The organism is Sutcliffiella sp. FSL R7-0096 (genome assembly GCF_038595065.1).
Classification (GTDB): Bacteria; Bacillota; Bacilli; order Bacillales; family Bacillaceae_I; genus Sutcliffiella_A.
Window position 1 is genome coordinate 4030915 of sequence record NZ_CP152003.1, and the last position, 55687, is coordinate 4086601.

At 41.6% G+C, this 55687-nt stretch carries 66 protein-coding genes and 1 pseudogene (2 of these 67 running past the window's edge); 34 read left to right on the forward strand and 33 right to left on the reverse strand.

Annotated elements, in window-relative coordinates; all coding sequences use genetic code 11:
* A protein-coding gene (locus MKY77_RS20700; protein ID WP_339147532.1) for an SDR family oxidoreductase crosses the window boundary here: on the reverse strand, nucleotides 1-531 show its 5' portion. 246 nt of this gene lie to the left of the window's left edge; only the first 531 of its 777 coding nucleotides appear in the window; its start codon is at nucleotides 529-531; the stop codon falls past the left edge of the window.
* 279 nt (nucleotides 532-810) lie between these two features.
* On the reverse strand, nucleotides 811-1008 hold the full coding sequence (locus tag MKY77_RS20705) for a cold-shock protein (protein WP_010196375.1): 198 nt from the start codon (nucleotides 1006-1008) through the stop codon (nucleotides 811-813).
* A gap of 435 nt (nucleotides 1009-1443) precedes the next feature.
* Here MKY77_RS20705 and MKY77_RS20710 point away from each other — a divergent pair, with 435 nt between their 5' ends.
* Nucleotides 1444-2604: a dicarboxylate/amino acid:cation symporter gene (locus MKY77_RS20710; protein ID WP_339147533.1), complete on the forward strand. Its 1161-nt coding sequence runs from the start codon at nucleotides 1444-1446 to the stop codon at nucleotides 2602-2604.
* 27 nt (nucleotides 2605-2631) lie between these two features.
* Here the strand turns inward: MKY77_RS20710 and MKY77_RS20715 are convergent, their stop codons facing one another.
* Both MKY77_RS20715 and MKY77_RS20720 read right to left on the reverse strand, forming a co-directional pair.
* Nucleotides 2632-2823 carry a hypothetical protein gene (locus MKY77_RS20715; protein WP_339147534.1) on the reverse strand — a complete coding sequence of 64 codons (192 nt, stop codon included), beginning with the start codon at nucleotides 2821-2823 and terminating at the stop codon, nucleotides 2632-2634.
* A gap of 123 nt (nucleotides 2824-2946) precedes the next feature.
* Entirely contained in the window at nucleotides 2947-3132 is a 186-nt protein-coding gene (locus MKY77_RS20720) for an H-type small acid-soluble spore protein (protein ID WP_339147535.1), read from the reverse strand.
* A 133-nt stretch (nucleotides 3133-3265) separates the two neighbouring features.
* Between MKY77_RS20720 and MKY77_RS20725 the strand changes: the two genes are divergently transcribed.
* Nucleotides 3266-3514: an atypical membrane-integrating protein (Mistic protein) gene (locus MKY77_RS20725; RefSeq protein WP_339147536.1), complete on the forward strand. Its 249-nt coding sequence runs from the start codon at nucleotides 3266-3268 to the stop codon at nucleotides 3512-3514.
* Complete coding sequence (locus tag MKY77_RS20730; protein WP_339147537.1) at nucleotides 3515-4525, forward strand: potassium channel family protein; 1011 nt, start codon at nucleotides 3515-3517, stop codon at nucleotides 4523-4525.
* On the opposite strand, the gene MKY77_RS20735 is transcribed toward MKY77_RS20730, so the two are convergent.
* A complete protein-coding gene (locus MKY77_RS20735) occupies nucleotides 4522-4929 on the reverse strand; it encodes a YugN-like family protein (protein ID WP_339147538.1) in 408 nt (135 codons plus the stop codon). The two genes, MKY77_RS20730 and MKY77_RS20735, sit on opposite strands and share 4 nt — an antisense overlap.
* A gap of 48 nt (nucleotides 4930-4977) precedes the next feature.
* Here MKY77_RS20735 and MKY77_RS20740 point away from each other — a divergent pair, with 48 nt between their 5' ends.
* Nucleotides 4978-5109, forward strand: coding sequence for a hypothetical protein (locus MKY77_RS20740; protein ID WP_339147539.1), 132 nt, complete (start codon nucleotides 4978-4980; stop codon nucleotides 5107-5109).
* A 522-nt stretch (nucleotides 5110-5631) separates the two neighbouring features.
* Here the strand turns inward: MKY77_RS20740 and MKY77_RS20745 are convergent.
* Both MKY77_RS20745 and MKY77_RS20750 read right to left on the reverse strand, forming a co-directional pair.
* On the reverse strand, nucleotides 5632-6981 hold the full coding sequence (locus MKY77_RS20745) for a glucose-6-phosphate isomerase (protein ID WP_237663231.1): 1350 nt from the start codon (nucleotides 6979-6981) through the stop codon (nucleotides 5632-5634).
* Between the two features lie 185 nt (nucleotides 6982-7166).
* The gene (locus MKY77_RS20750; RefSeq protein WP_339147540.1) at nucleotides 7167-7409 is read right to left on the reverse strand and encodes a hypothetical protein; all 243 of its coding nucleotides are present in this window, start codon (nucleotides 7407-7409) and stop codon (nucleotides 7167-7169) included.
* A gap of 339 nt (nucleotides 7410-7748) precedes the next feature.
* Here MKY77_RS20750 and MKY77_RS20755 point away from each other — a divergent pair, with 339 nt between their 5' ends.
* From MKY77_RS20755 to mnhG, 7 genes are read left to right on the forward strand one after another with little or no spacing between them, the layout of a single operon-like run.
* Nucleotides 7749-10157, forward strand: a complete 2409-nt coding sequence (locus MKY77_RS20755) for a Na+/H+ antiporter subunit A (RefSeq protein ID WP_339147541.1) — start codon at nucleotides 7749-7751, stop codon at nucleotides 10155-10157.
* Complete coding sequence (locus tag MKY77_RS20760; protein WP_339147542.1) at nucleotides 10147-10569, forward strand: Na(+)/H(+) antiporter subunit B; 423 nt, start codon at nucleotides 10147-10149, stop codon at nucleotides 10567-10569. Before MKY77_RS20755 ends, MKY77_RS20760 begins: the two co-directional genes overlap by 11 nt.
* Entirely contained in the window at nucleotides 10569-10910 is a 342-nt protein-coding gene (locus MKY77_RS20765) for a Na(+)/H(+) antiporter subunit C (RefSeq protein WP_064098756.1), read from the forward strand. The genes MKY77_RS20760 and MKY77_RS20765 overlap by 1 nt, the downstream gene beginning before the upstream one ends.
* Nucleotides 10903-12384 (forward strand): Na+/H+ antiporter subunit D, encoded by a 1482-nt coding sequence (locus MKY77_RS20770; protein ID WP_339147543.1) that lies wholly within the window; start codon nucleotides 10903-10905, stop codon nucleotides 12382-12384. The genes MKY77_RS20765 and MKY77_RS20770 overlap by 8 nt, the downstream gene beginning before the upstream one ends.
* Before the next feature lie 6 nt (nucleotides 12385-12390).
* Nucleotides 12391-12867 (forward strand): Na+/H+ antiporter subunit E, encoded by a 477-nt coding sequence (locus MKY77_RS20775; protein WP_339147544.1) that lies wholly within the window; start codon nucleotides 12391-12393, stop codon nucleotides 12865-12867.
* 1 nt (nucleotide 12868) lies between these two features.
* Nucleotides 12869-13171 (forward strand): Na(+)/H(+) antiporter subunit F1, encoded by a 303-nt coding sequence (locus MKY77_RS20780; RefSeq protein WP_339147545.1) that lies wholly within the window; start codon nucleotides 12869-12871, stop codon nucleotides 13169-13171.
* Nucleotides 13155-13526, forward strand: coding sequence for a monovalent cation/H(+) antiporter subunit G (gene mnhG, locus MKY77_RS20785; protein ID WP_237663224.1), 372 nt, complete (start codon nucleotides 13155-13157; stop codon nucleotides 13524-13526). Before MKY77_RS20780 ends, mnhG begins: the two co-directional genes overlap by 17 nt.
* Before the next feature lie 191 nt (nucleotides 13527-13717).
* Here mnhG and MKY77_RS20790 read toward each other — a convergent pair whose 3' ends face one another.
* Nucleotides 13718-14881: an iron-containing alcohol dehydrogenase gene (locus MKY77_RS20790; protein WP_339147546.1), complete on the reverse strand. Its 1164-nt coding sequence runs from the start codon at nucleotides 14879-14881 to the stop codon at nucleotides 13718-13720.
* Nucleotides 14882-15063: 182 nt separating this feature from the next.
* On the opposite strand from MKY77_RS20790, the gene MKY77_RS20795 reads away from it, so the two are divergent.
* Nucleotides 15064-15297, forward strand: coding sequence for a DUF378 domain-containing protein (locus tag MKY77_RS20795; RefSeq protein ID WP_064098762.1), 234 nt, complete (start codon nucleotides 15064-15066; stop codon nucleotides 15295-15297).
* Nucleotides 15298-16003: 706 nt separating this feature from the next.
* On the opposite strand, the gene yugI is transcribed toward MKY77_RS20795, so the two are convergent.
* Entirely contained in the window at nucleotides 16004-16411 is a 408-nt protein-coding gene (gene yugI, locus MKY77_RS20800) for a S1 domain-containing post-transcriptional regulator GSP13 (protein ID WP_010196422.1), read from the reverse strand.
* A 264-nt stretch (nucleotides 16412-16675) separates the two neighbouring features.
* Here yugI and MKY77_RS20805 point away from each other — a divergent pair, with 264 nt between their 5' ends.
* Entirely contained in the window at nucleotides 16676-17041 is a 366-nt protein-coding gene (locus MKY77_RS20805) for a helix-turn-helix transcriptional regulator (RefSeq protein ID WP_339147547.1), read from the forward strand.
* Nucleotides 17042-17372: 331 nt separating this feature from the next.
* Here MKY77_RS20805 and MKY77_RS20810 read toward each other — a convergent pair whose 3' ends face one another.
* On the reverse strand, nucleotides 17373-18533 hold the full coding sequence (locus MKY77_RS20810; RefSeq protein ID WP_339147548.1) for an aminotransferase: 1161 nt from the start codon (nucleotides 18531-18533) through the stop codon (nucleotides 17373-17375).
* A complete protein-coding gene (locus MKY77_RS20815) occupies nucleotides 18530-19030 on the reverse strand; it encodes an Lrp/AsnC family transcriptional regulator (protein ID WP_339147549.1) in 501 nt (166 codons plus the stop codon). Before MKY77_RS20815 ends, MKY77_RS20810 begins: the two co-directional genes overlap by 4 nt.
* Before the next feature lie 173 nt (nucleotides 19031-19203).
* On the opposite strand from MKY77_RS20815, the gene MKY77_RS20820 reads away from it, so the two are divergent.
* Nucleotides 19204-20043: an alpha/beta hydrolase gene (locus tag MKY77_RS20820; protein WP_339147550.1), complete on the forward strand. Its 840-nt coding sequence runs from the start codon at nucleotides 19204-19206 to the stop codon at nucleotides 20041-20043.
* Nucleotides 20044-20328: 285 nt separating this feature from the next.
* Here the strand turns inward: MKY77_RS20820 and MKY77_RS20825 are convergent, their stop codons facing one another.
* Nucleotides 20329-20592, reverse strand: coding sequence for a DUF1871 family protein (locus MKY77_RS20825; protein ID WP_339147551.1), 264 nt, complete (start codon nucleotides 20590-20592; stop codon nucleotides 20329-20331).
* Between the two features lie 105 nt (nucleotides 20593-20697).
* On the opposite strand from MKY77_RS20825, the gene MKY77_RS20830 reads away from it, so the two are divergent.
* Entirely contained in the window at nucleotides 20698-21867 is a 1170-nt protein-coding gene (locus MKY77_RS20830; protein ID WP_339147552.1) for a MalY/PatB family protein, read from the forward strand.
* Nucleotides 21868-21987: 120 nt separating this feature from the next.
* On the opposite strand, the gene MKY77_RS20835 is transcribed toward MKY77_RS20830, so the two are convergent.
* The 4 genes from MKY77_RS20835 to MKY77_RS20850 all read right to left on the reverse strand — a co-directional run bounded on the left by MKY77_RS20835 (nucleotide 21988) and on the right by MKY77_RS20850 (nucleotide 24563).
* Nucleotides 21988-22590 (reverse strand): histidine phosphatase family protein, encoded by a 603-nt coding sequence (locus MKY77_RS20835; RefSeq protein WP_339147553.1) that lies wholly within the window; start codon nucleotides 22588-22590, stop codon nucleotides 21988-21990.
* Between the two features lie 164 nt (nucleotides 22591-22754).
* A complete protein-coding gene (locus tag MKY77_RS20840) occupies nucleotides 22755-23336 on the reverse strand; it encodes a superoxide dismutase family protein (RefSeq protein WP_339147554.1) in 582 nt (193 codons plus the stop codon).
* Nucleotides 23337-23527: 191 nt separating this feature from the next.
* Nucleotides 23528-23731, reverse strand: coding sequence for a hypothetical protein (locus MKY77_RS20845; protein ID WP_237663214.1), 204 nt, complete (start codon nucleotides 23729-23731; stop codon nucleotides 23528-23530).
* A gap of 85 nt (nucleotides 23732-23816) precedes the next feature.
* A complete protein-coding gene (locus MKY77_RS20850; RefSeq protein ID WP_339147555.1) occupies nucleotides 23817-24563 on the reverse strand; it encodes a peptidylprolyl isomerase in 747 nt (248 codons plus the stop codon).
* Between the two features lie 89 nt (nucleotides 24564-24652).
* Here MKY77_RS20850 and MKY77_RS20855 point away from each other — a divergent pair, with 89 nt between their 5' ends.
* The gene (locus tag MKY77_RS20855; RefSeq protein ID WP_339147556.1) at nucleotides 24653-25039 is read left to right on the forward strand and encodes a kinase-associated lipoprotein B; all 387 of its coding nucleotides are present in this window, start codon (nucleotides 24653-24655) and stop codon (nucleotides 25037-25039) included.
* A 44-nt stretch (nucleotides 25040-25083) separates the two neighbouring features.
* Here the strand turns inward: MKY77_RS20855 and kapD are convergent, their stop codons facing one another.
* On the reverse strand, nucleotides 25084-25707 hold the full coding sequence (gene kapD / locus MKY77_RS20860; RefSeq protein WP_339147557.1) for a 3'-5' exonuclease KapD: 624 nt from the start codon (nucleotides 25705-25707) through the stop codon (nucleotides 25084-25086).
* Nucleotides 25708-25931: 224 nt separating this feature from the next.
* Between kapD and MKY77_RS20865 the strand changes: the two genes are divergently transcribed.
* Together MKY77_RS20865 and MKY77_RS20870 are read left to right on the forward strand one after the other, a co-directional pair.
* Complete coding sequence (locus MKY77_RS20865; RefSeq protein ID WP_339149879.1) at nucleotides 25932-27119, forward strand: MFS transporter; 1188 nt, start codon at nucleotides 25932-25934, stop codon at nucleotides 27117-27119.
* A 77-nt stretch (nucleotides 27120-27196) separates the two neighbouring features.
* Nucleotides 27197-27901, forward strand: a complete 705-nt coding sequence (locus tag MKY77_RS20870; protein WP_339147558.1) for a DNA alkylation repair protein — start codon at nucleotides 27197-27199, stop codon at nucleotides 27899-27901.
* A 322-nt stretch (nucleotides 27902-28223) separates the two neighbouring features.
* Here the strand turns inward: MKY77_RS20870 and MKY77_RS20875 are convergent, their stop codons facing one another.
* Nucleotides 28224-28607: a hotdog fold thioesterase gene (locus tag MKY77_RS20875; protein ID WP_339147559.1), complete on the reverse strand. Its 384-nt coding sequence runs from the start codon at nucleotides 28605-28607 to the stop codon at nucleotides 28224-28226.
* Nucleotides 28608-28867: 260 nt separating this feature from the next.
* Between MKY77_RS20875 and MKY77_RS20880 the strand changes: the two genes are divergently transcribed.
* Entirely contained in the window at nucleotides 28868-29140 is a 273-nt protein-coding gene (locus MKY77_RS20880) for a metalloregulator ArsR/SmtB family transcription factor (protein ID WP_339149880.1), read from the forward strand.
* Nucleotides 29141-29214: 74 nt separating this feature from the next.
* On the opposite strand, the gene MKY77_RS20885 is transcribed toward MKY77_RS20880, so the two are convergent.
* Together MKY77_RS20885 and MKY77_RS20890 are read right to left on the reverse strand one after the other, a co-directional pair.
* Nucleotides 29215-29847, reverse strand: a complete 633-nt coding sequence (locus tag MKY77_RS20885; RefSeq protein ID WP_342515462.1) for an SIMPL domain-containing protein — start codon at nucleotides 29845-29847, stop codon at nucleotides 29215-29217.
* Between the two features lie 51 nt (nucleotides 29848-29898).
* Nucleotides 29899-30510, reverse strand: a complete 612-nt coding sequence (locus MKY77_RS20890; protein WP_339147561.1) for a DedA family protein — start codon at nucleotides 30508-30510, stop codon at nucleotides 29899-29901.
* A gap of 166 nt (nucleotides 30511-30676) precedes the next feature.
* Between MKY77_RS20890 and MKY77_RS20895 the strand changes: the two genes are divergently transcribed.
* The 9 genes from MKY77_RS20895 to rodA all read left to right on the forward strand — a co-directional run bounded on the left by MKY77_RS20895 (nucleotide 30677) and on the right by rodA (nucleotide 41160).
* Nucleotides 30677-31525, forward strand: a complete 849-nt coding sequence (locus MKY77_RS20895) for an SDR family oxidoreductase (protein WP_339147562.1) — start codon at nucleotides 30677-30679, stop codon at nucleotides 31523-31525.
* Between the two features lie 75 nt (nucleotides 31526-31600).
* A complete protein-coding gene (locus tag MKY77_RS20900) occupies nucleotides 31601-31996 on the forward strand; it encodes a hypothetical protein (RefSeq protein ID WP_339147563.1) in 396 nt (131 codons plus the stop codon).
* A gap of 814 nt (nucleotides 31997-32810) precedes the next feature.
* Nucleotides 32811-33677, forward strand: a complete 867-nt coding sequence (locus MKY77_RS20905; RefSeq protein WP_339147564.1) for an ABC transporter ATP-binding protein — start codon at nucleotides 32811-32813, stop codon at nucleotides 33675-33677.
* Nucleotides 33674-35962: a hypothetical protein gene (locus tag MKY77_RS20910; RefSeq protein WP_339147565.1), complete on the forward strand. Its 2289-nt coding sequence runs from the start codon at nucleotides 33674-33676 to the stop codon at nucleotides 35960-35962. The genes MKY77_RS20905 and MKY77_RS20910 overlap by 4 nt, the downstream gene beginning before the upstream one ends.
* A complete protein-coding gene (locus MKY77_RS20915; RefSeq protein ID WP_339147566.1) occupies nucleotides 35959-36567 on the forward strand; it encodes an RNA polymerase sigma factor in 609 nt (202 codons plus the stop codon). Before MKY77_RS20910 ends, MKY77_RS20915 begins: the two co-directional genes overlap by 4 nt.
* Nucleotides 36518-37333: a hypothetical protein gene (locus tag MKY77_RS20920; protein WP_339147567.1), complete on the forward strand. Its 816-nt coding sequence runs from the start codon at nucleotides 36518-36520 to the stop codon at nucleotides 37331-37333. The genes MKY77_RS20915 and MKY77_RS20920 overlap by 50 nt, the downstream gene beginning before the upstream one ends.
* A gap of 14 nt (nucleotides 37334-37347) precedes the next feature.
* On the forward strand, nucleotides 37348-38220 hold the full coding sequence (locus tag MKY77_RS20925) for an ABC transporter ATP-binding protein (protein ID WP_339147568.1): 873 nt from the start codon (nucleotides 37348-37350) through the stop codon (nucleotides 38218-38220).
* Between the two features lie 649 nt (nucleotides 38221-38869).
* Nucleotides 38870-40018: a putative lipid II flippase FtsW gene (gene ftsW / locus MKY77_RS20930; protein ID WP_339147569.1), complete on the forward strand. Its 1149-nt coding sequence runs from the start codon at nucleotides 38870-38872 to the stop codon at nucleotides 40016-40018.
* Nucleotides 39994-41160 carry a rod shape-determining protein RodA gene (gene rodA, locus MKY77_RS20935; protein WP_339147570.1) on the forward strand — a complete coding sequence of 389 codons (1167 nt, stop codon included), beginning with the start codon at nucleotides 39994-39996 and terminating at the stop codon, nucleotides 41158-41160. Before ftsW ends, rodA begins: the two co-directional genes overlap by 25 nt.
* 49 nt (nucleotides 41161-41209) lie before the next feature.
* On the opposite strand, the gene MKY77_RS20940 is transcribed toward rodA, so the two are convergent.
* Nucleotides 41210-41449 carry a YueH family protein gene (locus tag MKY77_RS20940; protein ID WP_339147571.1) on the reverse strand — a complete coding sequence of 80 codons (240 nt, stop codon included), beginning with the start codon at nucleotides 41447-41449 and terminating at the stop codon, nucleotides 41210-41212.
* Nucleotides 41450-41621: 172 nt separating this feature from the next.
* Here MKY77_RS20940 and MKY77_RS20945 point away from each other — a divergent pair, with 172 nt between their 5' ends.
* A complete protein-coding gene (locus MKY77_RS20945; RefSeq protein WP_339147572.1) occupies nucleotides 41622-42218 on the forward strand; it encodes a biotin transporter BioY in 597 nt (198 codons plus the stop codon).
* Between the two features lie 53 nt (nucleotides 42219-42271).
* Here the strand turns inward: MKY77_RS20945 and MKY77_RS20950 are convergent, their stop codons facing one another.
* The 3 genes from MKY77_RS20950 to MKY77_RS20960 form a co-directional block, all read right to left on the reverse strand.
* Nucleotides 42272-43603, reverse strand: a complete 1332-nt coding sequence (locus tag MKY77_RS20950; RefSeq protein ID WP_339147573.1) for a Na+/H+ antiporter family protein — start codon at nucleotides 43601-43603, stop codon at nucleotides 42272-42274.
* 454 nt (nucleotides 43604-44057) lie between these two features.
* Nucleotides 44058-45566: a leucyl aminopeptidase gene (locus MKY77_RS20955; protein WP_339147574.1), complete on the reverse strand. Its 1509-nt coding sequence runs from the start codon at nucleotides 45564-45566 to the stop codon at nucleotides 44058-44060.
* 63 nt (nucleotides 45567-45629) lie between these two features.
* On the reverse strand, nucleotides 45630-46010 hold the full coding sequence (locus MKY77_RS20960) for a DUF309 domain-containing protein (RefSeq protein WP_339147575.1): 381 nt from the start codon (nucleotides 46008-46010) through the stop codon (nucleotides 45630-45632).
* Nucleotides 46011-46181: 171 nt separating this feature from the next.
* On the opposite strand from MKY77_RS20960, the gene MKY77_RS20965 reads away from it, so the two are divergent.
* Entirely contained in the window at nucleotides 46182-46664 is a 483-nt protein-coding gene (locus tag MKY77_RS20965) for a divergent PAP2 family protein (RefSeq protein ID WP_339147576.1), read from the forward strand.
* A 15-nt stretch (nucleotides 46665-46679) separates the two neighbouring features.
* Complete coding sequence (locus MKY77_RS20970; protein WP_339147577.1) at nucleotides 46680-47489, forward strand: cobalamin-binding protein; 810 nt, start codon at nucleotides 46680-46682, stop codon at nucleotides 47487-47489.
* Nucleotides 47490-47589: 100 nt separating this feature from the next.
* Here the strand turns inward: MKY77_RS20970 and MKY77_RS20975 are convergent, their stop codons facing one another.
* On the reverse strand, nucleotides 47590-48300 hold the full coding sequence (locus tag MKY77_RS20975; RefSeq protein WP_339147578.1) for a 3D domain-containing protein: 711 nt from the start codon (nucleotides 48298-48300) through the stop codon (nucleotides 47590-47592).
* 184 nt (nucleotides 48301-48484) lie between these two features.
* Between MKY77_RS20975 and MKY77_RS20980 the strand changes: the two genes are divergently transcribed.
* Entirely contained in the window at nucleotides 48485-48622 is a 138-nt protein-coding gene (locus MKY77_RS20980; RefSeq protein ID WP_339147579.1) for a hypothetical protein, read from the forward strand.
* Here MKY77_RS20980 and MKY77_RS20985 read toward each other — a convergent pair.
* From MKY77_RS20985 to MKY77_RS21000, 4 genes are all read right to left on the reverse strand, one after another.
* Nucleotides 48619-48948 carry a YuiB family protein gene (locus MKY77_RS20985; RefSeq protein ID WP_339147580.1) on the reverse strand — a complete coding sequence of 110 codons (330 nt, stop codon included), beginning with the start codon at nucleotides 48946-48948 and terminating at the stop codon, nucleotides 48619-48621. The genes MKY77_RS20980 and MKY77_RS20985 overlap by 4 nt on opposite strands.
* Nucleotides 48949-49106: 158 nt before the next feature.
* Nucleotides 49107-49229 carry a YuiA family protein gene (locus tag MKY77_RS20990; protein WP_157860702.1) on the reverse strand — a complete coding sequence of 41 codons (123 nt, stop codon included), beginning with the start codon at nucleotides 49227-49229 and terminating at the stop codon, nucleotides 49107-49109.
* A gap of 174 nt (nucleotides 49230-49403) precedes the next feature.
* A complete protein-coding gene (locus tag MKY77_RS20995; protein ID WP_339147581.1) occupies nucleotides 49404-49883 on the reverse strand; it encodes an NUDIX hydrolase in 480 nt (159 codons plus the stop codon).
* Nucleotides 49884-49982: 99 nt separating this feature from the next.
* Nucleotides 49983-51209, reverse strand: a complete 1227-nt coding sequence (locus tag MKY77_RS21000) for an NAD(P)/FAD-dependent oxidoreductase (RefSeq protein ID WP_169292866.1) — start codon at nucleotides 51207-51209, stop codon at nucleotides 49983-49985.
* A 410-nt stretch (nucleotides 51210-51619) separates the two neighbouring features.
* Between MKY77_RS21000 and MKY77_RS21005 the strand changes: the two genes are divergently transcribed.
* Nucleotides 51620-52612, forward strand: a complete 993-nt coding sequence (locus tag MKY77_RS21005) for an NAD(P)/FAD-dependent oxidoreductase (RefSeq protein WP_339147582.1) — start codon at nucleotides 51620-51622, stop codon at nucleotides 52610-52612.
* Between the two features lie 246 nt (nucleotides 52613-52858).
* Complete coding sequence (locus MKY77_RS21010; RefSeq protein WP_339147583.1) at nucleotides 52859-53392, forward strand: hypothetical protein; 534 nt, start codon at nucleotides 52859-52861, stop codon at nucleotides 53390-53392.
* Between the two features lie 285 nt (nucleotides 53393-53677).
* Here the strand turns inward: MKY77_RS21010 and MKY77_RS21015 are convergent, their stop codons facing one another.
* The 4 genes and pseudogenes from MKY77_RS21015 to MKY77_RS21030 form a co-directional block, all read right to left on the reverse strand.
* Nucleotides 53678-54340: a hypothetical protein gene (locus MKY77_RS21015; protein ID WP_339147584.1), complete on the reverse strand. Its 663-nt coding sequence runs from the start codon at nucleotides 54338-54340 to the stop codon at nucleotides 53678-53680.
* A 130-nt stretch (nucleotides 54341-54470) separates the two neighbouring features.
* A pseudogene (locus MKY77_RS21020) lies at nucleotides 54471-54587 on the reverse strand (iron-sulfur cluster assembly accessory protein); the annotation flags it as partial.
* A 127-nt stretch (nucleotides 54588-54714) separates the two neighbouring features.
* Nucleotides 54715-55473: a hypothetical protein gene (locus tag MKY77_RS21025; RefSeq protein WP_339147585.1), complete on the reverse strand. Its 759-nt coding sequence runs from the start codon at nucleotides 55471-55473 to the stop codon at nucleotides 54715-54717.
* Between the two features lie 64 nt (nucleotides 55474-55537).
* Nucleotides 55538-55687, reverse strand: the 3' portion of a protein-coding gene (locus MKY77_RS21030) for a hypothetical protein (RefSeq protein ID WP_342515463.1). Its footprint extends 1086 nt past the window's final position; the window shows 150 of its 1236 coding nt (coding positions 1087-1236); its start codon lies beyond the right edge, outside the window — the gene reads right to left on this strand; it ends in the stop codon at nucleotides 55538-55540.

Sequence of the window (55687 nt, forward strand, 5' to 3'; positions counted from 1 at the left end):
GTCTTTAGTAAAGGTGATGACTCCCCCTTTGCTCGTATTGTACGCAATCGTATCCACTAGACTTGGGTCTGTACCTCCCAGCCCTGAAACTGAAGCAATATTGACTATTTTTCCTCCACCTTGTTTCACCATGACTCTTGCTGCCTTTTGGCTGAATAAAAAAAGCCCCTTAAGGTTCACATTCATGACTTTATCCCACTTGTCGGACGGTAAATCCAGTGTCGGTGCCATCCACGATGTTCCACTGTTGTTCACTAGAATGTCCAAAGAACCAAATTGCTTCACCGTTTCGTCAATAACATATTGAATCTCTTCTTCTTCAGTAACGTCGCAGGCTAAAGCCATCGACTTTACACCCTTCTTTCTCAACTCCTCGCTCACTTTTTGGCAGGTGACCAGATCACGTGAACATACAATAACATTCGCACCCGCCTCAGCAAGTGCCGTCGCTATCTGGGCACCAAGCCCTTTCCCTCCACCTGTCACAATGGCTGTTTTATTTTCCAAATTGAATAAGTCCCTTACTTCCATACTAGTTCCCCCTCTAATGTTTTGCGGCTTTCCGTTACAACACTAGTAATATTTAATAGATTCCATATAGTATAGTAGAGAAGCACTGTAGGGGTGTCTAAATTGATGAAATAGTGGAGGCGGAAGTTCTTTCTTTGATTATGAGGTGCTGTGGGAGTTAGGAGCTCTTTTTAAGGACTTAGTTGATATATTGAAGGGTTGGTTGAAATTTAAATATCCACAAAAAACAACGCAAAAAAGGCCCTCCGGATGGAGGGCCTTTTTACCTGACGTCAAAAATTACTTTTGAACGTTAGTTGCTTGAGGTCCACGAGCGCCTTGCTCGATTTCGAAAGTTACTGTTTGACCTTCTTCTAAAGATTTGAAACCTTCGCCTTGGATAGCAGAGAAGTGAACGAATACATCGTCTTGTCCGTCTACTTCGATGAAACCGAAACCTTTTTCAGCGTTGAACCATTTTACTTTACCTTCTAACATTATGTTTCCTCCTACAGTGGATCATTCCACAATTGTATTACCATTCTTGCTCTGCATAATCTTTCAAGACGAAAAACATTGAAGTAAATTCCTTCTATCAGCCTTACCGAACAAAAACAATTAACTTAATCATAGAGGTTATGTAACGAAAAATCAAGTCTTATTTGGTTTTGCTAGTAACTTCCATTTAAAAAGTCATACTTGTTACGGGTGAAGACTTACAAGATTTGCTGCAACTATGGTGAATTTCTGTAGTATTGTACCCATTCAACATTTTTTTATACTTGTAAGATTAAAACTCTCCTCCGAAAAAAAGTTATTGGAAAAAAGTTTTTTAAAATGAGGAAAAATTTATCTTTCTTTTTACCAGTGGATTATGTAAGATAGTACAATATTCACCATAGTATAGACAACTGTATTTATAGGGAGGACACCATGAGAAAATTCGGACTTTTACCAAGGATTATTGTAGCCATTCTATTAGGTGTGGCAATCGGGAGTTTTGCTCCTGAATGGTTTGTGAGAATATTTGTCACGTTTAATGAGATATTCGGTAACTTCCTAGGCTTCGCTATACCACTTATCATTATTGCATTCATTGCACCTGGTATTGGGGAAATTGGGAAAGGAGCAGGAAAGTTTTTGGGTCTCACCGCTTCCATTGCCTATCTCTCCACGATTGCAGCAGGAGCATTAGCCTACTTTGCGGCAAGTTCCTTATATCCATCTCTTTTAAAAAATGCCAGCCTTTCTGGTGCGATGGACAATCCGGAAGAAGCTTTGCTGAACCCCTTCCTGGAGCTTCAAATTCCTGCACCATTTGAGGTGATGACCGCACTTATCATCGCTTTCACTCTAGGACTTGGAATGTCGGTGATTAAAGGCGAGACATTAAAGACAGCCATGATAGAGTTCAGAAGTATCATCGAACTGGTTATTTCTAAAGTTATCATTCCACTTCTACCTATTCATATTTTGGGGATCTTTGCGAATATGACATACGGTGGACAAGTCCAGACCATTATCAGTGTATTTGCCAAAGTATTTGTCCTTATCATACTTTTACACGTTACTATGTTACTTTTACAATACTCTGCAAGTGGAGCTTTATCGAAAAAGAACCCGTTTGCGATGCTAAAATCCATGATGGCTGCCTACTTCACAGCTCTTGGGACACAATCTTCCGCTTCCACGATTCCTGTAACTCTTCAACGCACAAAGAACATGGGAGTCAGGGAGAAAACGGCTGACTTCACCGTTCCGTTGCTGGCGAATATCCATCTATCCGGAAGTACGATCACGATTGTTTCCTGTGCGATGGCCATCATGTTCATCAATGGAATGGATTATTCCTTTATCATTGTCCTGCCTTTCATCATGATGCTTGGAGTGACAATGATCGCTGCACCTGGTGTACCTGGCGGGGCAGTAATGGCTGCTATCGGGCTTTTACAAACCATGCTGGGCTTCGATTCTACGATGGTTTCCTTGATGATCGCCCTGTACCTAGCACAAGACAGCTTCGGTACTGCCTGCAATGTGACTGGTGACGGTGCTATTGCAAATGCGGTGGACAAACTAACTCAATCTAGATAATAAAGGTGGCCTATATGGCCACCTTTATTAGTTTCCGCTTATTGTACAGTGCACTCTATCGTATCCGAACTGTTCAAGGAATTCATTAAATGCTTCCATCTTCCCAAGTATAATATCATGGTCTAGGCTTCCAGGAGAAGTTTGCTCCATCTCCTTGCAATACTCTCTTATTCTGGACTCCACATAAGAAATTATGGCAGTTTCATTAAAGGATGTCATTTCTTATCACCTCACTTATCAATAGTAGGTGATACCCGCCTTTTATGGGAAGCAAACCAGACTGAGCACATTGAACATCCCAAAATTAAAGAAGACCCACTAATGAGCCTCCCTCCACTACTACTATTCTCCAGCTTCCACTAAATCGGAAACAGCCACTTGCGTACGTTCTTCTCCAGGTCCACGAAGGTGAACTGTGGCAGTCTTACCATCCTCACTTAATGAATCAATCCATACTTTTGTTCCTTCAAAGGTGACCTCAATCGTCGCAGATGAGGATAATATTTGTCTAGCACGTCTTTCTTCCATGTTTGTCACTCCTGCTCTCATAATGATTCTTCCTCACACATTCACAATTATTTTCCCTAATATAAGCCATTTTATTCCTTTGGAGTTTAACCTTTACACTATTTTGTCAACAATGGGAGAAGAGGTGAACGACATGAAGTTAAGGCAGGAAGAAAAAGAGCAACTTAGTGATGCAATCGATAAAATGAACGAAAGCTTGGATCGTTTTATTGAGTTTTATAATGAGTCTGAAGACGACAATCCCATCATATCGTTCCATGATGAAGTTATTAAATTGATTGAAGCCGGTAAGGAAAAATATGGGGAAGAGGCACTGAATAATAAAATAAACGCCATTGTAAAAGAAGTGCTTACTTTCATTTCAACTGAGGATGAAAAGTAAATGGAAAAGATAAAAGAACAGACCTCCCTCGTTTTCAAATTTGTACACTGGCCATTAATCGCTAGGATCCTCATCATCATTTTCATTATTAATATTACATTTGGTATGCTGATACATTTTATTGAACCCGATGAGTTTCCAACATTCTTTGATGGTGTCTGGTGGGCTATCGTCACAACAGCAACTCTTGGGTATGGGGATTATGTGCCGGTCACTGTAACAGGAAGGGCATTGGGCATTGTACTAATTCTATTTGGAACAGGATTTGTTACTACATATTTTGTGTCATTGGCAGCAAGCGCCATTGCAACACAAAGTAATTACTTGGAGGGCAAAGTGGATTATAAAGGATCAGAACATATCATTGTAATAGGCTGGAATGAGAGGGTCAGAGAAACGTTGAGACAAATTAACTCCATGAGCAATAAACCATTGTCTATTGTTTTAATTGATCAAACACTGGAAAAGAATCCGCTACATGATCAGAACGTTCATTTCATTAAAGGGAACCCGTGCTACGACCAAACGTTATTGGCAGCGAATGTGAAGGTTGCGGCATTTGTAGTCATTTCTGCGGATCAAAGTAAAACGGAAGTGCAAGCAGACATGAACTCTGTTCTGACATTGCTTGCTGTAAAAGGATTGAACCCTGATGTCTATACGATTGTAGAGATTCTTACTTCCTTGCAAGTGAAGAATGCCAAGCGGGCAGGTGCTGATGAGGTAATCCAGACAAACATGTTTACAAGCTATGTGATGACTAATAGCATGATGTCCAATGGAATGTCTAGTACATTGTTGAGTATGTTGGACCAATTGAAAGGGAGCAAATTAAAATATTTAGAGGCGGAAAAGGGCTTTGTAGGAGAAACTTTCGAAAAGATTAGTAACCAGCTGCTGCAAAATAAAACCCTATTGATTGGGGTAAAAAGGAGAGGGGACACAATGGTCAACCCTCCCCTTTACACGCTTATACAAGAAGATGATTGTCTACTTGTAATAAAAGACTAATCCCTTCCAAGTACCGCTTCAAGTTCATGTACAAGAGTATGCCCAAGCTCTAAGAATTCCTTTGGAAAAGATGCATCAGGGTCTTCCGGTTCCGAGAACTGATTAACGGACGCAGTTCTATTCCATACATGGACATTGTCGTCTATCCCGATTTGGTACTTGTGGGATAACAGGAACGGTCTCCCAAGCTCTACGGTTGTCCCTTGAGAATCCAACTGACCGTCCACAGATTGAAATGGTACCCTTAAGAACTGATAGCCCACTTCGTCATCTATTTTGTAATCAAAATAGCCGTGGTCATAGTCCCAGTTTCCCCCGATGGAATAACCGATGGCTTTAAGTTCTTGTTCTAGTTTATATAACTGAAACTCCGCACCTTCGATTTTTGAAGGAATAGGAATCATGGCAATCCCTCCTTTTATATGGGTAGGTTTCCCCATGGAGGGCTTTATATGCACGATGAAAAAGGGATAGTCCCGTCCAACCCTGTGGTCGAAGGAACCATCCCTTTTTGTTTGGATCTGAAGACGCCACTTTGGATTTCTATACTGGGCTATGTTCGAATAGCCGAAAGGAAGGGGTGAAAAGGTCTGGTCTTGGTGTTAATAAGTCGATCTTGCTTGTAAAAAAAGAGAAATTAATGATTTTTTGGTCGGTTCGAATGCATTCGGACATGTTTCTTTTCGGTTTGGACATTTCAGTAAACTTCAGGAAGTGGGTTCGGACAAAGACTGGGGTTGTTCGGATAATATTTCACGATGTTTGGACATTTCAAATTTGCGTTCGGACAATTACGGCCAATCTTCGGACAAGTAAGCACAATCTTTGGACAACTTCTCCGAAACTTCGGACAAGAACTCGAAATCTTCGGACATTTACGGAATACTGACCATTTCGTACAGATCTAGAAATCATTAAGTGCTTCCGGAACTACCCAAACCATATTCACCACTACCAAAAGTATCGTCATTCTTATAAAAAAAGAAAAGATATGCATCCACCGCTCAATAAGGGCGGGATATGCATATCTTCCTCGTACACGCTATCGCGCTCTTTAGGTACTTATTGTGCCCATTTCCGCGCGTACAACTGTATCAATAGAAAAATTACTTCAATCGTTTTTCTAATTCTGCTTTAATTTCTTCAAATCCTGGTTTGCCAAGAAGAGCGAACATGTTTACTTTGTATGCTTCCACTCCAGGTTGGTCAAATGGATTTACTCCAAGTAAGTATCCGCTCATCGCACATGCTTTTTCAAAGAAGTACACAAGGTATCCGAACGTGTATGCATCCATTGCAGGTATGTTAACAACTAAGTTGGGAACCCCTCCATCAGTGTGTGCAAGAAGTGTTCCTTCGTAAGCTTTCGTGTTGACAAAGTCTACTGTCTCACCTGCAAGATAGTTTAATCCATCAAGATCGGATGCTTCCTCTTCCACTTTCAGTTCATGGCGAGGCGTTTCCACTTTGATGATCGTTTCGAACAGATCACGGCGTCCCTCTTGCACATATTGGCCCATGGAGTGTAAGTCTGTTGAGAAATTAGCAGACGCAGGGAAGATTCCTTTCTGATCCTTCCCTTCACTTTCACCGAATAATTGTTTCCACCATTCAGAGAAATATTGAAGTCCTGGTTCATAATTGATTAGCATTTCAATTGTTTTCCCTTTGTTATAAAGGAGATTTCTAACAGCCGCATATTGATATGCTGGATTTTCTTCCAATTCTGACTTAGAGAAGTCACGACTTGCATCAGCCGCACCTTTCATCATCGCTTCAATGTCTGCTCCAGACACAGCAATCGGCAATAATCCCACTGCAGTTAGAACAGAATAACGACCACCAACATCATCAGGAATAATAAAGGACTCATAGCCTTCTTCCGTAGCCAGTGTTTTTAATGCGCCCCGCGCTTTATCCGTAGTAGCATAAATACGTTTGCGCGCTTCTTCTTTTCCGTACTTTTCTTCAAGAAGCTTACGGAAAATGCGGAATGCAAGGGCAGGTTCTGTGGTAGTCCCAGACTTAGAAATCACGTTGATAGAGAAATCTTTACCTTCTAAAAGATCCATTAAATCCCTCATGTACGTAGAACTGATGTTGTTACCAACAAAAACGACTTGAGGAGTTTTACGCTGTTCCTTTGTTAAAGCATTATAGAAGGAATGATTCAACATTTCAAGCGCTGCACGAGCACCCAGGTAAGAACCACCGATTCCTACTACTAAAAGGATGTCGGAATCATTTTTAATTTTTTCTGCGCTTTTTACGATACGCGCAAATTCTTCTTTGTCATAATCGGTAGGCAGGTCGATCCAACCAAGATAATCATTTCCTGCACCTGTTTTTTCATGTAAGGAATGATGGGCAACCTTCACCGCATCTCGTAAGTATGTAATTTCATGTTCGCCGAAAAACGATAGTGCTTTGCTATAATCGAAGCGAATATGTGTCATATGATAACCTCCAAAAACATATTTGCATGCCAATTTTCACTTTACAGAATCCTGTCCGATAATTCAAGGATGGCCCACTTATGAAAGCGTATTCTTGCAAAAAATATTTAAATTCGGCTTACTTCCATAAGAAAACGGCTATACGTAGTGTATAACCGTTTTCTTTTTTCCAAATCAACCCTCAATCAGGTTGGTTCCACTTCTTCTTCTTTTTCCTTTTTCGCCACTACTATCCGTATATATTCACGTGGCTTAAATGGCTGGATGACATTCATGTTGCCTTGATTGGAACCGATTAGCACAATAGAGGAATCCTCATTATGGTAATGCTCCGCATAATCCCTTTTTTGCTCCACATTTAACCACCATGCTCCAGCAAATAAAGTAGAAAATATGGATAGGGCAACAGCTGCTTTTCTTTTCACCATATATACCACCACCTATGACTAGCATGGCTAATAATTCGACATTTTATGCAACTGGAAAAAATTTTTTCAGAGCCTTTTTGACTAGTTTCTATCATATTTAATATGCAGGACAAAATCGGTCCATACTAACAAACAGCAAGGATGCAAGCGGTTATGATTTAGTATATAATTTGATTTAGTAATTTTTCTTTACAAATAATTATTCCTTTTACATGTAACAAGGCAGATACCAAACCGGTTAGAGTATAACCTCCTAGGAAAAAATGGTATTTGGCGTTGTTTTCTTATGTTTAGAAGGGAATACTATTATTTATAGAAGAAACAGAGGAGGTTTGTGTCTTGTCACTGATTCATTTAGTGATTTTATCGCCTTTCTTGTTGGCGATTCTTGTGCCTTTTGCGCATAAGTATTTCAAAAGCATACATACAGGGTGGTTTGTTCTCGTATTGCCACTCGTTTTGTTCATTTACTTTCTCCAATTCTTGAGCACCACCATGAGCGGGGAAACGTACACTAGCACCATGAAATGGATTCCTTCCATCGGGATAGATTTTGTCGTTTATCTGGATGGACTGGGACTGCTCTTTGCCCTGTTGATAACAGGTATTGGCGCCTTAGTCGTTCTTTACTCCATTTATTATCTATCTAAAGAGAAAGAAGCGCTTAATACGTTCTATGTTTATCTACTTATGTTCATGGGTGCGATGCTTGGGGTTGTACTTTCGGACAACCTTCTTGTTATGTATTCCTTCTGGGAACTGACAAGTATCTCTTCCTTCCTGTTGATCAGCTATTGGTACCATCGGGAAAAATCTCGTTATGGTGCACTAAAATCTATGTTGATCACAGTGTTTGGTGGACTGGCGATGCTTGCCGGTATTATCCTCCTTTACTTGATCACCGGCACCTTCAGTGTTCGTGAAACCATTGCGAATGTCGATATAGTAACAAGTCATGAGTTTTTTGTTCCTGCACTACTTTTATTTTTACTTGGTGCTTTTACAAAGTCTGCTCAATTTCCTTTCCATATCTGGTTACCGGATGCGATGGAAGCACCGACACCTGTCAGTGCCTACCTACACTCCGCAACCATGGTTAAAGCAGGTATTTACCTTGTAGCACGCATGAGTCCAGTTTTTGCAGGTGCACCTGAATGGTTCTGGCTTGTATCAGGATTCGGTATCGTGACATTATTCTGGGGATCATTCTCTGCCGTAAAGCAAACGGACCTAAAATCAATACTGGCTTTCTCCACTGTCAGTCAGCTGGGATTGATCATGTCCTTACTAGGTGTTGGTAGTGCTGCGGCCTATTATGATTACATTGATGAAAACGCATATACGATCGCAACACTTGCAGCAGTGTTCCACCTTATTAACCATGCAACTTTCAAAGGAAGCCTGTTCATGGTAGTCGGGATTGTCGATCACGAAACTGGCACAAGGGATATCAGAAAGCTCGGCGGTCTGATGAACCTTATGCCCATCACCTTTACCTTAGCCATCATTGGAGCATTTTCCATGGCAGGTTTACCTCCTTTTAACGGATTCCTGAGTAAGGAAATGTTCTTTACCGGTATGTTGCAGGCAACAGAGATCAGCTCATGGAATATGGAAACGCTCGGTATGATCTTCCCTGTTCTTGCTTGGGTGGCCAGTGTGTTCACGTTCATCTACAGCATGGTCCTAGTTTTCAAAACTTTTACAGGGAAGTATCAACCTGAAAAACTTGATAAGAAACCGCATGAAGCACCGATTGGGATGTTGATTCCTCCAATCATACTAGCTTCTTTGGTTGTCATTTTCGGTTTCTTCCCGATGTTATTAAAAGGTGTGATAGAACCTGCCCTGTATTCCATCCTTCCATCCAATGTTCTTTCGGTGGAAGTGAAGATTTACCACTGGCATGGGTTCAATACCGAATTGTTTATGACGATAGGGGTTATCCTTGTCGGTGTTCTACTATATTTAACGGTGGCAAAATGGGGGAAGATTTACGAGTGGTTCCCACAAAGACTTACCCTCAACAAACTGTATGATGGTGGACTTGTGGCACTGGACCGTGGTTCTTCCGCATTTACAAAGTCACATATGACAGGCTTCATCCGTGATTATCTTGTCATGATCTTCGCATTTATGGTTATCCTTTTAGGGCTAGTATTGTTCTCCACAGGAGCATTTAATGTCAACTTGACAAATGTGGAGGCAGTGGGGATATATGAAGTCATTCTTGCATTGGTAATGGTCGTTTCCGCCATGACCATCCTGTTTACAAAATCCAGGCTTACAGCAATTATTTCTCTTGGTGTGGTCGGATATTCCATGGCATTGTTCTTTGTCCTGTTCCGTGCTCCAGATCTTGCACTCACGCAGTTGATTGTAGAGACCGTGTCAGTGGCATTGTTCCTTCTTTGCTTCTACCACTTGCCAGAGTTGTCAAAAGAAATTGGAAAATTACGTTTCCGTTTGACGAACTTCATTATTTCGGTAAGTGTTGGACTAATTGTCATCTTTATCGGATTATCCGTAAATAGTTCACGACTGTTCGAATCCATTTCGAGCTATTTTGAAGCGGCATCCTATGAAGAGGCCGGTGGAAAGAACATGGTTAACGTAATTCTTGTCGACTTCCGAGGATTAGATACCCTATTTGAGATTGCGGTTCTGACTATCGCTGCCTTCGGTATCTATGCCATGATCAAGTTGCGCCTGACCGATAAGAAGGGAGGGGTAAAAGGTGAAAGTTAATGATTTAATCTTACAGACTGTTACCACCCTTTTATCTTTCATCATCATTATTTTCTCTGTGTACCTCTTCTTTGCCGGGCACTATACTCCCGGCGGAGGTTTTATCGGGGGATTGATGACTTCCGCAGCACTTGTACTATTATTGCTTGCGTTTGATATAAAAACGATCAATACCATTTTCCCGTTCAATTTCATGACGGTTGCGGCAGCTGGCCTGTTGATTTCCGTCCTTACTGGAGTCGGGGCGTTGTTCTTTGATGTACCATACTTGACACATACGTTTGACTATGTGGAATTGCCGATTCTCGGTGAAACGGCCCTTGCATCCACATTGATTTTTGATTTAGGTGTTTATCTAGTTGTTGTCGGTGTTGCGATGACCATTATTCAAACGATAGGAGAGAGTGAATAATGGAAATAATTATGACGATTGTAGCTGGTGTGCTTATCGCCACCGCTACTTACTTAATATTATCTAAGAGTATTCTACGTATCATTGTTGGAACAGGTCTCCTCGCACACGGTGCCCATCTTCTGCTCCTGACGATGGGCGGCTTGAAGAGAGGGATGGCACCATTGCTTGGTCAAGAAGCGGAAGCTTATACAGATCCGCTTCCACAGGCATTAATATTGACAGCCATTGTTATCAGCTTCGGGGTGACCTCCTTCTTCCTGGTTCTCGCGTACAGAGCATATCAGGAGCTGAAGACAGACGATATGGATAAATTAAGGGGAAATGAAAATCATGAATAACTTAGTTATAATACCGATACTGATCCCTTTAATTGCAGCTACACTTTTATTATTGATACCAAAGAAGATAAAGCTTCAGAAAGTGATTAGTGTCATCAGTTTAACACTTACTACCATAGCCTCTATTGTGCTTGTACATGTGGTCTATACAGAGGGAATTCAGACATTGGAGGTTGGAAGCTGGCGCCCTCCATTTGGAATCGTATTGGTTGCAGATATGTTTGCATCGCTTCTTGTATTGACAGGCGTCATCGTCAGCTTCACATGTGTACTGTTTGCCTTTCGTTCTATCGGAAAGGATCGCGAAAACTTTTACTACTATGCGTTTACCCAGTTCCTCATTGCAGGGGTAATGGGAGCATTTTTGACAGGTGACCTATTCAACCTGTTCGTATTCTTTGAAGTTTTCCTAATGGCCTCTTACGTGCTGATTGTTATCGGCGGCACAAAAGTACAATTGCGAGAATCCTTGAAGTATGTACTGGTCAATGTAATCTCATCTGCCCTCTTCGTTATAGCCTTGGCCTATTTATACGGGTTGGTTGGAACATTGAATATGGCAGACGTCTCTAATAAAATTGCCCAAGCTGGTCAACAGGATATTCTTACTGTAGTGGCTATCCTGTTCCTAGTTGTGTTCGGTTTAAAGGGTGGGATTTTCCCATTATACTTTTGGTTACCTGGATCCTACCAGGCACCTCCATATGCCGTAACGGCCTTGTTTGGAGCATTGTTAACTAAAGTTGGAATCTATGCCATCTATCGCACATTCAGTCTCATTTTCTATCATGAGCCTCAAATTACCCATCAAATCATTGCGGTACTCGCAGGTATCACCATCCTGATCGGGGCAATCGGTGCGATCGCTTACTGGGATGTTAAGAAAATCTTGATTTATAACATTGTTACTGCAGTGGGTGTCATCATTTACGGTGTTGCCATCGCTACTGAAACTGGTTATGCCGGTGGAATCTATTATCTTGTTCACGATATGGTAATCAAAGGGGCCTTGTTCCTGTTGGCAGGTGCCATGTTCACCATCACTGGTACAGATAACATCAAGAAGATGGGCGGCCTGATTAAACGCCATCCATTGCTTGGTTGGATGTTCTTTGCAGCATGTCTGGCTTTAGCCGGAATCCCGCCACTAAGTGGCTTTGTTGGAAAAGTGCTATTGGTTCAAGGTGGTCTTGAAACAGGCCATTATATGTTTGTAGGGGTCATGCTTTTATCCAGCTTGCTGGTACTGTATTCTGTTATGAAGATATTCATGAATTGCTTCTTTAGAGAAGAGGTTTTAACAGCGGAAGAAGAAAAAGGTTCCACGAAAGGCTTGATATATCCAAGCGTCGTACTTATCGCCATTTCTGCATTTCTCGGTTTAGGGGCAGAATTCATATATCCATATATATATGAGGCGGCAGAAACATTGATGGACCCATCCATCTATATCCAAGCAGTTTTAAAGGAGTAGTTTCTCATGGCTTTTCAAATATTAATTAACTTAATCATTGCATTCAGCTGGATGTTTCTGAAGAACGAATGGGCCTTTGCTGACTTTTTTGTAGGGTATTTCTGGGGGCTCGTTATCATTTTCACCATGCGACGCTTCATTCCCGGACGCTTCTATTTTGAAAGGATTTTAGCTGCAGGTAAACTGCTATTCCTTTTCTTAAGGGAGCTGGTATTAGCAAATGTCCAAGTGATTCGTGACATCCTTCGTCCAAAACTTAAGATAGAACCCGGCATTTTCGCCATGCCTACGGAACTTGAGAGTGAATGGGAGATCACTCTACTCTCCCTTCTCATCAGCTTGACTCCGGGGACGCTGGTCATGGATGTTTCAGATGACAATAAAGTCCTTTATATCCATGCCATGAACATTCCTGATTCAGACCAGGCAGTAGCTGAAATTAAGAACACCTTTGAAAAAGCGATCATGGAGGTGACCAGATAACATGTTAGAGTTTGAGAGTGCATTTGATGCCTTGTTGGCCATCAGCTTATTCATTATATCAGTCTCGACCTTGGGACTCGTTTATCGTGTTATTAAAGGTCCCTCTGTTCCTGACAGAGTCATGGCACTTGATTCGATTGGAATCAATTTGATTGCCATTACAGCGATCACATCCATCATTTTAAGAACCGACGCTTTCCTAGAAGTCATTCTTTTAATTGGGGTCATTGCATTTGTAGGTACAGTCGCATTTTCCAAGTTTCTGCAAAAAGGAGAGATAATCGAGTATGACAGAGACAATTAGTATTTTTATCGGTGTTGTCGTCCTGCTAGGTTCTCTTCTAAGCTTAGTAACGACCATCGGGCTAATCAGGCTTCCGGATGTTTATTGCCGCAGTCACGCAGCCTCCAAGAGCGCCACACTGGGCGTGTTATTCATATTGATTGCAGCACTGTTGCATTTTTGGTTTGAAGATGGCTATTTCAGTGCGAGATTGGTCCTTGGAATCATATTCGTCTTCGTAACTGCTCCCGTGGCAGGTCATCTTATTACACGCGCGGCCTATTATACAGATGTGCCTTTATGGGAAAATTCCGTACAGGATGATTTGAAAACAAAAGAAAAACCGGAAACGGTTCGTGAAATGAAAAACAGCTGACGGAGTAAAATCCGTCAGCTGTTTTTTTGATGTTATGGCCCCAGTAGATTGAAAAGTGCTAGTTGTTAGCCTAATTAGGTAGATAGCGGCAGGTGAGCCCCCACGAGCATTGTGAGGAGGCTCCATCACCGCCTAGCGGAAAGCGGACACCTGAAATGCAAAACTACAGGAGTTATATAGACATCGAATATCTATAAAGACGCCTTCAAAATGGAGACCACATCATCATGGGATAACGACTTGAAATTACCAACTGCTCCGTGTGACATGACGTGCACCGCCATTTTATCAATATTCTTAGCATCAATGTCATAGTCTGCTAAGCGAGTCGGTGCTCCCAGACTAGTCCAGAACTCGCGAAGTCTTCGGATACCTTCAAGGGCAACTTCCCTGTCTGAAGAACCTTTATCCTGTACACCGAATACCCGGACAGCAAGCTGCTTGAAGCGTTCTACATTCGCATCCAAGACATGTTCCATCCAATTCGGGAATAGAATAGCCAATCCACCTGCATGCGGAATATCGTAAATTGCCGAAACCGCATGCTCAATGCCATGTGTCGCCCAATCGCCACGATAGCCCATCTGTAGCATACCATTCAGTGCAATCGTCCCATTGTAAAGGATCGTTTCGCGATGCTCATAGCTTTCCAGGTTTTCTAACAATTGAGGAGCCGTTTCCATCACGGTGGTCAAAACAGCCTCACACATGCGATCTTGAAGTGGTGTGTTGCTTGTTTGATGGAAGTATTGTTCCAGCACATGAGACATCATGTCGACAATCCCATATACCGTATGATCTTTTGGCACAGTGAAGGTATTCACTGGATCAAGGATAGAGAATTTAGGGAATGTCACAGGGCTTCCCCAACCATATTTTTCATTTGTTTCCCAATTTGTGATGACTGATCCTGCATTCATCTCAGATCCTGTTGCAGCAAGTGTCAACACGGTACCGAAAGGCAAGGCTTCTGTCGCAATATGCTTTTTAAGAACAATATCCCATACATCGCCATCATACTTAGCACCAGCAGCGATTGCTTTTGTACAATCAATGACACTTCCGCCTCCAACCGCCAACAGAAAATCGATGTTATTTCCCTTGCAAAGTTCGATTCCTTTTCTCACAGTGGATAACCTTGGATTCGGCTCTACTCCTGCTAGCTCGGTTACTGTTGCACCCGCTTTATGTAAAGTATTCACCACATCGTCATAAAGTCCACTTCTCTTGATGCTTCCGCCACCATATACAAGAAGCACGTTCTTACCGTATGCCTCCATTTCCTGTGGCAACGTTTCAAGTTGCCCTTTCCCAAAAATCAACTTTGTTGGATTATAGAATGTAAAATTGTCCATTTTCTATTACCTCCCTTTTGCATCGATTATGGATTATTTTTTTGTTGCTTGCAAAGAATTAGCTTAGTTCACGTTAGTATCCTTATATCATGCTTCCTTAAAATTTTTTTAACAATGAATAATTTTTGCTTTGTAACAAAATATATGGAGGAAAGCACTTATATTCTCAAGGAGGGAATGTTATGAGCACTATACAACGTATTGCGTTAGTACTAACTATTGTTGGAGCTATTAACTGGGGATTAATTGGTTTCTTCCAATTTGATCTTGTAGCAGCTATATTCGGCGGCCAAAGCGCAGCTTTATCCCGCATTATCTACGGCCTTGTAGGAATTGCGGGTCTTATCAACCTTGGACTTCTTTTCGTGCCATCTGAACAGCATGAAAGAGAAGTGGAACCAAGAACAACTCGATAAGGAACAGGGAAACCGCCTCTAACAGAGGTGGTTTTCATTTTTTTAGCAAAATTGTGGCGCAGATGAGTGGATTGTTACTTTTCTGAGATTGATTGTAACTAATTTGCTGGGCATTGTAACTAATTCCGCTTTGATTGTGACTTTTTCATGGGTTATTGTGATAATTCGGCAATCGAAAGAATTGGACGTTTCACCAATAACCGATCAAAAAAATCTTAGTTGTTTGATTATTCACCGCTGTTCCTTTCCGCAAATGGCTTCGCTTTCCGCGGGACGGCGTTTGAGCCTCCTCGCTTCGTTGCGGGGTCTCAACCTACCGTTACTCCCCGCTGGAGTCTCCGCCATTTGCTTCAACCCACAGCTAGAAATTACGTTAAGAATTGTAATGCTTTTACAAATAACTCGTGTAGACGCCTTTTCATAAACCCTTAGGTTCATGAAGTCAACAGTATATTATCTACCTCCTAATCATCATAAAAAAGGCTCTTTTCGTAAACTTTGTTGCTTTTACGTACTTATAAAATAACCGTTATATCCGCTATTGTCGTGCTCTTTTCCCTGCAGTACTAATTTTATTACTGCATTTTTTAAAGCTTCTAATCATTAAAAAGTCCAATTGCCGACTTTTTTCTAGAGAATAGCAACAATCTTTGAGAAAAGAGCCAAAAAAAAGACACCCTGCACAGGATGTCTTTAGTTAAGAAGATTACTTCTTAATTAGGTCGTTACGGTTGGATTGCTCAATCCACTCTTCTAATTTGTCTTTTAATGTGTTGAATCCGCCTGGTGCTGCTTCTGTGTGGTTTTTCACTACAGTTGCTTGACGCTTTTTAGGCTTTCTTGGTGCTGCTGCTGGAGCTTCAGCAGGAGCTTCTTGAGTCGCTTTGATGGACAAGCTGATTTTGTTGGACTTTTCGTCCACAGATAGAACCTTTACTTGAACTTCATCGCCCATTTTTAAATGTTCGTTAACATCTTTCACATAACCGTGAGTAATTTCGGAAATATGAACCAAACCTTGCGTTTCTTCGTCAAGCGCAACGAACGCTCCATAAGGTTGGATACCTGTAACTTTACCTGTTAAAACACTACCAATTTCGAATTTATCAGACATGAAAACACTCCTAAATAGTTTAATTTTTATACACATTGAACGCAATAAAAGATTATACCACATATCCGCTATTTAATCAAAAATACTTTTTTCTATAAACATGTCACATCTATTATTTGTGCTTTTTACCGTTTATATCCCATTTAGGAAAAAATAAACCTTCTTTTTAGAAGTGACAGAAAAAGTAAAAATATGTTCAAACTTTATTGTATTTAATCATGGTATGATAATAGTAAGAAAATGCTTACATTGGAGGTTATTAGGATGAGAAAAATCGGGGAAAACATCCGCTTTTACAGGGAGCGTGCACAACTTACCGCCGCTGAGCTTGCGTTAAAGATCCGAGTTGGTACAGGTACGATTGAAAAATATGAGGCAGGGCTTCAAAATCCTGACATGCAGACGATCCTCAAAATCTCAACTGTTTTGGACGTTCCAGCTTCTGAGCTATTGGAATCCGTCACTTCCACAAGTAATTCAACAGGGGTAGATCCGGAGCTTGAACAATTGATTGAAGAAGTAGGGGTAAAAAGAGCAAAATTAATCCTGCGCAAAGCCAAAGAATATACCGACGAAGACTTTCTCAATGTAATGCAAGTGTTGTACGAAAAAAAATATAGCGCTCAATAAAAAGAATTTCCTAAATTAGGTTTTAAAAATAAAAATCATGGGAATACATATACCATCAAGGCTTTCTAGTATTCCCCCTTTTGTTAGGACCAAATCCACCATGGATTTGGTCCTCTTTTTTATCTAGGCTTTGTTAAAGCAAGTTGTGGAATATGACCTGTTTCTAGCTGGTGATTGGAGCAAAAGGCATAGACTCCAGCGGGAGAGTACCGACAATCTTAAAACCCCGCAGTCAATAGAGGAGGCTCAAGGTCGCCCCGCGGAAAGCGAAGCCCTATTGCGAAAATCAACAGCGACGTTTAACAGAGCCTTTATCTAAGCTTTACTATCATCATCTGAACTGCTTTACAAACCGCTCCATCCTTTTAATAGCTTCTTGCAACTGCTCAAGCGAGGATGCGTAAGAACATCTAACATATCCCTCACCCGACTCACCAAATACATCCCCTGGGACCACTGCCACTTTCTCCTCCAATAAGAGCCTCTCCGCAAATTCCTGGGAGCTAAGACCCGTGGGTTTTATAGACGGAAAGGCATAAAAGGCTCCTCCTGGGTTATGACAAGGCAATCCTATTTCATTAAGCGAAGCAACAAAATAGTTTCGGCGTCTTCTATAGCTCTTTTTCATCGCTTCAATATCCTGTCGGCCGTTTTTCAGCGCTTCTATTGCACCATACTGTGCCATGGTGGAGGCACACATCATGGCATACTGATGAATTTTCAGCATCGCTTCTATAATATCTGTCGGCCCAGCCACAAACCCCAATCTCCAGCCTGTCATCGCAAAACCTTTTGAAAAGCCGGAAATCAGAATGGTTCTGTCTTTCATATTGGGCAAGGTTGGAAAGCTTGTAAACTTTTCATCAAAAGAAAGCTCTGCGTAAATTTCATCGGACAATACAAGCAGGTCATGCTTCTCTACCAATCGGCTTACTTGGATAAGTTCATCCCTAGTTAGCATAGTACCTGTCGGGTTATTTGGGAAACAAAGAAGAATCGCCTTTGTTCTTTCCGTAATGGCAGCTTCCAGGTCATCAAAATTGATGCTGAACCCTCTTTCCGCGTCCGCCCCTACTCTGACTGCTCTTCCGCCTACCAGTTCAATCAAGGGGGCATAGGAAACGAAGCTCGGTTCAATTACAATCACTTCATCTCCGGGGTCAACGATTGCCCGGATGGAAAGATCCAGCGCCTGACTGGCTCCGACTGTCACGATAATGTCATTTGCTGCGCTATATTCGACTTCAAACTCCTGAGCCAAATAGCGGCTGATTTCCTGCCGAAGTTCCATCAAACCAGCATTAGCCGTGTAGGAGGTATGACCGTTATGCAGGGATGCTATGCATGCTTCCCTGACTCCCCAGGATGTAACAAAGTCGGGTTCCCCCACTCCAAGGGAAATGACTCCTTCCATATTTGCCGCCAAATCGAAAAAGCGGCGAATACCGGAAGGCTGAAGTTTTTGTACATGATCTGCTACTCTGTTTCTCATGGGGACACCACTATGCGGCGGTCATCTTCTCCCTGATCAAAAATGGTCCCGTCATGTTTGTATTTTTTCATGATGAAGTGGGTGGTCGTGGAAATCACAGAATCCAGGGTTGACAGCTTTTCTGAAACAAAGTTGGCTACTTGTGAGAGCGATTTGCCTTCCACTACCACAGATAAATCATAAGCCCCAGACATGAGATACACAGATTTCACCTCTGGAAATCTATAGATGTTCTTTGCAATTTCATCAAAGCCAACTTCGCGCTTTGGGGTCACTTTCACATCAATCATGGCCGTCACACCCTCGAAATTGTCGACCTTGCGCCAGTCAATGACGGCACCGTATTCCACAATGATTCGTTGCTCCTCAAGCTGCTGTAGAATCTTCTCCGTTTCTGATTCGGACAGTTCTACCATTTTTGATAGGACATCTATCTCCATTCTTCCGTTTTCTTCAATGATTTGTAGCAAGTCCAATTCTTTTTCTGTTAATTGCATACGCTTCCTGACAACTCCTTCATTTTAAACATTGACTCATTATAGCAAAAATTTAACCAAATAGTATTACGATTATTTTACAAGAACACATTCTAAAAAATACACAGGTTTGAAATGGCAAGGAGAGGATAAAATACCTATAACAAATAAAAATAAGGAGGATAAGATCAAGGATGAAAACAAATCAATTCACTGCCAACATAGCTGGAATCAATGTATTTTATGAATTTCATCATGACTCTCATTCTCCGTTTGCCAATAAACCCACCCTAGTACTCATTCATGGATTTCTTTCATCTTCTTTCAGCTTTCGCAGGTTAATTCCATTACTTACGAAGGAATATACGGTATTGGCCATAGATCTCCCGCCATTCGGGAAAAGCGAAAAATCAAAGAAGTTTGTTTACTCTTATGAGAATATGGCCAAAGTGGTCATCGCTCTTTTAGAAAAGCTTGGAGTCAATCGTACAGTACTTGTTGGTCATTCCATGGGCGGCCAGATTTCCTTGAATATCAGCCATCAAAAACCAGAGCTTGTAGAAAAGGTCGTATTGCTTTGCAGTTCCGGGTACTTGAATAGAATGCACCGTTCCATCATCTACTCATCGAGAATTCCCTACTTCTACTTATGGTTAAAATATCGGCTGGTAAGACAGGGACCCATAAAAAACTTGTTAAATGTCGTATATGACCATTCCTTAATAGATGATGAGATGATTGCAGGCTATACAGAGCCATTTTATGATGATCAAATTTTTGTCGCGTTAACGAGAATGATCCGTGATCGGGAAGGCGACTTGGCAGCAGAGATATTAAGGCAGATTGAAACACCGAGTCTTTTGATATGGGGAGAAGAGGACAAAGTGGTACCGGTTGAAATCGGGCGGCGCCTTCATAAAGACTTACCAAACTCAAGTTTAATTACTTATAAAAAGACCGGACACCTTTTACCTGAGGAAAAGCCACAACACGTTCATGACAACATTCTCGACTTTTTGCAGACATCCCCATAAAACGGATAGGAAAAAAAAGAGAAAAGCTCGCGACAGCTTTTCTCTTTTCGTGTTAAAGCTTTCTTTCATGGCATTTTTGCCTAAGAAGCTCGTTATAAGGCTCTTTTCTTTTCAGAGTGTTGGTATTCAAAGTAAAAAGTCGGCAATTGGACTTTTTACTGCTTACATACTATAAAATATACATGTAGTATTTTTAGTACAGCAGGGAAAAGAACACGACAGTAATCAATATAACAGTCGATTTATAAATACGAAAAAGCAACAAAGTCTTTCGAAAAAAGTCTATTATAAAGTACAAGAATCCTCTGAATTTTTTATAACCATAAGCTCAACAGCCTTCTCTTTACATTTGGAAAGAGGAATGAATTCCTCAAAGGAAAACTCATAGATATCCTGAATCTTTTTCGCCAACTTATTAATATCTTCGAGTTCATGTACCGCTTGCACCACATCGACACATTCCGTATCATAAGCGTCAACACCATACCCTAGCGGGTCCCATTGCAATAGGTTTTCCATCAACCTGACATTTACACTTGCTTTTATCATGGAAAAATCACCTTGCTTTCAAAAACTATTACTGCCTATTATACCTTGTTTCATTTAGATTGTTTAGTGTGGGAAAAGAATACTTTATGGAGGAGTAGACTACATATGAAAACGTATAATTTCGATGAACAAATAAACAGAAAAGATACATCAAGTGTAAAATGGGATGAAACGGTTCGCATTTTCGGTAGAGGGGATGTGTTACCAATGTGGGTGGCGGATATGGACTTTCAGGCGCCTATTGAAGTCACCCAGGCAATAATAGAAAAGGCCAAACACGGTATTTTTGGCTATACCACCATCTCCCCCTCTGTGGACGATGCAGTTAAAAGCTGGTTTCTAAACCGGCACGGATGGGACTTAAACAACGGATGGTTCACTTATATTTCAGGTGTGGTGCCGGCACTGAGCGCTACGATTCAAGCATTTTCAGATCCAGGCGATAAGATTATCCTCTTTTCTCCTGTCTATTATCCGTTTTACGATATGATCGTTCATAATGAACGAAAGGTTCTTACTAGCCCCATGCCATATAAGAATGGCCGCTACCATATGGATTTGGAGCACTTTGAGTCCCAGCTTGATGGTACGGTAAAAATGTTGCTTTTGTGCAACCCCCATAACCCTGGTGGAACGGTTTGGACACAGGAAGAGCTTAAACAACTTGGTGAAATTTGCGTAAAGCATGGCATAATCGTAGTAGCCGATGAAATACATGCAGACCTCGTTTTAAAAGGGAATAGATATACCCCTTTTGCTTCCATATCAGAAGAAATCGCCTTGCAGACCATCACCTGTATCGCACCTACTAAAACCTTTAACATCGCAGGTTTACAGGCATCCGTCATGGTAACTCCAAATCAAACCATGCGGGAAAAGTTGCAATTTTTTATAAAAAGACAAGGGCACTTCACCTTAAACATTTTCGGCATTTCAGCCATGGAAGCTGCTTATCGCCATGGAGGGCAATGGTTGGAAGAAGTGATGGAGTATATTGAGGAAAACATGGATATCGCCGTTTCATTCATTCAAAAAGAAATTCCGGAAGTTTTCGCGGTTAAACCCGAGGGAACATATTTACTCTGGATCGATTGCAGGAAACTGGGGTTGGGGGATGAGGAATTGACACGACGCCTCCTTCATAAAGGAAAGCTTGCCCTCGACTCCGGAAAAAAGTTTGGGAAAGAAGCGGATGGTTTCGTACGTATGAATGTAGCCTGTACGAGATCAACCTTGCAGGAAGGCCTAGAGCGTCTGAAAAAGGCCCTTCTATAAAAATGAGAGGTAGCTAAGATCTCGTAGCCACTTTCAGAAATCAACAGTGGTGTATAAGTGAACCATGAATTTACTAAAAAAAATAAGGGTTATGCACATCTCTGCCGCATAGCCCGTTTATTAATTGTATAAGTGCTCCGTATTATTCAAAGATATAATTTGTAATCCATCATCATTTTTCCTTACTATATGCATACCTGTATCTCCAGTAGCGAACTTCACCTCGGTAGGTACAGGCAACTGCAATATGGCCCGTAACAGATTGGATATTGTGCCACCGTGCGATACAATAGCAATGCGGACAACTGCGGAACTTTCCGATAAGATCTTCGATAAAGCCATTTCCACCCGCATCCGGAACTCAATTTCTGATTCTCCATTTTGAATCCTTTCATGTGGCTTTCTCCCACCAGGTGGTAATGGATACTTTGTCGCTGCGACTTCCCTTGGAAGCCCTGCTAATACACCATTATTGAATTCCATTAAATTTGGCTCCTTCATTAGCATACACCCAACTTCTTCCGCTAATATTGTTGCCGTTTCAGATGCCCTTTTTAACGGACTCGTCCAAATAATATCCGGAGGACAATGTTCATTCAACCGACATGCCAACCTTTTTGCCTGTTCCCTTCCCAGGTCTGTCAATGGATAGTCCGCTCTCCCCTCATGAACATGGAGGATATCCGCTTCCGACTGACCATGTCGTATTAATAGTATCTCCAAAGATGCAACCCCCTCATTTATCTATAAATTTAAAATTATCTCAAAAGTACAAACTATGTCAATATGATTACGAATATTTCTAAAATAATACAATGTTTTTTTACCATCCATAATAAAGAGGCTATCCAACATCCGTTGGACAGCCCCTACTCCAAAAGCCTATTCTATTCCTTTTCTTCTTCATCCACAGGTTCTTCTACGACTTTCCCTTTTTCCGCAACTTCCTTCGTAATTGCTCCACATGCGATTCTCTCACCTGAGTCCCCCGCAGGTTGTGTCATCCCATCATCCAAGCTTTCTGTTATGATTATCGCTGTTCCGTCTTTACCGAACAGAGAGGTCTTGCCATCTTCCAACGTTGCCTGAGGGGCCATCAGTTCAGCTATTACGGTCCCATCATCATCCACGATAATATTCGGGAGATCTCCAACATGCGCTCCTTCAGGGTGCATCAGCCCATGCTGCTTGTCATCTGGATTAAAGTGATTACCAGCTGTCTTAAAGTCCGGCGCATCACATACTCCTTTTTCATGTATATGAACCCCATGTTCCCCAGGTGGCAACCCTTCTAGATTCAACTTGATCATGACACCATCAGGCTCTTCGGAAACTTTGGCTACTCCAAGGCTATCACCAGTTGCATTGAAGATTTCCACATCAAGTCCGGTGATCTCCTTCTCTAAGCACCCTGCCAGCATAAGGCAGGTAAAGATGCTCATTAAAGATATGGTTTTGGAAAATCTCATGTGCTCATACTCCTCCATATGTTCGTTTTTCTAAAGTTTTTCCGAAAGTGGGAGGGAATATGTTATTTAGAAGGATATTGTTGATTTCACAAACTCTTATGGAGGGAATCGACAGCGGTCGTCAACGATAGCCAAAACAAAAAGGCTCACCAGCCAATATTGGCAAGCAAGCCTTAACATAAACAAAAAGCTCAATCTTCAATTACCTTGTCTCTTCTCAGCTGTTCTTCAAGTGCCTTCGCCTTCTGGCTTTCTCTTTTGGAAATTTTCAATATATATCGAAAAACGAATATGGCTGCTATGAAGAAAATCGCGAACGTGATACCAGCGGGAATATATTCTGTTTTATCTTCAGGAAAATATAAAAACAGTTGTAGCATAAAGGATGTAAGCATCGTATCCACACGACCTTTCGCATGTTATGAACCTGTCCATTATAACAAAAGTTCATGGAACAGACCAATCCTAACGACCGATTCCTTATTTTACTACAGTTATTTTTTCAATAAGAACATCCTCCACAGGCTTGTCCGCTTCCCCTGTCTCAACTGTTGCGATGGCATCCACTACATCCATACCTTCCACTACTTGTCCGAACACAGTATGGCGGAAGTCCAGGAAAGGCGTCCCTCCATGTTCCTCATACAATTCAATTACTTCCTCAGGATAACCTGACTTGATCATGGATTCCATCATATCCTCTGCCACTTCATCTGCATGTACGATGAAGAACTGGCTGCCGTTCGTGTTTGCACCTGAATTTGCCATGGAAAGAGCACCTTTGAAATGAAGCATTTCACGACTAAACTCATCTTCAAAAGGTTGTCCCCAAATGCTCTCTCCACCTCTGCCTGTTCCTTCCGGATCACCGCCTTGTATCATGAAATCTTCGATGACTCGGTGGAAAATCAACCCATCATAATAACCGTTTTCTGCATGCGTGATGAAATTTTCCACTGCTTTGGGAGCAGCATCAGGATATAGGTTTATAACAATTTTCCCTTCCGTAGTCTCCATTTCTACTGTACGAATCGTTTCACTTGTGTTTGTGAATTGTTGGAACTCGCCAACCTCTACTTCTTCACTAGCTTGTTCTTCATTGGTTTCATCTGGTTGTTGCTCATTGCTGGCATTATTTCCGCTTCCTGCATTATCTTCATTTGTACTTGTTCCGCAACCTGCTACAATAAGAAGTAGCGCAATCATCATTATGATAATCTTTTTCACAAATTTCACACTCCACTATTTTATTTGCTTTAACAAGATATTACTAAATATAACAAAAAAAATCATCAATAAAAGAAGAAAGGGGTCTAATGATGGAGGAAATTAAGATTGGAACCACCGTTACTGGGATTTATAAGACTGGAAAATATATTGGGGAGGTGACGGATATCCGCCCCATGCATTATTTAGTCAAAATCAAATCAGTATTGAAACACCCCCGGCAAGGTGATCTTCATGCACCAAAAGAAGTGGATGTTCCGCTCTTTCATGAGCGCCGTGCCTTGGCCTTTCATGAACAAACAAACATACCAAAGAACATGGTAAAACCATACGCAGGAGAAGTCATAGACTACAAAGAGTCACTTAAGATGGCTATAGAAGCAGCCACAGAGGCTTTAAACGAAGATGACAGCCTGTGGGCCAAAAAAAGCCTCGAAAACTTCTCAACATTAAAAAAAGACTATAAGCTTTCCTGATAGCAAACTAAAAGCCAAATCTCCTTTATTAGGGATTTGGCTTTTTATAGAGCGTATTTATTCATTATTTTAGAGAGATCGATACGATCCCCGATCGTAGTCGGTTCCGGCTTTTGCAGATAGCGCTTATCCTTTTCCACCAGTCGAAAAATATTATAAGTCGTTAAGGCATCGTCCAATGCTCGATGATGTTTTCCGGTTCCTTCCTTACCGTATTCCTGTACAGCTTTCCATAACCCAGTCTGATTTTGGTCACCGAAAAATTTTTTATACTCCATGGAAAGGTCTACGTGCTTACAAGATAACGGGAAGGAAACACCATGATATTTGCAGTTATTCTTCAGAACTTTCATATCCATATTCCCCCACGTGACAACCGTTCCTCTTTCCTGTGCCTTGTAGGAGTTCAAAACCTCTATCAGATCTGTGAAATATGCTCCACCCTGTACATCATTTTGACTGATATGCAAGAAAGACTTACATCTATTTGTCAACGTCGGAAATGCTTTGGGACGAATATAGTTAGAAAATTGGTCGATTATCTTATCCTTTTCCACCACCACAATTCCCGCTTCGATGATTTCCGGAAAAAAGTTCTTAGGGTAATTTCTGTTCTCCGGCATGGTAAATTCAAAGTCGATAAATAAGTATATAGGGGTTTGCTTCATCGTTCCCCACCTTCCACCTGTTTAATTTTCAGAATTTTATTACTATATTATATCATGGTGAATAATACTTTTAGCACGTAAATTTCCCGATTTTTGAAAAATACAGCCTGTTCAGTTGATTTTTTAATTGAATAGGTTATTATTTAGTTATACGAAATATTTAAAATCCGAAATTTTCAAAGAAGGTGACGATCATTTCAACATCAGGACGAAACTTGTTCATAATGTGGATTGCGAACTTTTTCGTTGCTGCTAGTGCTACCATGATTCTCCCTTTCTTATCTTTATTCATTGAAACGTTTGGGAATTACTCGGATTCCTATGTACAGCGCTGGTCCGGATTCATTTTCGGAATTACCTTTCTTACCGCGTTCTTCGTTTCACCGATCTGGGGACGAATCGGGGATAAATATGGTTATAAGCCAATCCTGTTATTAACAGGATCAGGAATTGCAACCAGCATCCTTTTAATGAGTGTAGTGGATTCTGTTCATGGACTGTTCATTTTACGGATGGTAATGGGACTCGCAACCGGCTTCATTCCTACTTCCATGGCATTGATTTCCTCACAAGCACCAAAAGAGATTGCAGGAAAGACACTAGGAACCCTGCAGACCGGTACGGTTTCAGGTGGTCTCCTTGGCCCTCTGATAGGCGGGATGCTCGCAGACTCATTTGGCTTTGCCTACACATTTTTCCTTACATCAGCTCTTATTTATCTGGCAGTAATTCTAGTGGCATTCGGCATTAAAGAAAAGAAAAAGAGTTCTACTGATAAGAAAGAAAAACAGTACACTCGAAAAGAAGTACTGCAATATATCATCCAAAAGCCTATGTTACTGAAGATCATGTTCTTATCCATGTTCATCCAAGCCGCCAATTTCAGCATCCAACCGCTACTTGCCTTATATGTCAATGAGTTGACTGGAGGCACTGCAGCAAACATCGCCTTGCTTGCAGGATTCGCCTTTTCAGCCACAGGCTTTGGTAATCTATTGGCATCACGTAATTGGGGAAAACTTGGGGATAACATCGGGCATGATAAGGTCATCGTGATCCTGATGCTGGCAAGCTCTATCCTCTTTATTCCACAGGCACTCGCCGCATCGCTTTGGCAGCTCGTCCTGTTCCGCTTCTTGTTTGGAATGGTTGTGGGTGGACTGATACCATGTATGACTGCATACATTCGGAATGTCGCACCGCTATCCATGCAAGGAGAAGTACTTGGATACAACGTCAGTTTCCGATTCCTGGGTAATGTCATCGGTCCGGTCATGGGGGGAGTAATAGCTGGATTTTACGGGATCTCCACTGTATTTTATATCACCAGCCTTATCTTTCTCTGTTCAGGAGTGATGCTCCTTTACAGCATCCTTCATCCGGAAAGCGCGAAGAAGACAGCAGAATCATAAAAAAGCATTGTTTCATCACCTTCCAATATCCTGTATTCTACTAATAGAAGAACAGGATATATGGGAGGTTTTTTAGTATGTCAGCCATTACCTTGGAAAGGTACCAAAAAGAGTTAGTGGATTTGTTCCGCTCTAATGGGGATGCATCAAACAGAGAGCCGATGGAAAATTATATGCGCAATCATTTTCCATTCTTGGGGATAAAGTCCCCTGAGCGAAAAACGTTATTGAAAGAATTTTTCGGGGATCATGGCAAACCAGAACTGCAATGGATCATTCCACTTGTAGCATTTCTATATGAGCAACCTGAGCGGGAATTCCATTATTCCGCCCTAGCGATGATCGATGTTCATATCAAAAAATTGGGAGTTGAGTGGCTTCCCTTATTTGAAGAATTGATTGTTAAAAATTCTTGGTGGGATACAGTGGATCATATTGCACCTCATCATGTTGGTGCAGTCCTTCTGAGGGAGAAGAAGGGTATTATCGATTATCCTGATAGATGGATAAAATCGGATAATTTCTGGCTTCAAAGATCGGCTATTCTTTTTCAATTGAAGTACAAAGAAAAGACAGATGGAGAGAAGTTGTTTTCTTACATAGAGGCGACAAAAGGTTCTAAGGAGTTTTTTATTCAGAAGGCGATTGGCTGGGCGTTAAGGGAATATTCCAAAACTGCTCCAGATAAAGTGTTAAGCTTCATTAACTCTACAGAAGATTTGGCCCCACTCAGTCGCCGGGAAGGGTTGAAACACTTGGAAAGGAAGAAGTTGAAAAGTTGAGTTAGAGCTGGAATTCCTTCAAGAGTTATAAGCCCGATGAGTCGCGGAATGGGAACCGGAGAGAAATCCGGGGGCATAGCTTTTCTATGAGTCCCGGATTTGGAGCCGGAATTTCATTGCCTTTCTATGAGTCCCGGATTTGGAAACGCAATGAAATTCCGGCCTCATAGGCTCCCTGTTTAGTGAAAGGTCCCATAGAAAGCCTTATTGTTACCTCAATCTGATGAAAAAGTAGAGAGGGAGTAATCAACACGCGTCATTGTTTACCCTTGATGATGATAAAAAAGCTGTGGGGGTAACCATACAGCCAGTCACTCTACCCTTACCTCTTCTTCAAAATTGCCATCGTACAACGAGAAATACAAATCAAAATATCGTCCTCATCAACTATCTTAATATCCCAAACCATCGTTGATTTCCCGCGGTGCAACGGAGTGCCAATCGCTGTCACGATTCCTTCCTTTTTACCCTTCAAGTGATTAGCGTTAATCTCTAATCCTACACAGATTTCTGTTTCCTTATCGATCAGATTGAACGTGCCGATACTTGCGATCGTCTCTGCCAGCGCAACCGACGCTCCTCCATGAAGCAAGCCGAATGGTTGGTGTGTCCGCTTATCCACAGGCATCGTGGCTACCGCCCTTTCTTCTGACAGCTCCACAATCTCAATCCCTAGTAGGTCTATTAGTGTGTCTTTAAGTTCCACTCCCATTTCCTCCCTTGTTTACTGCTTATTTCTTAATAATACTACTGTAAAGAGAAAATACACAGAGAATAATATAAAAACAGGAATCATAGCTGACCAACTAATCATTGAATTCTCCCCCCTTTTTGCAGAAAGCGAACTCTCTTTGGTTGAGTCCTTTTAACCTATCGCATATAATGAACATAATTAATTTCAGAGAGTACTAGAGGTGAAACTAAGTGAAAAAAGAAGTCCCTCTACAAGACGTGTCCTTGGAAAAGATGTTTGAGAAATATGAAGCGAAATACAAAGCGGTTGCTGACAAGAAGCGTCTACACATTATGAACATCCTATGTCAGCAAGGTGCCATGTGTGTGTGTGATATGGTTCCGCTGATCGGGATGCCCCAATCCAAACTTTCTTACCACCTGAAGATTTTGTTGGATGCGGAAATCATCGTCAAAGAAACACGGGGAACGTGGAGCTATTATTCGTTGAATCAAAAGGAAGTCGATAACCTGTTATCTGAAGAGTTATGTTGCATTTTCCGTTAATATTTCAGGTACAGCATTGTTTAAAAAACAGACCGCCTGTTTCCCATATGGAAACTGAAACGGTCTGTTTTTTTTTAGTATATATACTCCAGATTAACGGAGGCTGTTATGGTAATTTCCTGAGGCTCGATAGGTGTACTCGCTTTTTCTTGAACGGCAAAAGATGCATAACGGGGCACTGCAAAGACCTGCTGAGTAACCTCTTCCACCTTGATTGGCACAGGAGAGAGGCACACTTGTAGTGTTACAGCCATGGCCTGTGCTTTCTTCGCACCATCCACAACCGCAATCTGCAGGACATGACGGTAGATTTCGTTATAATTGGAGACTTCAAAAGATACACTCTCAGATACATTGGCTCCATTTTCAAATGCAACATCCAAAATGGCGCCTGCTTTTGTAATATCCCTGACTGCTATGCGGAAAATATGGCGGACTTCATAGGCAGATAGGACAGATTTACCTGATGGGTCTGTTTCATAACGCGGAAAAGTAGTATAAGAGGATGTTTCAATGTCTCCTTGAGGAATGCCTGCTGCGATTAGGGCCTGAATCATCCTATTCGCTATCAATCTATTTTCTTCTTGTGCACGTTGTACATCGGGATTGGTGGTAACCACTCCCAATTGAAGATACGCGATATCCGGTTGCACTTCCTTCTTCGCGGTTCCCTGAACAAGCATCGTTCGTTGCAAGATGACCACCATCCCCAATACCTTTTTATTGATAGTCTATGAGAGGACAGTCTAACATATACATTAACGATATTTTTGGAAAATAAAGCTTGGGTCGGTTTGCTTTTTATGCCAATCATAAGCAAAGTAAAGGATAAGGAATACAGAAGCGACAATCAGGAGTTCGCCCCTGTATAGGACAAGTAGCTGTGCATGATTCCAAACCAACCTTCCCATAAAGAAAAAAGTCGTGACCCATACAATTGCCGAGGTATAGGCAGCTATGGCAAACTGATAGTATGGCAGTTTCATAAACCCGGCCAAAAAAGGGACAACATTTCTGACACCAGGCAGGAAATAGGAAATACATAATGCAAAGACATGATATCTATTCAAAAGTTCCTCCCCTTTGGCAAAGGAGGCTTCAATCTTTTCGCTCTTCTCAAGCTTCGAGTACACACCTTCCCCCAGGCACCGCCCCAAGAGGTAACAGGTGGTCAAACTAGCTATCACCCCAAGATAAATGGTTAGCAAAGCTGGTGTTGTCTGTAGGATGCCTTTCTGAGCAACAATGCCAATGGAGCTTACGAATACTTCGTTCGGCACAGGAATTCCGAACATGCCTAACCAAAGCCATAAAAATAACCCTATATATCCGTAATCTTTTATGATATCTAAAATAATGGTCAGGTCCATGTGATCCCTTCTTTCTGCATGAAGCCCATTTAACTTCCTAATGCCAATTGAAAAAAGAACATATTTATTACATTCTCGATGTATAGGTTTTATTCCTTTTATTTCAAAAAGGTAAACTAGCAAACTTGCTGGCAAATAAACTCAGAAGAAATGGAGACTTATTCCCATGAAGAAAAAGACTGTGATTATCACCGGAGCATCCGGAGGCTTCGGAAAGGAATTCACCAAAAGATTCCTAAAAGCGGGGTATCATGTTGTCGCGACCATCAGAGATGAAGCAAAAAAGCCTGACTTAATGAAAGGGTTATCGGAAAAAGAAGTGGAGCATCTATCCATTGCTCTATTGGATGTTGCAGACAAAGAGTCCGTGATTAGATTCGGGCAATACATCCTTTCCCTAGAACGGATTGATGCCCTCATCAATAACGCAGGTTTCGCTGTAGCAGGTTTTGCAGAAGAGTTGACAGATGAAGAATACCTGTATCAGTTCGAAACAAATCTTTTTGGAGTGATGAGGGTCACTAACATGGTCCTACCTAAAATGAGGCAACAGGGAGAGGGCAGAATCATTAATATAAGCTCGATCAGTGGATTAATCGGTTTTCCGGGCCTTTCCCCTTATGCTTCCTCCAAGTTTGCATTAGAAGGCTACAGCGAGAGCCTGCGGCTGGAACTAAGGGAGTTTGGGATAGATGTCGTACTCATTGAACCAGGTTCCTTTCAAACCAATATTTGGTCCACAGGCACTTATATGTCTGCGAAAGCAGGGAAACACGATTCCCCCTATCTTGAACTTTTCACAAATATGAATAAAAGACTCCAAAAGGACCAAGAAACTTATGGAGATCCTAGCGACGTCGGCGCGCTGGTATTAAGGATAGCGACCATGAAAAACCCTCCCACTCTCCGCTACAAGGTCGGTAAAGGAGTGAAGCTCTCCCTATTAGCAAAACGCATACTGCCTTGGAAGGTGTGGGAGAAAATAGTGCTGACTCAATTGCGCGATAAAAAGTAAATATTAATATGACAACTCTCCATTCCCCATACATGCACATATAGTACATAACCGAAGAAAAATGGAGGGTATGTCATGTATTATTATCCATCCACTTACTACCAGCCTGTCTATTATCCGAGAAATGTTTATTTTCCAATGTATAGTCCCATCCTGCCAAGGTCATATGTTCGTGTTTATCCACCTGTGGATCCGACTCTTTTCACGGAGTCAGCAGAGTCGATGCAACAATTAATGAAAGAGGCCAGCATCATCCTTCAAAAACTAGCGGATTCCAAGGAATTCGCTTCGGAAGTGATGAGCGCCGCCCAAGAAGGCAATAAAGAAAAAGTTTCCCAGCTTCTAGAATCAACAGGGGTGCATTCTGGGGTGGAAGTAGGTTTTAATCCAGATGGCATCAACCTGAATATGACCTCGGAAGTAGAGGGTAAGGATTGTTGCCATCTTACCATCACCTTGAAATGGGGATGATCAAAAGGATTACAGGGTGTCTGTAATCCTTTCAAAGTGTAGACAAAGTAATTTTGTGTAATTGTTTCCCAGTTGATCGCAGTGGAAGGAGCGCAGACTCCTCGAAAATGCTAAGGCATTTTCTTCGTGCGTTGAATCACTGTCGAAGTATTCCTTGTCCTGCGGGAGGAAAGGCCATGGGAGCCCCCGTAGGACGTAACAGAAGCCACTGAAAAAGTACATATTCTAATGAACTGGCATATACCGCTGGTTGATTTCCACAAAAGGCTGCGCTTATCCAGAGGGCGACCTTGAGCCTCTTCGGGCTGCGCCTATGGGGTCTCAATTCTACCGCACCTCCCGCCGAAGTCTTCGCCTATCTACTCCACGATTTCTCTTCTCACTCACATCAGTATAATTGTTAAGTACTTTTGAAACAGTTTAATAGAAAAACCCGCCCTCTTTGCCATATCATAAATAGTTGTCATTTTATTCCTTCTCTCAAGCCGAAAGCGCCCTAACCACCGTCTTTTACTTTCCTGAAGAAAATTCAGATATTTATCGATAATATCGCTGGTAAATCCCTCCTTCTCTAAAAAATCCACCAGAGCTTAAACCTTTTTCCCTCTATTTCGTTATAATTATTGAAGGATTAAAGAAACCACCTTTAGATTGCAGTGCAAGGTGTGAGACTCCGGCGGGAGATAGCGGTAGGTTGAGACCCCTGAAGCATTGTGAGGAGGCTCAAGCACCGCCTTCTGGATAAGCGAACACCTGGAACGGAAATCTAAAGGAGTTTAACAACTATTCAGCTAAAAAGAAAGAAGGTTTCACCATGATCGAAATTCGCAATCTATCCAAAACATACAAACAACATCAAGCACTATCATCTATCAATCTGCAAATATCCACAGGCATATTTGGGTTGTTAGGCCCGAACGGTGCAGGAAAATCCACACTCATGCGGATCATGGCGACATTAATGAAACCTTCAGAGGGAGATGTCCTGATAGACTCCCTTTCCATAAATACACAACCGGAAAAAGTTCGAAAAATGATCGGGTACCTTCCTCAACACTTTCATGTTTATCCACAATTAACACCTATCGAGATCCTTGATTATGTTGGGGTGATGAAAGGCGTAACGAACAAGAAAGAGCGTAGGGAACAAGTTTTACACTGGTTACACGAGGTGAATCTCACTTCCAAAGCACATGAGAAACTGAAAACATTCTCCCACGGGATGAAGCAGCGTGTCGGAATAGCGCAGGCATTCATGGGGAATCCAAAACTAGTCATTTTGGATGAACCAACCGTTGGGCTCGATCCGGAAGAACGGCTCCGTCTCCGAAACCTCTTATCCAAGGAGGGCCTGAACAAAAGCATCCTCCTTTCTACCCATGTTGTGACAGATATAGAAAGTAGTTGTTATGAAATCGCGGTTTTAAGAAAAGGCAAGCTGATGTTGGATGCTACCGTCGATCAATTAAGGGAAAGAGCATGTGGCAAGGTTTGGGAGGGGACCGTTCCTTCTGGGTATTTGGAGAACCTTGCGGAGGATACCATTTTATGTTCAGAGCATCGAGGCAGCACGATACATGCACGAGTTTTGGCGGAAGAAAAACCGTTTTATGGCGCAAAGATGTTAGAACCCACTCTTGAGGACGGCTACCTCGCCCTTTTAGGAGGACCTACCCCATGAAATTTCTAAAACAGCTGCAATTGGAAGGTAGATTCATTTTCAAGAATTGGTTCTTTCTTATAGCGCCACTGCTATATGGAATTGGAATGGCCATTTGGTTGACCAATCAGAGGGAGGGAAGCATCAATTATATTGGCCAATTTGCTGCAAGCTTCTCTAAAGCTAATAACGAATTTCTTGCTATCGGCCATACGCTTTCACTCGGCGTGATCTTTCTGGCAAGTGTGCTTACCATCCGAAGGGAAAAGCAGACCGTTTTATTGGATTGGACGAATTCCTTGCCGAATTCTTTTTTGTCTATCATTCTTGCAAAATACCTATCCCTTTTTATATACAGTAGTATTTTTACTTTGTTTTTCTTCTTCACTTTTTTGTGGCAAGGCGCGTCCTATGGAAAAGATATTGCTTATCTTTTGGAGCAGGGTTTTCGCCTTTCCATTCAAAGCCAGTTGTCCTATGGCGTTTCCATTGCCTTAGGGATGGTATTGGCTGTCCTCATCTCTAACAGGATCGTCTATATCATCGTGTTTTGCGCATGGATGTTTGGTACCTTTTTTATGGAAGGATATATCATTCAAAGATATCAATTATATTTCTTAAAGACTTTTCATTTGAATCAATTTTTTATGGATAGTGCTGCTTCTAGTGATTGGGGGAGCAGATTAGAAAGAAGGGAAACTATTTATTCTCAGTTATTTGTCTTCTTTTTCAGCCTTTTCTTGCTGGCAATGACGATTATCAAATCATCCACTGACCGTATATCTTCCTTTGAAAAACGAAAATGGGCATTCTTTGGAGTAGTGGCCGTTCTGACCTTTGCCTCCTTTATCCCATACGGTACTTTCTGGGCGGACCGGGTTGGTCACTATGAACAATTAAGAACGGGTGCGGTTAATCATTACAATTATAAAACCGGAGAACTCTTTAACACTGTCGGAGAATTTTACGAAGTGGATAGTTATACAATTGAAATGGAGCGAATGGATAACTCCAAAATAGCCGTTCATACCATGATGGATATACCTGTAAACGAGGAAAAGCTACCCGTTCAGTTTTCCCTTTATCCCACATTTGAAGTGGAATCCGTCCTATGGAATGGTATGGAGACTGACTTTGTAAAAAAAGAGCACCTGATTACGCTTCCTGAAGTGAAACAACAAGAAATAAATAAGTTGGAAGTGTATTACTCAGGCAGCCTTCACGAGTGGGGCCGGGTGTATGGAAAAGAAAAATATTTCGCTTTCTTGGATAAAAAGGATATGTACTTTCCATCTTATATCGGGTGGTACCCGCTCCCAGGTGATTATTCAATTTATACTTGCGTAGATACGGAAACGGATCATTATATTAATACCATCCATTTCAACCGTCATATCGAATTGAATCAGCGGCTACCACTTTCAGACTATAAGGTGACATTGAAAAACTTTGATCAAGATGTATTTAGTACAAGTCATGAAAGCGCCGTGGAAACAGACGGTTCTCAGGTTTTTAAAAGCAGGGATGCAAAGGGGGTTACGCTTTTATCTAATAAAGGGCTTGTGGAAAGCAAGGAGAATCTTCCTTTTTCCGTCATAGCCAAAGAAGAAAACATCCATAGACTTCAACAACGGCTTTCTGACATGGAGAAGGTGGAGGATTATTTCAATCGCTGGTTGGGAGAGCCCTTGCAATATAGCATGAAACTCGCATACATCCCCTCTCTTACCATTGTCGGAGCTGAAACCTATTATTTTAATCATTTTGATGAAGCGGTTTTTTTTGATGATAGCCTCCAAACCTATGTTCATATCTCCGATGGGAACGTGATAAATAATACCATGACAGATCTGAAGACACAGCTATTGTCATATATGCTTTTCGGACACCGTTCTTCACATCCCTCCTACTACTCAGAGGAATTTGTGATGAAGTCCGTGATGGAATCGTTTCTTCTTGTATTATATAAGGATTACTATGACCTTGAATGGGAAGAATTTGATCAATTCAATGGCACTCAATTCTACTTCCTGTCCACCGTCTCTCATATTAACTGGATGTCCTCTTCGGGAGAAAAGACGACACTGGAGAAATTTGATGAGCTTATCCAATCCCATCACCTTCAAAAAAATGAACTGGTGGTGTTGATGGTTGCAAAAGAGATAGAAAAAGGGAATATGGAGGATGTGAGAAGAATACTCAAAGATGTATACCAAGATATTCAAGTAAACAACAAAGAATCATTCACTTATAAAGAGTGGATGACCCATTGGAATCGTACGTTTGAAAGTGGGGGAATGCGATGATAAGTGATGAACAGCTCCTTGAACAAATGGCGGATGGAGACCAGGCTGCATTTGAAGCCTTTGTCCATCGATACCATGTAGCCATTCATCAATATATTGAAAGACTGTTAAAGGATTCAAAAAAGGCCGAAGACGTGGTGCAGGAAACATTTATCCGGCTACTGAAACAGTTACAAAACAAACAGATACCAACCTATCCAAAAGCCTGGCTATATAGGGTCGCTTCAAATATCTGTAAGGATTACTGGCGAAGTGCCCAATATCGCTCGGAGGATACTGCCAAAGATGATATGCCTGTAACGGTGGACCAACAGGCTTCCGTCATTGAAATCTATGAACGCCAGGAGACGAGAAAAGAAATTTTAAATTCATTGAAAAATTTGTCAGAGACACAACAACAGATTGTCACATTACGTTTTTATCAAGATATGAAACTGAAAGAAATTGCAGAAATCCTGGACCTACCTCTAGGTACGGTCAAATCTAACCTGTTTCATGCATTAAAGAAGCTCAAAGGGGTATTATCGAAAGAAGCGGAAAAGGAGGCGGAGTATAATGAAGGAACAACACAATCAAGATCAAGAGCTGTATCAACTAGAAGATGAAATGAAAGAAATGTTTTCTTCATATGTGGTCAAAACGCCATCCAGTCAGGACACAAAGGCATTACTGGCTGCTTTGCAACCTGCATTTAATGAGATTGGAAAAGAAACTTCAGAGGACCCTGTCCATGAAATGGTCCAGACGCCAAGCTTCCTTTCTCAACTTAAGGCACAAATATCCTTTTACCAGTGGCATTTTTGGGTGGCAAGCACGTTGATCTTTGTCATGCTTACGCTCTTTTCATCCAACTATAATTTGTACGAGGCCATCCTGTTTTATCAGTTTGCGATACCACTATCCATGCTCGTTGGAGTTTTCTATACGTATCAAACCTGGAACAAGCAGATGCGCACCATTGAAGGTATCACTCCCTTCCCACCTGCTTTGTTGTTGCTCAGTCGTATGGTAATCATTTTGATCATGAATATGATAATGGGTGTTATCAGTTCGATTTATCTAAGCTTTAATATGGAACATTTTAAACTGCTACCATTTTTGTTGCACTGGATAGCTCCTGCCTTACTTATTTATGGGATAATCGCTTATGTTATGATGCGAAAAGGTGTGAAAAAAGGACTTGCCTTGGGAATGGCATGCTGGATCGGGTTGATGATGGCTGCATTTGTTTACCAGGCGTCTCCGAGCACATTTATGCCATTAACTTATACCCAAGTTGCAGGCATTCAGGGGGCATTTGTCCTATTAGGAGCATTACTGCTATATCTTTCATACAAGAAAAGCTTGGAATTACAAACCATGTTTCGTTAGATTGAGGCGATAAAATGATACAGATCCAAGACATAGTCTGGAAATATAAGAACTTTTCTTTAACTATTGAAGAGCTTACACTTCAAAACGGAATCACCATCCTTGTAGGGAATAATGGATCCGGAAAGTCGACGCTCCTTCACCTTTTGGCTACCGCCAACAAGGCCCCAAAGGGAACCATAACCTACAACAAAGATACAATGGATTCAAACCTTGCAGCGGTGAGAAGTAAAATAGGCTTTGTCCCAACAGGCATCGAGCTCTATCCAGATTTTACCCCGGTAAAGCTTCTTATGTATATGTCTCAGTTAAAAGGCTTAAGAAAGGACTTTTCAAGAAAACAAACCCAAGATTTATTGAAGGTTTTCCATTTGGAGGATGTGCAGAAGACAAAAATAAAAAAGCTCTCCCAAGGAATGCAGCAACGCTTAGCATTGGCACAGGCTTTTCTTGGGAAGCCTCACTATATTTTTCTTGATGAACCGTTAAACTACTTGGATATCCATGAACGCAAAAGTTTGTTGAACTATATAGCGACACTCGCTCCACACTGTGTCATTCTTGTTGCTACACATGAATTGAACGAATGGGGACCAATCTGCCATGACGTGTTATGGATGTACAAAGGGAATGTCCACTTTTTTGGCAGCAAAACAATGTGGAAGCATGGACTGCCACTAACAGTCTGGACAGGGGAAGTCCATGATGAATACTATGAAGAATTCTCTAAGTGCCATTTGATTGTTTATGCTGGCCGCATGAAAGACAAACTCATCGTACGATGTGCCAGCAAGACTAAGCCATCATTGGGATTTGAGGCAACGGAACCCACCATGGAAGACGCGTTCTTCATCAGAAAATACTCAAAAGAAGCTACCATAAACTAGCTTCTTTTTGTTTGTCCCTTCTCTCACAAGTGAAAAGTCGGCAATTGGGCTTTTACTGCTTACAACTTTAAGTACAGTGGTGGAATGAGCTCCACTTCCACAAAGGTTTACGTAAAAGGCTAAAAAAAAACACTTTTTTATTGGCCTAAAAAGCCATTGGACATTTCCCTATTAGGTTCGGACATTTCCGCAAGGCTGAGGGGGTATATTTGGACAAGTAACAGGCAATGTTCGGACAAGAATCCACAAGGTTTGGACACTTCAAAATGTCGTTCGGACAATTGTGGCGAATCTTTGGACAAGTTCGTGCAATCTTTGGACAACTTTCCCAAAACTTCGGACAAGAACGGTAAATCTTCGGACATTCAATTCATTACGAGTGTTCCGAACATTTGCCGAGGAGGAGCCGGTGGACTTGAGACCCCTGAAGTGTGGCAAGAGGCTTAAGCGTACACCCTCTGGATAAGCGACACCTGGAGAATGAATCAACTCTCTCTATGTTACATAAGTTTCACATATTCCCAATATCTTTGTAATGCTATTGTATTGTATAATTATATTGGGAGAATCTTTTCATCTATGGCAATTCAAAATCTACCAAAATATAAAAAGATGCAAGAACAGCCCTTTTTTAAAGGAGTACTAGAAAATGATACATTTCAAAAAACTCGATTGGATATTGATTACAGCCATCATTCTGTTATGTACATATGGGTTGATCATGGTTTATAGTGCGGGAATGCTGCTTGGGTATGAACAGCACGAAGACTATGCCTATTTCTTCAACAAGCAGAAGGATTGGCTTATGATAGGAATTCCGGTGTTTATCGGGGCAACCATGCTTAAGTATAAATTCTATGAAAGATTTACTCCATTATTTGTCGGAGTGATTATTTTCATGTTATTGGCCGTTTTGATTCCGTTTATTGGCGTGGATGTCAATGGTTCAAGAAGATGGATTGATATGGGGATCCGTATACAGCCTTCCGAGATCGCCAAATTGGTCATGGTCATTTACTTTGCAAGAGTGTATGCAAGAAAACAACCATATATCCACCAATTCAAACAAGGTGTAGCACCTCCCTTGGCAGTATTGGGACTTGTTTTCTTCCTTATTTTACTACAGCCGGACCTTGGAACCGGAACATCCATATTGGTTGCTTGCGGAGCGATATTGATCTGCTCCGGGGCAAAGCTGAAGCATATTTTGATGCTTGGAACCGTTGCAGCTGGTGCTGTCATGATCTTGGCTACTACTGCCAGCTACCGTCTTAAGAGAATCACTTCTTTTATCGACCCTTTTGGCAATGAGTCTGATACTGGATTTCAACTTGTGAATTCCTTTATCGCTATCGGGGATGCCGGTTTGACAGGAAGAGGCCTAGGGCAAGGGATTCATAAGCTTGGTTATCTTCCTGAAGCACATACGGATTTTATTCTTGCCGTTATTTCGGAAGAGCTGGGAATTTTTGGGGTGCTTTTTCTTTTCCTTCTTTACCTGATTGTTTTAGTTCGTGGGGTAAGAATTGGCGTTGCTTTAAAAGACCCCTTTGCAAAATTGCTGGCATTCGGGATTACCTTCCAAATCAGCAGCCAAGTATTTTTTAATGCAGGAGCAGTAAGCGGCGTATTGCCGATAACGGGTATTACCCTTCCATTCATCAGTTACGGAGGGTCTTCCCTGCTCATCACCATTTATGCAGCAGGTATTCTCGTCCACTTATCGAAACATGCCACCATTGCGAGAGAAGCTAGAGAGGAGACAGAATCAACATGGGGACAGAAAATAACAAGCTAGAGTATAGTCGTATTGATTATACGCTGTTATTTCTGCTGTTTTTACTATTTATTATCAGTTTAGTAGCTGTTTATAGTGCGTCGGGTCAATATTTTGCTGATGACCCGTATTATTTTGTAAAACGGCAGATCATTTGGTATATCATTGGGGTAGGAATTATGTTTGCCGTTATGTTCTTTGATTATGAACTTTTGGAAAACCTTGCCCTTCCCTTTTATTTTCTTGGACTGATCCTCCTTGTCGCCGTCCATTTTGTCGGTACCGTAAGAAACGGATCACAGCGTTGGATCAATCTGGGGGGCTTCCTATTACAGCCTTCGGAATTCATGAAAATATTTCTGATTATGGTGCTTGCGGGAGTCATCTACAAGTGGGCAAAAGAAAAGCACGAATTAGAGACTGTTACACCTATCAGTGTTGTTATAAAAATCTTGATTTACTCTTTGCCGCCTTTCGGATTGATACTGCTTCAACCTGACTTGGGGACGGCACTGGTAGTGGGAGCCATCATGGTTACCATGATCTTCATAAGCGGCGCTTCTTGGCGAATTTTAACCTTACTGGCCGGGGCCGCAACTGCAGGGTTGACCTTGCTTGTTTACCTGCACAATAATCATTTCGAGCTTTTCTCCAAATTCATCAAGCCTCACCAATTGGAGCGGATCTATGGTTGGTTGATGCGGGAAGAATATGCTTCGTCGTTCGGCTTTCAGCTCACAGAAGCCCTAAAGGGGATTGGATCCGGTCAAGTGTCAGGACGAGGATTGCTGGAAGGGGTCCAATCGCAAAGTGGACGTATACCTGAGGTTCAAACGGACTTCATTTTCGCCCTGATTGGAGAGGAATTTGGATTTGTAGGAGCGACTCTGGTAATTTCCATCTACTTCATTATGATCTATCGTTTAATCATTATAGCCATCAGCTGTGATAACCCTTATGGGACTTATCTGGTTACAGGGGTCATCGGTTTGTTGGCTTTCCAGATATTCCAGAACATTGCTATGACAATCGGCCTTATGCCTATTACGGGGCTTGCACTTCCATTTATGAGCTATGGAGGAAGTGCGTTGCTGACCAATATGATAGCCATGGGAATTGTCATGAGTGTCAAATATCGGACGAAGAAGTTTATGTTTAACTAAGAAAAAACACTTTTCCGTATCTAGGAAAAGTGTTTTTTCTTTTACTCATTCACATCTCGCGAACCCACTGTCCAATCTTTAATGAAAGATGAGTCGCGTCTTCGCTTTCTAATGTAGATTGGAATTCGTCCTCCAAACGCTTTGTCAAAGAGCTATTATCCTCTTCATAGGAAATAACCGTGGACCATTTAATGAATGGGATGGCAATCAACGTTTGTTCCTCTTTTTTATTTTCATGTATGTACACACTGAAAGTATTTACTTGCAAGTTAGCTTTTCTTATCTTCATAGTGGGTCCCTCCCCTTCTTTTCTCTTGCTATGAATATTTTAGCTAGACTAAAGTAAATATTCAAGGTTTAATAACTCTATATGTAAACCCTTATTAAAATGATGTTGACATCTATTAGACTTTTAGATTATTATTTTATTGTTAACTACACACAGCAAAGGGGTTTACATTATGAAACGTTCACTTTCAACATTGGATATCACGTATGCAGCTATGTTTGTGGCATTGATGGCTATTGGTGCCAACATTGTATCTTGGATTCCATTTCTACAAATCGGAAATGTCCCACTATCCATGCAACCATTCTTCTGTGTGCTTGCAGGTATTTTACTTGGCTCACGCCTAGGCGCCATTTCGATGATTGTTTATTTATTGGTAGGGATCGCAGGTGCACCTGTTTTTGCTGGATTCGGTTCCGGATTCGCGCCTATCATTGGACCGACTGGCGGATTCCTTTTATCCTACGTCATTACCGCCTTTGTTGCCGGATTGATTGTGGAAAAGAAGTCACAGCCTAAAGCCGGAACATTTATGTTTGCATCTTTTATAGGTATCATTCTTATTTATTTCATTGGAACAAACTACATGTACATGATTATCAATTATGTGTTAGAGGCCGACATGGCATATTCTACAGCCTGGCTAACAATGGCATGGTTTTCCGTTAAAGACTTTGTTTTTACTATTTTCTGCGGAATCATTGCCACTAAACTGTACTATGTCGTGAATAAAACAAGTAAAACTCCTTATACGCCCAAAGCTGCGTAATAAAATGAATGAAGCCAAGCTGCAACGATAAGCAGCCTGGCTTTTTTTTAGGTTTATAATATAACTGCTGCAATACAACCAAAGATAATTAAAGGGATATTGTAGTGTAGGAAAGTCGGTACACATGTATCCCAGATGTGATTGTGCTGACCATCTGCATTCAAACCGGAAGTCGGTCCAAGTGTGCTGTCTGATGCAGGAGATCCAGCATCACCAAGTGCTGCCGCTGTTCCGACAATCGCAATGGTTGCCATGGCACTGAAACCAAGTTCTGCACATAATGGTACAAATATAGCTGCAATAATGGGAATGGTAGAGAAGGAAGACCCAATCCCCATCGTGATAAGAAGTCCTACTGTCAACATGGCAAGCGCGGCAATCAGCTGATTAGACCCAATCCATTCAGCAGAAGTGGACACTAATGTTTCAATATGTCCCGTCTCCCTTAATACGCTTGCAAAACCGGAAGCTGCAATCATGACAAATCCGATAAATGCCATCATGCGCATACCCGATGTTAGAATGACATCTGTTTCATTGAATTTCATCGCTCCACCAATATAAAGAATGATGATTCCAACAAGGGAACCGTAAATCATTCCTTGAACCCCTACCACTTCTGTCAAGTATACTTGGGTAACAAGTGATACTACTACGGCCAATAATGCAAATGTAATAGATTTAAACGTATAGGTAGCCGTCTCCTGATCAGCTATAGCTTTCTGTTCATAGGTTCTAGGCTTTCTATAGCTAAAGAATACTGCTATCAATAGACCCACTACCATACCTGAAACCGGGATCATCATGGCAGTCGGAATGGAAGATAGACTGATATCCAATCCACTCTCCCCCATATTTGTTCTCAGGATGTCATGGAAGATTCCACCGAATCCAACAGGCAAAAGGATGTACGGCGCTGTTAGGCCAAAGGTGATAATGGTCGCTGTCAACCTTCTATCAATGTTCAGTTCGTTCAATATTTTTAGTAATGGCGGTATTAATATCGGAATGAATGCGATGTGAACAGGAATAACGTTCTGTGACATAATGGATACTGCTAAAAGAATAAGGAGAATAAGTACTTTGGATAACCCTTTTTTGCGTGTATCTTCTTTTGTTCCGACAAGACTGATCGCACTTTCCACCAGTGCATCTGGAAGGCCTGTTTTAGATAACGCTACTGCAAAGGCTCCCAAAAGCGCATAGCTCAGGGCAACCGCTGCATTCCCCCCAAGACCTTCTGTGAACGTATTGATGGTGGTCTCCAAGCCCAAACCGCCAACCATTCCACCGATGAATGCACCAGTAACGAGTGCGAGAACTACATTTATTCTAAGTAAGCTCAGTGTGAGCATAACCAAAACGGCTATGATTACTGCGTTCATAATAAAGACGTCCTTTCTTTTATGTGAATCTTGTTGATTTCGCTTTAGTTAATTAAATCATTAGAGAATTAGAGTGAAAAAGCATAAAGATAAATTAACATAGAGTGGTAATGGCTGTCAACGGAAAAGTTAGGAAGCTTGCAGGGGAAAATAAAAATGCGCATCCCTAGCAATAGGATGCGCATTTCAGACTGTTGACAAACTATAAGGTAGTTAGGTTAACTGTTGGAAGAGTTGATCTTCGTTGCAGGAGCTTCGCTTTCCGCGGGCAGTCCGGAAGCCTCCTCGGGCTACGCCCTGCGGGGTCTTCCATGTCCTTTCCTCCCGCAGGAGTCTTCGCTCCTTCCACTGCGATCAACTAGAGAATATCATTATTTTAAGCTTTGTCTATACAATGAAAAACGCATCCCTTGCAAAAGGAGGCGACGCATTTATCTACTTTAATATTGAACTCTTACTCTTCCACCTGTCCAAAACGCTCCACCAAGGTAACAAGTGTTCTTACCATCGCCCCGGTTCCGCCACTCGGACCAAGATCATGGGCAGATTTTGCAGTTGCGGTACCCGCGATATCCAAGTGGACCCATGGAGTACCCTCGGCAAACTCCCCAATAAATGCTCCTGCAAAAATGGCATGGCCATCACGACCTGGAGAGTTGTTCAAGTCCGCTACCTTACTGCTGCGGACACGCTCTTTTGCATGGTCGAAAATTGGCAGGCGCCACATTTCCTCTCCGGCTTCGTGGGATGCTTCCAACACTTCTTCAAACCATGCTTCATCATTTGTCATCGCCCCTGTTGTATGGTTTCCAAGTGCGATGATTACTCCTCCTGTCAGTGTGGCAACGTCAACTAAATAATTGGCGCCATGCTGCTTCGCATAAGTTACAGCATCCGCTAGAACAAGGCGTCCCTCCGCATCCGTGTTCAGGATCTCGATAGTTTTACCACTCATGGAAGTGATGACATCATCTGGCTTAAAGGCATTTCCACTGATCATATTGTCAGTCGATGCGATAACTGCCAATACATTTTGATCTGGTTTCAACTCGCCAATCGCTTCCATTGCACCAAGGACAGTTGCAGCTCCGCCCATATCGGTTTTCATGCCTACGATACCATCTTTAGGCTTAATGGAATATCCACCAGTATCAAAGGTGATTCCCTTTCCAACCAGACCAATTACATCTGTCCATTCGTCTTTTCCTTGATATTTCAGGACAATCATCTTAGGAGGTTCTACGGACCCTTTGTTCACGGCAAGCAATGCGCCCATCCCGAGCTTTTCCATCTCTTCTTTTTCCAGGATTTCCAGTTCGAATCCGTATTTCTCAGCCAAGCCGGCAGCATGGTTTGCCAAATCAGTTGCAGTCAGCATATTCCCTGGCAGGTTCACGAGAGTACGGGCACTGTTCGTCCCCTTTGCATACACATATCCTACATGTGCACTTGCTTCAACTTCTCCCTGATCGTGATTTGTCAGCAAGATAACCTGCTCTAGTTTCACTTCAGGTTCATTCGATTTCTGTTTATATCCATCATATTTATAGGTGGACAAAGGGATGGATTCCCCTAATGCATGAGCGGCATCTAACACGTCTACATCTTCTGTTACAAAGGTATCCAATGCCACTACAACATGTGCAAGCTTTGATTCTTGAAGTGTTTTTCCAACTTTACCGAACACTTTACGTAACTCTACGAAAGTAAGCTTCTCTTCTCGGCCAGTACCCACTACAAAAATTCTTTTATAGGAGGTTTTGCCAAATGTATGTATTCTAGCAAGCTTTCCTTTTTTGGCAGACACATCCCCATCCTTCAATAGCTGTGAAAGGTAGCCTTCCAATTGCTTATCCAGTTCCCCTACAAAACCACTTAATGTACTATGTTTCTCGGAAAGGCCTACTACAACAGCCTCCTGTTGCTCCTCTGTAAAACTCTCTACATTATGTACGACAAACATGTTTCTGCACCTCCTGTTTATTATAGTTTTATTATAGCGAACTTACGGAAATATTTCGACTTTCTAATCATCTTCTAAAAAAAGGACCAGTGATGGCAACCGAGGTAAGGTAGATATCTCTTCAAAGGGCACCCTGTCTATATTTTTCGGCATAAGCTCTATGCAACGAAGGATGAAGTGATGAACCTTCTCAAGGTCTACCCCCCAATATCTTGGTCTGTATTTTTGGATATACACCCGCCCGGCTTCCATCATCAAGCGAGCTCCTTTCACATTCCCATATTCATAGTGATAGATGGCAACAGTCATTTGCAATAAGCCTTTCAGAAAATAATTCCCTTTATCTGTCATCCATATTTCTTCCAATAAATCGTGGCAGGTATAATAATCCCCTTCATTGAAGGAAACAAAAAATTCATAGTATTCTTCCGGGTATATTGCCATTTTTTCTGCCCCTTTAATCAATTTGTCCTGTCTACATCTTAACAAATCCTGTATTATGATTCATAATAATAAGAAAATTGTCTATACATAATACTCTTTCTTCACGTGCTACATCTTGGAAGAAAGGGTATAGTAATAGAAACAACCGCAGAGAAAGGACGATTCTATCAGATGGAGTTATTTTCTAATTTTCCTTTATGGGCTGCATTGGCAGCAATCGGATTTGCACAATTTGTAAAAGTTCCCATTCAATATATCGGGACTCGGAGAATTGATTGGTCATTGATTACAAGTACAGGGGGAATGCCGAGCTCCCATTCTGCTGCTGTTACTGCATTGGCTACAGGCGTAGCGATTGAAACCGGATTGGAATCGCCCATTTTCGCAGTTGCAACCGTATTTGCCATCATTGTCATGTTCGATGCAACTGGAGTCAGAAGACACGCCGGTGAGCAAGCGATCGTATTGAATAAGCTGGTGGGGGATTTTAACCGTTTTGTAGAAGAAACCAAAAAATGGCCCAATATGGATGAGCAGGAGAAAGTAAAAGATTTAAAGGAACTGCTTGGTCATAAACCGATTGAAGTATTTTTTGGAGCGATAACAGGTATCTTATTGACTATTGTGTTACATTACTTAGTTCATGGCTTGTAGGGGAGGTCGAAAACGATGCGTCTAATATCTATATGTCCAAGCAATACAGAACTGCTTCATTATCTTGGCCTCACTGGCAGACTTGTCGGAGTGGACGATTTTTCTGATTGGCCAGAAGCTGTTTCCGACCTCCCGAGACTCGGTCCAGATTTGAATATTGATATGGATAGACTCGAAGCGTTGGAGCCCGATTTGGTTTTAGCCAGCTTAAGTGTTCCGGGAATGGAGCGAAATGTTCAAGAGCTCAAAGAACGCAAGATTCCTCATATCGTCCTTGATCCACAATCGCTTGAAGATATTATGCGGGACTTGCTGGCGGTGGGAGAACTGACACACACTTCAGCTAAAGCGGACGAGGTTGCTTCCTCCATGAGGGAGATTATCCATACATACAAGCAACACGCTGCAACGAGTAACGATACGCCTGCCTTGTACTGGGAATGGTGGCCAAAACCCATTTTTACTCCTGGCAGGGTCAACTGGCTTACAGAGTTAAGTGAACTGGCTGGGGCGGTCAATATCTTTTCAGATAAAGAAGTGGCTAGTTACCAGGCAGACTGGGCAGAAGTGGTGGATAAGAACCCGGATGCGATTTGTATGATCTGGGTTGGGGTGAAGGAGTCAAAAATGAACCCAAAGCATGTGATGAAACGGGAAAATGCCGACACCATCAATGCCGTTCGGAATTCCAACATCCATGTACTTGAGGAAAGTCTCTATTGCAGACCTTCCCCAAGGCTGATTATGGGCTTACAGAAGCTAGCTTCCCTCCTCCACCCAACAATCTATCCCGAGTATAAGGGAGACGATCCTTTATTGAAATGACCAATTGTTGATGCAGATTTTAGGATGATTGAAGTGGAAGGAACTAAGATAAAAAAGCCGTACCTTCAGGTAACCCCTGAAAGGTACGGCTTTTTCCATACTACTCCTCGTTGCCCCTATACTGCTGACGGAACACCTGCATGCTTTCCTCTTCATTCAATTGCGTCAACTCTTCCTCAGTCAATGTACCATCGCCTTTTTTAACAATATACACATCAATGGTACGCTTGCCCCAATCATTGAAAACGTCATCCACTGTATCGTAATACAGGTCAATTTTATTCCCTTTGATTGCCCCGCCAATATCAGCGACCACCCCATACCCATATCCCGGGATGAAAAGGATAGTCCCTATCGGAAAGACATTGATATCTGCTGCAATCGTGGAATAGAGGTCCCTTTTGACTTTAAGTCCTGAGTATGTAATTCCATAGCTTGGGTCGCCAGGATTCTTTCCTGTTGATTCATAGCCTGCGGTATAACCTGTTGCATGCACTTTATGTGTGGGATATTGGGCCCAATCTAGTTCCTCTAGTGTTATTGGCTTCTCTATCGCTTCTTCTGCTGAGACCAGTGTAGGCGTTGCCGATAAGAAATTTAGTTGTTTGAAGTTCAGCCCCATCCTTTTAAGTAGGCCGTCTTCGTCTTCTTTTGTCTCTTGTCCATCAATGGCATATATATTGTTCTCTTTTAGCCAATTGTGAATGGTTGATGCTTCAACTCCTGATATGGATTGGAAGGTAACAGACAATGCTAGTACAAAAAGTACCGCCATAACAGACCTTCGGCATATCATTTTCGCCGTTTTCATGTGATACACTCACTCTCCTCTCACAAGATATTCCTTCCCTCTTTTCAGAAAAAGTATTCCTATTTTGTGAGATTTGAGTAATATGCAACTATATTTACCATAAAAATAGAGGCTTTAATGTTACAGCAAGTAACCAAGTTGATTGTAGTGGAAGTGCGCAGACTCCATCGCGGGAGGAAGGGACATGGGAGACCCAGCAGGCTTGCCGAGGAGACTCCCGGACCGCCCCCAGGAAAGCGAAGCACCTGGAACGGAAATCAACTGCTTTATAGAAAAGCACAAAAAAGAACCGGTTATAGAACCGATTCTTTTTGAACATTAAAACATTTGATATCCATTTTTGCGAAGCATCCTAATGACAATACCAGAGCAGACCGCGCCAAGAAAGCCGCAGACCAAAATGGTGATATCCGCAACCTGCAAGGAAGCAATCTCTGACCCAAGTGTTGAAAAAGCAGTACCAGGCTGTCTGAAATAATCAATAAGCCTTACATCATCCTGAGCGATGATCCATACACAAACCAACGGATATATGATGGCCATAATCCAGGACATTCGCAATAACATATTTAAAAGGAATCCAATTCCAAAGAAAAGCACAAAAAACAAGACGACAGATATAAGTAAAATTGGTATGTTCAATACCAAGCACCTCCATTACACATCTTTTCTTAGTGTACTGAAAGCGTTGAGACGAGTCAATTACTTTTGGAATACAAACAAAAACACAATCGCAATTGTCCTAAATACGTCATAATTGACCTATCGTAGAACGGACGCGATTGTGCCTGAGTATGAAACGAAGTCTATTTTCTTCCGCTTCCTCCACAGCAGGAGCAAGTTTCAGATCCGCCTAGCAATAACTGAAAGTAACCTTTACCTGAGCAATACGGGCAATCCTTTTTCTCTGTTTGCAGTTGATTTTTCATTCCCAATCCCTCCAGATGATTTTTCTCAAAACAGAATTTAATTTAATTTTCTGATAATATACCATCCTTCCAAGGGTAAAGGAAAGGGACGAAATCGGCTGAAATGAATGATGTAAGCGAATACATCTTATCCAATCTACTTATATCTTTCTTTTTCTTAAATTTACAGAATTATTAGAAAAATAACTTATACGAGCTATAATTAAAAATTTGTCCCGGATCCATGGAATTTGTTTCTTTTAAAACAGATAGATTTGAGAGATTTGCACAGTAGTGGATCAAGAGAGAAGAATCTGGGTCATTCTCCAATTCGTCTAGCGTTTTAAACGCAGCATCAGAGAGTTCACTCTCCTGATAAACCACTTCTGTATGTAGAGGGCTGCATAAAAACAGAAGCATATTGTCGCTGATGCTCTCCTTGATGACACCAGACCTTACTCCCACCAGACCTTCCACCTTCACATTAACCCCTGTTTCTTCTAATACCTCTCGTTTTACCGCCTCATCCACCGTTTCATCTGCTTCCACAAATCCTGCAGGAAAGGACCACTTACCTTTCAGACCACCGTATCGTTTTTTAACGACAAGCCACTTGCCGTCATCGGTTACTACAATTCCGGCAACTGCCAGCCAAACATTCTCTCTTTTTCCCATAGCATCATTCCCCTTTCCATCTATATCTAATGGTATCAGGAAAAAAGGCAAAATGAAAAGCCGCACGTTGTTGAACATGCAGCTTTTACTAAACTTATCTTATAATACGTTGAATTTACCTTTTTTCATTACAAGTCCAGCTCCACCAATCATGTAAAGAGCACGGTTATCCACCATTTTCTTCATGAAGGATGCTTTTGAGCCCCAGATTTTGCGACCGAATACGACACCGATTGCATCATCTTCCCCTAAAGAACAAACTGTTCCTTTAAGGTCAGGAGTGAAGGTTTGTAATTCACCTTGGCCACGAACCAATACTGCCAAGTTTTTCGCACATACTTCCCCTTGTTGCATCGCGATTTGTGCAGTTGGAGGATATGGACGGTTGATTTCTTCGTTGATGATTAGTGAACAGTCTCCAACGATGAATACATCCTCATGTCCAGGAGCGCGTAAGTAAGGATCTACTTTCACGCGGCCACGCATGTTTTCGAATCCGGAATCTTCCACCAAGTGGTTTCCACGTACACCGGCAGCCCAAACAACTGTACCAGCTTTGATTTCTTCCACTTCTTCGTCTTTTGCAACGATGATTCCTTCTTCTGTCGCTTCTTTGATTGCAGTACCAATCTTGAATTCTACGCCTTTACGCTCTAGTGTGTTTACAGCGTATTCTACCAGTTCAGGATCAAACCCAGGAAGAACAGTTGGTGCTGCCTCTACACAGACGATACGAACTTTTTCTTTCGGGATATCGAACTCTTGGCAAAGCTCAGGAACACGATTAACAAGTTCTCCAAGGAACTCGATACCAGTAAATCCAGCTCCACCAACAACGATTGTCAAACGATCGTCGCGACGGTGTGCTTCTGTGTTGTAAGTAGCAAATTGATATTCGATGTGCTCACGGATTTTACGAGCAACATTTAGGTTTGCGATCGTGAACGCATGCTCTTTCAAGCCCTTGATGCCAAAAGTCTCTGCTTCATATCCAAGACCAACTACTAGGTAGTCATAAGAGATTTCTCCACCCTTTGTCAAAGCAACAGTTTTCGCTTCACGGTTGATGCCTGTTACTGTGTCATGTAAGAAGTGGACTTTGCTGCGATCGATGACATCGGAAATTTTGTAGCGAGTGCGATCAGCTGGCAAAGTACCTGCAGACGCTTCATGTAACCATGTTGACTCATAATGATAGTCGTTTTTGTTTACTAACGTGATATCGGCCTCATTGACACCGATCATTTTTTGAAGACGAACTGCCGTTACCAGACCACCGTAACCTGCACCTAAAATAACTATACTTGGCTTTTTCAAATGAATCACACCTTTTATATTGAAATTTTTTATAAAATAAATATGAAGACATGAAACAAATCTCACTGTACCCATTCTTACTATCCACTATAAAGATAAAATTTATTAGATATAAATGATTGTGAAATACTTCACGAATATGGACGGCAAAAAAGTGCGAAATTTGTCACAAAGAAACTTAACCTACATACCATCATATTCTTTTTCGGTCTTTTTTTCAAGACAAAATCATAGTTTAAAAAGCTTTAAAATATTCGGAAAAATAGGCAATCTCTGTTATAACTATCCTTTGTATTTCAAAAATTCTACCTATTTTCAGTATATGTTCCCCTTTTTCTAAGGTTGAAAACAGAAATTGTGAGAAAATTATGCTATGATAAAGAAAGAAAGTAAACAATCGTTTAGGGGGATAGGTACAGATGAGCGAAGAACAAAAAGTATTTGACATCACCATCATTGGTGGAGGTCCTACAGGCTTATTCACTGCTTTCTACGGAGGTATGAGGCAGGCAAGCGTCAAAATCATTGAAAGTCTACCACAATTGGGTGGGCAGTTATCCGCGTTATACCCTGAAAAGTACATATATGATATTGCCGGGTTCCCGAAAATCCGTGCACAGGAATTAATCAACAACCTGAAAGAGCAAATGGCCAAATTTGAGCCAACGGTTGCATTGGAGCAATCCGTTCAAACACTCGAAAAAATGGGCGATGGCACCTTTAAAATTGTGACGGACAAAGAAACTCATTATTCCAAAGCAGTTATCATCACTGCTGGAAATGGAGCCTTCCAACCGCGCCGCCTTGAGCTTGAAAACGCAACTGATTACGAAAACAAGAACATCCACTACTTTGTTGATGATATGAACAAGTTTGCCGGTAAAAAAGTCGTCGTATTCGGTGGCGGAGATTCCGCAGTTGACTGGGCACTAATGCTAGAACCGATTGCTGAGAAAGTGACACTTGTTCACCGTCGTGACAAGTTCCGTGCACATGAGCACAGTGTGGAAACATTAATGAATTCCAAAGTTGAAATCAAAACGCCTTACGTACCGGCAGAACTAATCGGTGACGACAATGCAATCAATCAAGTTGTCCTCGAAAAAGTGAAATCAGAAGAGCGTGAAGTGCTAGATGTCGATGATGTGATTGTCAACTACGGATTCGTTTCCTCTCTTGGTCCTATCAAGGATTGGGGACTTGAAATCGAAAAGAATTCCATTGTGGTCAACTCCAAAATGGAAACAAACATCTCCGGAATCTATGCAGCTGGTGATATCTGCACATACGAAGGAAAAGTGAAACTAATTGCTTGTGGTTTTGGTGAAGCACCAACTGCAGTAAACAATGCAAAATCTTATATCGATCCAAAAGCGAAAGTACAACCACTTCATAGTACTAGTTTATTCTAAGCCTGCTATGAAAGTGCAGCCAACTCTTGTATAAAAAAGGGTTGGTTTTTTTGTCTTTAGAAGAGGGCGCAGGGATAAAAACAATTAAAACCTGAATTCTGGTCTCAGATTGTCTTCATATACTACGGTTACCAAACAGGCGACTATCAAACACTCCAACAGACTAACATTTTATAAACCACTGTAACCTCTTTCCACCGCTCAACGTCTAACATATTAACAACCCCTAAAGAGGTGATCTGCAAAATGAAACTTTTCAAGCTCGCTCTGCTTGCTTTTTTCTTCACCATTCTATCGTTTACATCCCTCTCATCTACAGGCTTTGCGTGCTCCTGCCTTCCACCCGGCACGCCACAGGAAGAGCTGGCAAAGATGGATGCCGTATTCACTGGAAAAGTGTTAGATGTAAAAGAAAAATTCAACAGTACAACACAAGTAAAATTAAGTGTGACAGAAACATGGAAAGGTGTGAGCACTAAGGAAGTAGTCATATACACCGCCATGGATTCCGCAGCCTGCGGTGTTTATTTTGAAAAAGACAAAGAATACTTGGTCTATGCCCATTTGGAAGATGGAGAATATACGACCTACCTTTGTTCCAGGACAGCGGAGCTTCTACATGCACAGTCCGATTTGAAGGAACTCGGTGAAGGTACTGTTCCTCCAGATGATAGTAAATCAATCGCTACCTTCTCCACGCAAAACGCTGTAATAGGAACTCTTGGCTTGGCACTGGTTCTAGGTGCATGTTTCTTCTATCGATGGAAAGGTACAAAATAAGATAACAGCAGAAAAGCACCCTTCCATTAGAAAGGTGCTTCAGTGTGTAGACAAAGCTTAAAATAATGAAATACTCTAGTTGATCGCAGTGGAAGGAGCGAAGACTCCTGCGGGAGGAAAGGACATGGAAGACCCCGCAGGGCGTAGCCCGAGGAGGCTTCCGGACTGCCCGCGGAAAGCGTAGCTCCTGGAACGAAGATCAACTCTTCCAACAGATAACCTAATTAGTTTATAGTTTGTCAACAGTCTGAAGCACCCTTCCATTAGAAAGGTGCTTTTATCGTCCTACCACCAGACAACGATTTTTCCATTATCCATTGTGATGACATACCCTATATAATCGCCAAGATCCACTCTCACTTCTTGACCCGTTTCCACTACCTCATGGATACCCTCCACAATTCCAGGATACTCTGTCCAATTCCCGGTAGAAAAATAATCAATTATCACATCTGCATTTGCAAGCTCTGCCACTGCAGCGCCTGTACTCATAAAAAGTAAAGTGCCTACTGTATCATGGTAAATCATGAACCCGTCTGATTCCGGTATCCCATAGAGGCTGGCACCATACTTTTCTGCAATGGCTATGGTACTTGTAAATCTATCGTCAACTATTTTATGGTAGGTGTAGTCTCCAATAGAGACTGTTTGAGGTTCAGTCTGTTCTTTAACCTCATCCTCTCTGTGGTTAACTGTTTCAGGTTCTGGGGGGGCTCCGGCCACTTCTGTTGGATTAGTAATAACCTCGGTAACTTCTTCTACTTTATTGCCATCTATGTGAAATGTATTAGTTGGGACCGCCATGCGTACATACTGATTGGAAGGTTTTATTGAATGAAAATCGTATGACTTACTTGCCTGAGTTTCCACTCCTTGACAGGAAGCTCCGATACTTGCAAATCCTAGTGCCGACAATAGGACAATTGCCATGCTCTTTTTACCTTTCAATGTGACCACTCCTTCTTTTTTACCTAACTATATAGACGCTAATAAGAGGAAGATGGTTTCATAATTTTGGTAATTAAATTCAACAAAAAAACTTGGATAACCCCACAGGCTATCCAAGTTTTTTATATTTTTAGCATTCTTCCGGCTTCCCTGCTTCCGTCGCTGTACGGAAAGACGAGCCACACCCACAATTTGCGATGGCGTTTGGATTGTCGATGGTAAATCCGCCGCCCATCATGGACTGTTTGAGAATGCTGATGTATCAAGGCTTTTTGGTGTTTGGGGAGATTATGAATTGGAATCAAGGTTGTTAATTGCAAGCCAACTCGATTGTTAATGTAGTTGACTGAATCGTACAAGGATCTATGTAAAGTCTAATTGAAATGATAAAATTGATTTAGCTTTTCATCAAATTCCTTCCAAGTAAATAAAGTGTACGGTTCTTTCATATCTAGTATTGTTTTTACATTCTTGGCTACTACATTAATCCGTTTTGTTGAGTTATCTCTTTTTCCCGCTGGAAAGATTGCTAATTTCTGCATTTCTTTTTTTCCGTTACACCATGTCCAATCTTTAAGTGGTAATTGTATGATTTCTTCTTTAGAAGGAATTACCTTTCCTTGCCAATCACATATTTCAAAAAGAGGATATTTATCTCCTGTCCATTGTTCAATAATACCAATAACCTTAAGAATAATATAATCCCCAGACAGTAATTGATAGCTAATGGCATCACCTGCTTTTAAATACGTATCAGTTACAAACCTCTTTGGTACTTTTTTAGTTTTTGGTTGTGAAGAATTTAATTGTTCTTTAAGTTTAAGTAGAACCGCTTCACGCTTCTTTTTTAATTTAGAGTCTTCTTCCCAGCGTTCAAGGTCAGCACCACTATCAATAATTTGAAGTGCTTTATTTTTTACTTGCTCTTGAAGTCTTCCTAATTTCCATTGTATTAAAGCAAATGATAACCAAAAAGCCGTGATTTCTTCATCATCTAATTCATTCAGAAATTCTTCAATCACTATTTTACTTGCTTCTTCATTCGAATAATTATCACCCAATAAATCCTTATATCTAAAGCTAACATCTTCGGCTACATCTTCGGATAATATTGCAACTCCCCAGGCACCCATTTTTTACTCCTCCAAAATGTCGCTAAATTTCTAACAACTGATGATTAACCGTTAGCATACACCTTCAATATTGATTCACAAACAGTTCATGAAACTGAATTTTGTACTCACTAGGTGCTTTTTCGCTTGAACGATAAATTTCGGCTCTTAATCCTGTTCTCCCCTTAATTTTGACTTGTTTCTTAGTAAGACTAATACTGCCCAAAACATAAGG

Bases quoted from the DNA above. Each gene is read 5' to 3' on its own strand.
- MKY77_RS20705 (WP_010196375.1), bottom strand. From the start codon at position 1,008: ATGTTAGAAGGTAAAGTAAAATGGTTCAACGCTGAAAAAGGTTTCGGT.
- MKY77_RS20710 (WP_339147533.1), top strand. From the start codon at position 1,444: ATGAGAAAATTCGGACTTTTACCAAGGATTATTGTAGCCATTCTATTA.
- MKY77_RS20715 (WP_339147534.1), bottom strand. From the start codon at position 2,823: ATGACATCCTTTAATGAAACTGCCATAATTTCTTATGTGGAGTCCAGA.
- MKY77_RS20720 (WP_339147535.1), bottom strand. From the start codon at position 3,132: ATGGAAGAAAGACGTGCTAGACAAATATTATCCTCATCTGCGACGATT.
- MKY77_RS20725 (WP_339147536.1), top strand. From the start codon at position 3,266: ATGAAGTTAAGGCAGGAAGAAAAAGAGCAACTTAGTGATGCAATCGAT.
- MKY77_RS20730 (WP_339147537.1), top strand. From the start codon at position 3,515: ATGGAAAAGATAAAAGAACAGACCTCCCTCGTTTTCAAATTTGTACAC.
- MKY77_RS20735 (WP_339147538.1), bottom strand. From the start codon at position 4,929: ATGATTCCTATTCCTTCAAAAATCGAAGGTGCGGAGTTTCAGTTATAT.
- MKY77_RS20740 (WP_339147539.1), top strand. From the start codon at position 4,978: ATGCACGATGAAAAAGGGATAGTCCCGTCCAACCCTGTGGTCGAAGGA.
- MKY77_RS20745 (WP_237663231.1), bottom strand. From the start codon at position 6,981: ATGACACATATTCGCTTCGATTATAGCAAAGCACTATCGTTTTTCGGC.
- MKY77_RS20750 (WP_339147540.1), bottom strand. From the start codon at position 7,409: ATGGTGAAAAGAAAAGCAGCTGTTGCCCTATCCATATTTTCTACTTTA.
- MKY77_RS20765 (WP_064098756.1), top strand. From the start codon at position 10,569: ATGGAAATAATTATGACGATTGTAGCTGGTGTGCTTATCGCCACCGCT.
- MKY77_RS20770 (WP_339147543.1), top strand. From the start codon at position 10,903: ATGAATAACTTAGTTATAATACCGATACTGATCCCTTTAATTGCAGCT.
- MKY77_RS20775 (WP_339147544.1), top strand. From the start codon at position 12,391: ATGGCTTTTCAAATATTAATTAACTTAATCATTGCATTCAGCTGGATG.
- MKY77_RS20780 (WP_339147545.1), top strand. From the start codon at position 12,869: ATGTTAGAGTTTGAGAGTGCATTTGATGCCTTGTTGGCCATCAGCTTA.
- mnhG (WP_237663224.1), top strand. From the start codon at position 13,155: ATGACAGAGACAATTAGTATTTTTATCGGTGTTGTCGTCCTGCTAGGT.
- MKY77_RS20790 (WP_339147546.1), bottom strand. From the start codon at position 14,881: ATGGACAATTTTACATTCTATAATCCAACAAAGTTGATTTTTGGGAAA.
- MKY77_RS20795 (WP_064098762.1), top strand. From the start codon at position 15,064: ATGAGCACTATACAACGTATTGCGTTAGTACTAACTATTGTTGGAGCT.
- yugI (WP_010196422.1), bottom strand. From the start codon at position 16,411: ATGTCTGATAAATTCGAAATTGGTAGTGTTTTAACAGGTAAAGTTACA.
- MKY77_RS20805 (WP_339147547.1), top strand. From the start codon at position 16,676: ATGAGAAAAATCGGGGAAAACATCCGCTTTTACAGGGAGCGTGCACAA.
- MKY77_RS20810 (WP_339147548.1), bottom strand. From the start codon at position 18,533: ATGAGAAACAGAGTAGCAGATCATGTACAAAAACTTCAGCCTTCCGGT.
- MKY77_RS20815 (WP_339147549.1), bottom strand. From the start codon at position 19,030: ATGCAATTAACAGAAAAAGAATTGGACTTGCTACAAATCATTGAAGAA.
- MKY77_RS20820 (WP_339147550.1), top strand. From the start codon at position 19,204: ATGAAAACAAATCAATTCACTGCCAACATAGCTGGAATCAATGTATTT.
- MKY77_RS20825 (WP_339147551.1), bottom strand. From the start codon at position 20,592: ATGATAAAAGCAAGTGTAAATGTCAGGTTGATGGAAAACCTATTGCAA.
- MKY77_RS20830 (WP_339147552.1), top strand. From the start codon at position 20,698: ATGAAAACGTATAATTTCGATGAACAAATAAACAGAAAAGATACATCA.
- MKY77_RS20840 (WP_339147554.1), bottom strand. From the start codon at position 23,336: ATGAGATTTTCCAAAACCATATCTTTAATGAGCATCTTTACCTGCCTT.
- MKY77_RS20845 (WP_237663214.1), bottom strand. From the start codon at position 23,731: ATGCTTACATCCTTTATGCTACAACTGTTTTTATATTTTCCTGAAGAT.
- MKY77_RS20855 (WP_339147556.1), top strand. From the start codon at position 24,653: ATGATGGAGGAAATTAAGATTGGAACCACCGTTACTGGGATTTATAAG.
- kapD (WP_339147557.1), bottom strand. From the start codon at position 25,707: ATGAAGCAAACCCCTATATACTTATTTATCGACTTTGAATTTACCATG.
- MKY77_RS20865 (WP_339149879.1), top strand. From the start codon at position 25,932: ATGTGGATTGCGAACTTTTTCGTTGCTGCTAGTGCTACCATGATTCTC.
- MKY77_RS20870 (WP_339147558.1), top strand. From the start codon at position 27,197: ATGTCAGCCATTACCTTGGAAAGGTACCAAAAAGAGTTAGTGGATTTG.
- MKY77_RS20880 (WP_339149880.1), top strand. From the start codon at position 28,868: ATGTTTGAGAAATATGAAGCGAAATACAAAGCGGTTGCTGACAAGAAG.
- MKY77_RS20885 (WP_342515462.1), bottom strand. From the start codon at position 29,847: ATGGTGGTCATCTTGCAACGAACGATGCTTGTTCAGGGAACCGCGAAG.
- MKY77_RS20890 (WP_339147561.1), bottom strand. From the start codon at position 30,510: ATGGACCTGACCATTATTTTAGATATCATAAAAGATTACGGATATATA.
- MKY77_RS20895 (WP_339147562.1), top strand. From the start codon at position 30,677: ATGAAGAAAAAGACTGTGATTATCACCGGAGCATCCGGAGGCTTCGGA.
- MKY77_RS20900 (WP_339147563.1), top strand. From the start codon at position 31,601: ATGTATTATTATCCATCCACTTACTACCAGCCTGTCTATTATCCGAGA.
- MKY77_RS20905 (WP_339147564.1), top strand. From the start codon at position 32,811: ATGATCGAAATTCGCAATCTATCCAAAACATACAAACAACATCAAGCA.
- MKY77_RS20910 (WP_339147565.1), top strand. From the start codon at position 33,674: ATGAAATTTCTAAAACAGCTGCAATTGGAAGGTAGATTCATTTTCAAG.
- MKY77_RS20915 (WP_339147566.1), top strand. From the start codon at position 35,959: ATGATAAGTGATGAACAGCTCCTTGAACAAATGGCGGATGGAGACCAG.
- MKY77_RS20920 (WP_339147567.1), top strand. From the start codon at position 36,518: ATGAAGGAACAACACAATCAAGATCAAGAGCTGTATCAACTAGAAGAT.
- MKY77_RS20925 (WP_339147568.1), top strand. From the start codon at position 37,348: ATGATACAGATCCAAGACATAGTCTGGAAATATAAGAACTTTTCTTTA.
- ftsW (WP_339147569.1), top strand. From the start codon at position 38,870: ATGATACATTTCAAAAAACTCGATTGGATATTGATTACAGCCATCATT.
- rodA (WP_339147570.1), top strand. From the start codon at position 39,994: ATGGGGACAGAAAATAACAAGCTAGAGTATAGTCGTATTGATTATACG.
- MKY77_RS20940 (WP_339147571.1), bottom strand. From the start codon at position 41,449: ATGAAGATAAGAAAAGCTAACTTGCAAGTAAATACTTTCAGTGTGTAC.
- MKY77_RS20945 (WP_339147572.1), top strand. From the start codon at position 41,622: ATGAAACGTTCACTTTCAACATTGGATATCACGTATGCAGCTATGTTT.
- MKY77_RS20950 (WP_339147573.1), bottom strand. From the start codon at position 43,603: ATGAACGCAGTAATCATAGCCGTTTTGGTTATGCTCACACTGAGCTTA.
- MKY77_RS20955 (WP_339147574.1), bottom strand. From the start codon at position 45,566: ATGTTTGTCGTACATAATGTAGAGAGTTTTACAGAGGAGCAACAGGAG.
- MKY77_RS20960 (WP_339147575.1), bottom strand. From the start codon at position 46,010: ATGGCAATATACCCGGAAGAATACTATGAATTTTTTGTTTCCTTCAAT.
- MKY77_RS20965 (WP_339147576.1), top strand. From the start codon at position 46,182: ATGGAGTTATTTTCTAATTTTCCTTTATGGGCTGCATTGGCAGCAATC.
- MKY77_RS20970 (WP_339147577.1), top strand. From the start codon at position 46,680: ATGCGTCTAATATCTATATGTCCAAGCAATACAGAACTGCTTCATTAT.
- MKY77_RS20975 (WP_339147578.1), bottom strand. From the start codon at position 48,300: ATGAAAACGGCGAAAATGATATGCCGAAGGTCTGTTATGGCGGTACTT.
- MKY77_RS20980 (WP_339147579.1), top strand. From the start codon at position 48,485: ATGGGAGACCCAGCAGGCTTGCCGAGGAGACTCCCGGACCGCCCCCAG.
- MKY77_RS20990 (WP_157860702.1), bottom strand. From the start codon at position 49,229: ATGAAAAATCAACTGCAAACAGAGAAAAAGGATTGCCCGTATTGCTCA.
- MKY77_RS20995 (WP_339147581.1), bottom strand. From the start codon at position 49,883: ATGGGAAAAAGAGAGAATGTTTGGCTGGCAGTTGCCGGAATTGTAGTA.
- MKY77_RS21005 (WP_339147582.1), top strand. From the start codon at position 51,620: ATGAGCGAAGAACAAAAAGTATTTGACATCACCATCATTGGTGGAGGT.
- MKY77_RS21010 (WP_339147583.1), top strand. From the start codon at position 52,859: ATGAAACTTTTCAAGCTCGCTCTGCTTGCTTTTTTCTTCACCATTCTA.
- MKY77_RS21025 (WP_339147585.1), bottom strand. From the start codon at position 55,473: ATGGGTGCCTGGGGAGTTGCAATATTATCCGAAGATGTAGCCGAAGAT.